Below are 56,763 nucleotides of genomic sequence, written 5' to 3' on the forward strand. Positions count from 1 at the left end.
ATGACAAAAGACGATTGGGGCAGTGTCAAAAAGCGGTTGCTCAAGACCGTGGGGCAGAACAACTACACAACGTGGATCGACCCGTTGATGTTGAAAAGTGCGGACGACGGCATTGCGACGCTGAATGTGCCCACCACGTTTTTTGGCAACTATGTGAGCCAGAATTTCGCCGACCTTATCCTGCACGAAATGAAAGCGTTCGATCAGACGTTGTCGCGTCTGAATTTCGCCGTTGCCAACAAGCCTGCCCCCGTCAGTGCACCGGCCACCCGCAAGACAGATGCGATCACGCCCGCGCATCCGGAGGTCAAACCGGCCAAGCGCAATCCCGTCTCGAGCCCATTCGAGGAACGGTTCAAATTCGACACCTTTGTTGTGGGCAAGCCCAACGAGCTGGCCCATGCCGCCGCGCGCCGTGTTGCCGAGGGTGGCCCCGTCACGTTCAACCCGTTGTTTTTGTACGGTGGCGTCGGTCTGGGTAAGACGCACCTGATGCACGCCATCGGTCAGGAGCTGACCCGCCGCAAGCCGGAAATGAATGTGCTCTATCTGTCGGCCGAGCAGTTCATGTACCGCTTTGTCCAGGCGCTGCGCGACCGCAAGATGATGGATTTCAAACAGATGTTCCGGTCGGTCGATGTCTTGATGGTTGATGACGTCCAGTTCATCGCCGGCAAGGACAGCACGCAGGAAGAATTCTTTCACACGTTCAACGCGCTGGTGGACCAGAACAAGCAGATCATCATCTCCGCCGACCGCGCCCCGTCCGAGATCAAGGATCTGGAGGACCGCGTCAAATCGCGTCTGCAATGTGGTCTGGTGGTCGATCTGCACCCGACCGATTACGAATTGCGGCTGGGTATTTTGCAAAACAAGGTCGAGAACCACCGCGAAAGCTATCCCGGTCTGGAGATGGACGACGGCGTGCTGGAGTTTCTGGCCCACCGGATTTCGACCAACGTGCGTGTGCTCGAGGGGGCGTTGACGCGTCTGTTTGCCTTTGCATCGCTGGTTGGCCGCAAGATCGATATGGAGTTGACGCAGGATTGTCTGGCCGATGTGCTGCGCGCGTCCGAACGCAAGATCACGGTCGAGGAAATCCAGCGCAAGGTGTCGGACCATTACAACATCCGCCTGAGCGACATGATCGGCCCCAAGCGGCTGCGCAATTTTGCCCGGCCCCGCCAAGTGGCGATGTATCTGTGCAAACACCTGACCAGCCGGTCGCTGCCCGAGATCGGGCGCCGCTTTGGCGGACGGGACCACACCACGGTCATGCACGGGGTCAAGCGGATCGAGGAATTGAAGGTTTCCGACGGCCAGATTGCCGAAGATCTGGAGCTGCTGCGCCGCGCGCTCGAAGGTTGATCCGGCTGCCCGATGCAAGGGTGCCACAACACGCGGTCCTTGCGGGCCGCGTTTTGCGTTTGGCCGCCTTTATGGCTTGTGATTGCGCCAATTCAGGGTAACTTGCCGTTCCCGGACTGTTCCAGTGGAGTTGGCTCATGAAATTCAGCATCGAACGCGCCGCCTTGCTCAAGGCGGTATCGCAGGCACAGTCCGTCGTCGAACGGCGCAATACCATACCGATCCTGGCGAATGTTTTGATCGAGGCCGAGGGCAGCGATGTATCGTTCCGCGCCACCGATCTGGACATCGAAGTGGTCGACAAGGCCCCCGCGCAGGTCGAACGCGCAGGCGCAACGACAGTCGCGGCGACGACCCTGCACGAGATCGTGCGCAAGTTGCCCGACGGGGCGCTTGTATCGCTGACGGCTGACACGGCGGCGGGCCGGTTGACGGTCGAGGCGGGCCGGTCGAATTTCTCGCTTGCCACGCTGCCGAAAGAAGATTTCCCGGTGATGGCGTCGTCGGAATACGCGTCCAACTTTTCGGCGGCGGCCCCCGCGCTGCGCCGTCTGTTCGACAAGTCGAAGTTTGCCATATCTACCGAAGAAACAAGGTATTACCTGAACGGCGTCTATATGCACATTTCGGACAGCGAGGACGGTAAGATGCTGCGCTGTGTGGCGACCGATGGCCACCGTTTGGCCCGCATCGACAGCGAAATGCCCGACGGTGCCACCGACATGCCGGGCGTGATTGTCCCGCGCAAGACGGTGGGCGAGTTGCGCAAGCTGCTGGACGACGACGAGATGAAGATCGCGGTGTCGGTATCGGAGACGAAGATCCGCTTTGCCACGCCCCAGATCACGCTGACGTCCAAGGTGATCGACGGGACGTTCCCCGATTACACCCGCGTCATTCCGCAGGGCAACACCCGTAAGCTGGAAGTGGACGCCGCCGATTTCGCGAAAGCGGTCGACCGTGTGGCGACGGTTTCGTCGGAGCGGTCGCGTGCGGTGAAACTGCAGCTGGACGAGGATCGGCTGGTGCTGTCGGTCAATGCGCCCGACAGCGGGGCCGCGGAAGAAGAGCTGGCGGTGGCCTACGGTGACGAACGGCTGGAAATCGGGTTCAACGCCAAATACCTTCTGGAAATCGCGAGCCAGGTGGACCGCGAGAATGCAGTGTTCCTGTTCAACTCGTCCGGCGATCCGACCCTGATGCGGGAAGGCAGTGACACGTCGGCGGTGTATGTCGTCATGCCGATGCGTGTTTGAGCACGACCGCACCCGATTTGCCCATGACCGCCGGCATCTGACATGAGCGGTTTGCATCTGACACAACTGACGCTCAGCCACTTTCGGTCGCACAAACGCGCCGTGATGGAGCTGGATCCGCGGCCTGTGGCGATCCATGGCGACAACGGGGCGGGCAAGACCAATATCCTGGAGGCGGTTTCGCTATTGTCGCCGGGGCGGGGGTTGCGCCGCGCGAGTGCGCAGGACATGACCCGCCGGCCAGAGGCGCTGGGCTGGAAGCTTTCGGCGGTGGTGCAGTCGCAGGGGCGGTTTTCGGAGATCGACATAGTATCGGAGGCCGGTGCCGCGCGGCAGGTGCGCATTGACGGCAAACAGGCCGCGCAGACCCATCTGGCCCGGCTGACGCGTGTTCTGTGGCTGATCCCGTCGATGGACCGGCTGTGGATCGAGGGGGCCGAAGGGCGGCGGCGCTTTTTGGACCGGATGACGCTGAGTTTCCTGCCCGATCATGCGGAGCTTTCACTGACCTACGAAAAGGCGATGCGCGAGCGCAACCGGTTGCTCAAGGATATGGTGCGCGAGCCGTCGTGGTATCTCGCGCTGGAGGCGCAACTGGCGGAGGCGGGCGTGGCGATCCACCACAACCGGCAGCATGCGCTGACTCTGCTGCGCGATGCACAGGCGGCTGCCGATACGGCCTTTCCGACCGCGACGCTGGCGCTTTTGTGTGACATGCCGGAAACGGCGGAGGAGATGCGCGCGGCGCTGGCGGATAACCGCATGCGCGATTTGCAGGCAGGTCGCACGTTGATCGGGCCGCACCGTGCCGATTTGTACGGAACCTATGCGGCCAAGGATGTGCCGGCGCGCGATTGCAGCACCGGCGAGCAGAAAGCGCTGCTGGTGTCGTTGATCCTTGCCAATGCGCGGGCGCTGGCCGCGGATTTCGGGGCGCCACCGCTTTTGCTGCTGGACGAGGTCGCGGCGCATCTGGATGCGGGCCGCCGCGCGGCGCTTTACGACGAAATTGTCGGGCTGGGGGCGCAGGCGTGGATGACCGCGACGGAAGACAATCTGTTCGAGGCACTGGGCGATCGGGCGCAGTATCTGACGGTGCGCGAAGAGGGCGGCGTATCGCAGGTTTTGCAGGACTGAGCGGCCTTGGCCATGGCCCAAAATCTTGTGGTCGGGCCGTGACATTCCCACAAGAAAATCGTATATTCCGGGGATAAGAATACAGGAAAACCCGAATGTCCGATCAAGAGCAGATACCCGAAGAATACGGTGCCAATTCCATTAAGGTTCTCAAGGGCTTGGAGGCGGTTCGCAAGCGTCCCGGCATGTATATCGGGGACACGGATGACGGCTCTGGCTTGCATCATATGGTGTACGAAGTTGTCGACAACGGCATCGACGAGGCGCTGGCCGGTCACGCGGACCGTGTGACCGTCACGATCCACGAGGACAGTTCGGTTTCCGTGGGCGATAACGGGCGCGGTATTCCCGTCGGTATCCACGAGGAAGAGGGCGTTTCGGCGGCCGAGGTCATCATGACCCAACTGCACGCGGGCGGTAAATTCGACAGCAATTCCTACAAGGTGTCGGGTGGTCTGCACGGGGTGGGTGTTTCGGTTGTGAACGCCCTGTCCGACTGGTTGGAGCTGCGCATCTGGCGCGAGGGCAAGGAACACGTGGCCCGGTTTGAAGGCGGGTTCACGGCCAAGCATCTAGAAGTGGTCGGCCCCACCGAACGCACCGGCACGCAGGTGCGGTTCCTGGCATCGACCGAGACGTTTTCCAATCTGGAGTATTCCTTCGAGACGCTGGAAAAGCGGCTGCGCGAACTGGCATTCCTGAATTCCGGTGTGCGGATCGTGCTGCGCGACGAGCGCCCTGTGGAGCCGCTGGAGACGGAGCTTTACTACGAGGGGGGCGTCAAGGAGTTCGTCAAATATCTGGATCGCAACAAGTCGTCCGTCATGCCGGAGCCGATTTTTGTGACCGGCGAAAAGGATGACATCGGCGTCGAGGTCGCGATGTGGTGGAACGACAGCTACCACGAAAATGTGCTGCCGTTCACAAACAACATCCCGCAGCGCGACGGCGGCACGCATATGGCGGGCTTTCGCGGGGCGCTGACGCGGACCATCAACAACTATGCCCAGTCCAGCGGGATCGCGAAGAAGGAAAAGGTTTCCTTTACCGGTGATGACGCGCGCGAGGGGCTGACCTGTGTGCTGTCGGTCAAAGTGCCCGATCCGAAGTTTTCGAGCCAGACCAAGGACAAGCTGGTGTCCTCAGAGGTGCGTCCGGCGGTTGAAGGGTTGATGAACGAAAAGCTGGCCGAGTGGTTCGAGGAGAACCCCAACGAGGCCCGCATCGTCGTCAGCAAGATCATCGAGGCCGCCCACGCCCGTGAGGCCGCCCGCAAGGCCCGTGACCTGACGCGGCGCAAGACGGCGATGGATGTGAATTTCCTCGCCGGAAAGCTGAAGGATTGTTCCGAAAAAGACCCCAGCAAGACCGAAGTGTTCCTCGTGGAGGGGGACTCTGCGGGAGGGTCTGCGCAGACGGGTCGTGACCGCCAGACGCAGGCGATCTTGCCGCTGAAGGGGAAGATCCTGAACGTGGAGCGCGCCCGCTTTGACCGGATGTTGAGTTCGCAGGAAATCGGCAATCTGGTCATGGCGCTTGGCACCGGGATTGGCCGTGATGAATTCAACCTAGACAAGCTGCGCTATCATAAGATCGTCATCATGACGGATGCGGACGTGGACGGGGCGCACATCCGGACGCTGCTGTTGACGTTCTTCTACCGCCAGATGCCCGAGCTGATCGAGAACGGGCATCTCTATATTGCGCAGCCGCCGCTGTACAAAGTGTCGCGCGGCAAGTCCGAGGTGTATCTGAAAGATCAGGCGGCGATGGACGATTACCTGATCCAGCAGGGTGTCGACGGTGCGATGCTGCGGCAGGGCAACGGCGAGGAGATCACCGGTCAGGATCTGGCGCGGGTTGTCGATATGGCCCGCCAGTTGCGCCGCGTTCTGGAGGCCTTCCCGACCCATTATCCGCGAAACATTCTGGAGCAGGCGGCGATTGCCGGTGCCTTTGTTCCCGGTGCCGTGGACCGCGATCTGCAAGGGGTGGCGAACAAGGTTGCCGCCCGTCTGAACCTGATCGCGATGGAGTACGAGCAGGGCTGGCAGGGTCGCATCACGCAGGATCACGGCATCCGGTTGGCCCGCATCCTGCGCGGTGTCGAGGAGGTGCGCACGCTGGATGGCAAGATCCTGCGCGGTGGTGAGGCCCGCAAATCGGGCAGCTTTACCGAGCATCTGCAGGACGTCTATGACCTGCCCGCCGCTTTGGTCCGCAAGGATCGCACGCAGTTGATCAATGGTCCGATGGACCTGCTGGACGCGATTTTGGCGGAGGGCGAAAAAGGTCTGTCGCTGCAGCGCTACAAGGGATTGGGTGAAATGAACCCAGACCAGCTGTGGGAAACGACGCTGGACCCGGATGCGCGGACGTTGCTGCAGGTGAAGGTCGAGGACATGGCCGAGGCTGACGACCTGTTCACCAAGCTGATGGGGGATGTGGTGGAACCGCGACGCGAGTTCATTCAGCAGAACGCGCTGAACGTCGAGAACCTCGACTTCTGAAGCGATATTTTACGGAAGTAGAAAGGGCGGTCTTTGGGCCGCCTTTTTCGTCGGGTACAACAGGTTACCTATTACATACGCTCCCGTATGGTTACGCTTTACCCAGCGCACCGAGGATCGGACAGTCCGGGCGATCGTCGCCCGCGCAGGCGACCACTAGACGCGCCAGCGTGTTCCGCATGTCCTGCAGTTCCGCGATCTTGCGATCGATGTCTGACAGATGCGCTTGCGCCAGCGCCTTGACGTCGGCGCTGGCCCTGTCGCGGTCGTTGTATAGGGCGAGCAGGCTGCGGCATTCCTCGACCGAGAACCCGAGCGAACGGGCGCGGGCGATGAAGGTCAGCTGATGCACGTCCGACGGGCTAAAGGCGCGGTATCCGTTGCTTTGCCTGTGTGGCGTGACAAGTTCGATGTCTTCGTAATAGCGGATGGTTTTGGCGGGCAGGCCCGTTTGCTGTTCGACTTCGGAGATGTTCATGCTGTCCCTCCCAACCGGCGCAGTCGGAGCGCGTTGGTCACCACGAGAACCGACGACAGCGCCATTGCGCCCGCGGCCAGAGCGGGCGAGAGCAGCATCCCGAAAGCAGGGTAAAGCACGCCAGCGGCGACCGGAACGAGCGCGACGTTATAGCCAAAGGCCCAGCCGAGGTTCTGCCGGATGTTGCGCAGCGTGGCGCCGGACACGATTATCGCCTGCGCGACAAGGGCGGGGTCGCCGCTGACCAGGACCACATCTGCGGCGTCTTTGGCCACGTCGGTGCCCGTGCCAATGGCGATGCCAACGTCAGCCGCCGCAAGCACCGGCGCGTCGTTGATCCCGTCGCCCACAAAGGCCGTTTTGCCATGCGTGGCGCGCAGGGTTGCGAGCGCGGTTTGCTTGTCTTCGGGGGTGGCGCTGCCGAACACCTCGGTGATGCCGAGCGCGGCGCTGACCTGATCTGCCGCGGCAACGCTGTCACCGGTGATGAGCGCAACGGCAATGCCACGGTCATGCAGATCGCGGACGGCCCGCACGGCGGTTGGCTTGAGACTGTCGGAAATGGTCATTCCGGCCAGCGCCTGCCCGTCTTGGGCGGCGTAGAAGTTGCAGGTGTCCGGCAGAGCGGAGAGATCGACGCCTTCGCGGCGCAACCAATCGGCTTTGCCGACGCGTATGGTGTGCCCGTCAACGCGCCCCTCTATGCCGCGGCCGGGCAGTGCGCGGGTGTCGGTGGCGCTGCGTTCGGGTGTGCCCTCGGCTGCGGCGAGAAGGGCGGTGGCGATGGGGTGTTCGGAGTGCCTTTCCACAGCGGCGATCAGGGACAGGGCGGTGTCGCGTTCGACGCCATCGGGCAGGTGCAGATCGGCGAGCACCGGTTTGCCCTGTGTCAGCGTGCCGGTTTTATCAAAGGCCACGACGCGCACATCCTGCAGCGTCTGCAATGCGGTGGCACCGCGGAACAGAATGCCCATTTCGGCCGCGCGCCCCGTGCCGACCATGATCGACATCGGCGTGGCGAGCCCCATGGCGCACGGACAGGCAATGATCAGCACCGAGACCCCCGCGACCAGCATATACGACAGGCGCGGATCGGGTCCGAAGATGGCCCAGACCAGTACCGTGAGCGCGCCGAGCGCGAGTATCACCGGCACGAAAAGCAGCGTGATCCGGTCCACGAGCGACTGGATCGGCAGCCGCGTGCCCTGTGCTGTTTCGACCAGCCGGATGATCTGCGCCAACTGGCTGTCGTCACCGACGCGGGTGACATCGCACATCAAGACGCCCGTGCCGTTGACCGTCCCGCCGACGATCGTGTCCCCCGGTGCGACGGCGACCGGCAGCGGCTCTCCGGTCATCATGGCAGCGTCGATTTCGCTTTGACCTTCGGCGACGGTGGCATCGGCGGGCACCCGGGCGCCGGGGCGCAGCATGATGCGGTCACCGATGGTCAGATCGCTGGCCGCGATGTCGTGCCAGCCCCCGTCACGGTACACATGGGCCCGGTCGGGTTGCAGGCGCATCAAGCGCCGGATCGCATCGCCCGTGCGCGATTTGGCGCGGTGTTCGAGCAGGTTGCCCAGCAGGATAAAGACAACGATCACGCAGGCGGATTCGAAATAGACAGCCCGCGCCGCAGGGGGCAGCGCACCGGGCCAGACAAGCACCAGCATCGAATAGGCAAAGGCCGCCCCCGTACCGATGGCCACGAGCGTGTTCATATCGGGCTGTCGCCGCAACAACGCCGGAATGCCGCGTTCGAAAAACACCCGGCCCGGCCCCGAAAGCACCAGCGCCGTGAGGATGGCCTGAAGGGTCCAGCTGCCGGTCTGGCCCAGAGATGCCTGAACGCTGTGGTGAAAGGCGGGGATCAGGTGACCGCCCATTTCGATGACGATCACGGGCAGCGCCAGCACCAGGGCGAGGATAAAGCGGCGCAGATGCGTGTCGCGGTCCGTGGCGGCGGTGTCATCGGCGGGCCGGGTCGTGGCCGGGTAGCCCGCCTTTGCGAGGGCGGCGAGGGCTGCGGCCAGCGCATCGGAGGACCGCGCGCGCAAGGTGGCGCTGTGGGTGGCGAAGTTCACGGCGGGGTCGTCGATGCCCTCGGCTGCATCAAGCGTGCGCTGGACCCGTGCAGCACAGCCGCCGCAGGTCATATTGCTGATGGAGATCTGCTGGGTCGCGGCCATGGGGCTATCCGTCTGTGGGTTTTGATGCCTTGCAGATAAGGGTTCCAGCAACTGGAAGGTCAAGGGGGGACCGAAAAAAGGCGGCCCCGTCTGGCCGCCCTTTGGTGTCTTGTCCGTGCCGCGCGGGCGTCACGTCTGTTTGACGGTATCCTTGTCGGCGTCTGTATCCGTCTGCGGCGTATCATCCTCGATGATGTCGGCATCTTCGATCGTGACATCGGTATCGACGGGCGCGATGGCGTTGGCGCCGGACGCATCATCGTGGCCGCCCACGATCAATGGCAGCATCTGCGCACCGGCGGGCATGGCCATTTCCGATTCTGGCGGTGCCTTCCATTCGAGCGTGTCGAAGCTGGCGCAGTTTTCACAGACCGGTTTCCAGTCGGCGTGGATGTGTTGGCAATTGTTGCAGATCCACTGCGGCCCGCGCGATGCGGTCACCGCCCGCGCCAGCCAGCCCTTGACGATCGTGTCGGAGGCGCCTTCGCCGCGTTCGATCGCCGCCATCAGTGTGACAGAGCGGGTTGTCGGATCGGTTTCCACGAGATTTCCCAGCGCGCGGCGTGCTTCGGGGAAATCTTCGTTCGCGATGTGCAGTTCGGCCAGCAGCATCTTGGTTTCGGGGTGGTCCGATTTGATGCGCGTCAGGGTGGCGAAGCGTTTGACGCGTGCCTTGGCCGTTTCGTTGGGTTCGATTTCAGCAAAGGCCGCGGCGAGATCGGGGTGGGGCTGGGCCTCCCACGCCTTTTTCAGCACGCGGGTTGCGTAGCGCGGTTTGCCCTGTTCGATATAGCCGCGTGCCGCCATGGCAGCCGCCGGGATCAGGTCGGGCGACAGACGGTTCGCCTCGATCGCGGTTTCGCGGGCTTCGATGCTGTTGCCTTCGGCGACGATGTCGCGGGCCTCGGAGAGGGCGAGCACCGCATCGCGGCGCTTGTGCACGTCGCGGGGCAGCTGGCCGTTGCCCAGTTTGGCCGACAGCGTCTTGCGCGCGCCGACCCAATCGTGTTTCTGGGCCTGAAGTTGCAGCAGCGTATTGCCGGTTTCATCGTGCTTGGGCTTGAGCGCGAACGCCTTTTTCGCCAGTTCCAGCGCGGTGTCGGTGTCACCGTCGGCGAGCTTCTGTTTCATGATGCCACGCACCCCGACAAAGCGGGTCTGTTCATTCTCGACCAGCTTGCGGTAGGTTTCCTCGGCCTTGCGCCGGTCCCCTGCCAGTTCGGCCGCCTGTGCCGTCAGAAGGTTCGTGAGCGCGGGTTTGTTGAGGTATTTGTCGGCTTTGGCCGCCTTGGCCATCGCGACGCGGCCTTCGCCGCTTGCCAGAGCCATTAGCCCTTCGGACAGCGCCTCGAAGCCCTTGCGCTCGCGGTTTCTGTCGAAATAGCGCGACAGGGCGGTTTCATCGCCGTTGAGGAATTTCAAGGTGGCCACCAAAAGCGACAGCACCTTGAGCAGCAGCCACACGGCGATCAGAAGGACGATCACCAGCAGCACAACTTCGAGCGGGCCGAAGTTGTATTCCTGACCCATCACGTCGAGCCGCATGCCCCCTTGGGTTTCAAGCAACGCGCCCGCACCCCATGCCAACGCCATGATGGCACCGATGAACACAATGATTTTAATGAGTGACCACAACATGTTGAGAGTTCCTTAGTCGGCCGTCAGGCGTTGGGACAGATCGGCGGCGGCGGAGCGCGCCGCAAGCCGGGCGTCTGCCGCGGCGCGCCATTCGGCGATGGTATCTTGGGCTGGGGCGGGCAGTGTTTCGAGCTCTGCCAGTGCCTCGTCCAGATCGCCCGAGCGTACGGCCGCTTCGGCGCGAGACAATACGGCGTCTGGATCGGTCCCCTCACGCGGGCGGGTCGAACGCACGCCGAGCTGACGCTTGAAAAAACCGCTGAAGCCCTGTGCGTCTTCGTCGGTGGGCACGGAACGGGCAGCAGCCAGCGCACCGCGGGCTTCGTCTGGGAACTCCGCTTGCAACGCCGCGAGCGTGCGCACCCCGTCGGGGGCCGCGGCATCGAGAGCGTCCGGCACTTCGCCGATGTCAAATGTCTTGAGCGCCTCAAGCTCGGTGGCAAAGGGCTGGCCTGCGTCAATGGCGGAAATGATCTTGGCGAGGCTGGCCTGTGCGTTGGCGACCTTGGCCGCCTCGGCGGTTGCTTCCTCGACACTGCGGGCGTTGTTCAGCAGATCGGCGATTTCGGCGCGCTGTTCCTCGACGGAGGATTTCAGCGCCGACAGCTCCTCTGCATAGGCGGCGGCGGCATCCGCATCGACACCTTCGGGCACGGTGACGATGGGCCGCTCTTCGAGGGTTACGATCCGGGCGTCGAGCGCGGCAAGCTGCTCTTCGAGCCCCGACAGATCAACCGGTTCGATGACGGGAGGCTCTGCTTCTTCCAGCGCGGTCAGGCGGTCCTGCTGGGCCGCAAGATCGCTGCGCAGTTGATTGGTGATGTCCGCACCCGCAGTGTTGCGGTTCAGCAGATCAAGTTCCGACACGGCAAAACCGATGATGCCCGCGACCAGCCCGCCAAGCACGAGCGGCCAGAACACGCTGCGCCGTTTTTCGGTCAGCGCGGGTACGGGTGCCGCCGGGGTGGTATTCTGGTCGTATGTTTGTGCGCTGTCACCGCTCGTGGTGTCGGCGGACACGGTATCGTCGAAAGCGGCAACGGTATCTTCTGTTACGGTCCCTTCGATGATGGTGTCGGGATCGGCGGTGTCGTCAATTACCGTATCTTCGGGGCCAATGCCCATGACCGTATCGTCAGGATCGGACGACTCCGCGCCAAGGGTATCCGCGGCATCGTCGGATTCTGCGACAACCGTGGGTTCGTCGGACGCCGGTGTGAGGCTGTTTTCGGCGTCTTCCGGGACAATCACATCGGATTCGACGGGATCGGCGGGCACGTTCGGCTTGACCTCTTCGTCATTCGATTTGTCCTTGGACGCTGATTTCGCCTTGGACGCATTGGATTTTTTCGATGACGCCACCGTAAACACCTTCTTCGATTCTGGTCCTCAACCCCGGACCACCCCGAGACCTTAGCCGCCTCGGCGGACCCTCTCAAGGCAACGTGATGCGAAGACACAGCTTTTCAACCGCTTTACGCATCATATCGGCGTCCGGCGTGGCCAAAATGTGCAGGGAATTGACCGAATGGCCTGCCAGAGCCTCTGCCACCGCGGCGCTGAGGGCGACGACATGGGACCGGGCAAGGGTCGGGGCCTCGGCGCCGAGCTGCCGCGCGGTCCGTGGCGAAAAGAGCGGCACGATGTTGGGCGCATCCAGTGCCGCGCGCGCCGCAGCCGTCAGCGGCAACAGATGCTGGTCGTAAAGTGTATGTTCGCGTGTCGCGATGCCCGCGTGCGTGAGCCTTTGCGCGAGGTTGCCCCGTGTGTGGCGGCCAGCGAGATGCACGAGCGGTCCGGGAACCTGTGCCGCGACCAGCGCGTCCAACAGATGCGCCGCATCCGTGGCGTGGTGCCGGACATCCCAGCCCTGCACCGTGGCGGCATCTGTGGTAGTCCGCCCCACGCAATAGGCGGTGCGGCCCGCCCCCTGCGGCGCGAAACGCACCCCGTTGGCAGAGGTAAAGATGACACCCGCTTGACCGGCGAGATCGGGTTGGGTGCCTGTCGGGGCGATGCGGATCAGCGGTGCGTGGACGAGCCGCACCCGCGCCTGCGCATCCCCCGAAAGACGCGCGACAAAGCGGTCTGCGCTGGCCTTCGGCCGTGTCATCAGGAGGGCGGGACGGTCCAAGGTGCGTACGCTCGTCATTGTTCGGAACTCTATTGAGTGTTACCTGCCCCCTGACCCGCACGCAACGACCCCAAAGGCCGCGCCCCATGTCCGACATCACCATCCTAGGCATCGAAAGCAGTTGTGACGATACCGCCGCCGCCGTGCTGCACGCGCAGGCGGGTGCGGCGCGGGTGCTGTCGTCGGTGGTGCAGGGGCAGACCGATCTGCACGCGGATTTCGGCGGCGTTGTGCCCGAAATCGCGGCGCGTGCGCATGCCGAAAAGCTGGATCTGGCGATTGTGCAGGCCCTGGCGGAGGCTGAAACCACGCTCGATGCCATTGACGCGGTGGCGGTGACGGCGGGGCCGGGGTTGATCGGGGGGGTCGTGTCGGGCGTGATGCATGCCAAGGGTATCGCGATGGCGCGCGGTATCGATATGTACGGGGTCAACCATCTGGCCGGTCACGCGCTGACCCCGCGCCTGACCGATGGCGTGCCGTTTCCCTATTTGATGCTGCTGGTGTCGGGCGGCCATTGCCAGTTCCTGATCGTGAAGGGGCCCGATGCCTTCGAGCGTTTGGGTGGCACGATTGACGATGCCCCCGGTGAAGCGTTCGACAAGGTGGCGCGTCTGCTGGCCCTGTCCCAACCCGGTGGCCCCGCCATCGAGGCGCGCAGCCATGCGGGCGATGCCGGACGTTTTCGGCTGCCCCGCCCGTTGCTGGACCGCGCCGGGTGCGACATGTCCTTTTCGGGATTGAAGACGGCCGTGTTGCGCCAGCGCGATGCGCTGATGGATACCGGCACCCTGACAGCTGCGGATCAGGCCGATCTGGCGGCGGGGTTTCAGGCGGCGGTCGTGGATGTGCTGGCCGAAAAGACGCGCCGCGCGCTGGCGGTATATTTGGCGCTTGCGCCCGATGACCCCTGTCTGTGTGTGGCGGGCGGCGTGGCTGCCAACATGGCGATCCGCACCGCGCTGACCGAGGTTGCTGCCGGCGCGGGCGCCCGTTTCGTCGCCCCCCCCTTGGCCCTGTGTACCGACAATGCCGCGATGATCGCATATGCGGGACTGGAGCAGATGGCAACGCGCGGGCCCGATGATCTGGGATTGTCCGCGCGGCCCCGCTGGCCACTGGACGGCCGCGCCCCTGCCATGCTGGGCAGCGGCAAAAAGGGCGCCAAGGCATGAGCGTCGCGGTGATGGGGGCTGGCGCCTTCGGGACGGCGCTGGCGATCGCACTGGGGCAGAAGATGCCGGTGACCCTGTGGGCCCGTGACGTGGGCGATATGGCGCGGCTGCGCGAAAACCGCAAACGCCTGCCGGGTTGCGCATTTTCCCAAGGTGTGTCGGTCACCGATGACCGTGCCAAAGCCTGGGCCGCCGATGTGATCCTGCTGGCCGTTCCGATGCAGCAGTTGCGCGGGTTCTTGCAGGCCAGCGCACCGGCGTTCAAGAACAAGAAGCTGGTGGCCTGTTGCAAGGGGATCGAGATCGCCAGCGGCGTTGGCCCCGTGGGAGTCATCACGCAGGAAGCCCCGGATGCGACCGCCGCGATCCTGACCGGGCCGAGCTTTGCCGCCGACATCGCGCGTGGGTTGCCCACGGCCCTGACGTTTGCCTGTACCCGGACAGAGGCCGCGAAACCGCTGCAGCATTTGCTGACGACGCCGACGCTGCGACTGTACCGGACCCATGATACGCTGGGGGCGGAGCTGGGTGGCGCGCTCAAGAACGTGATCGCCATTGCCTGCGGGGCCGCGATGGGTGCGGGGCTGGGCGAAAGCGCACGGGCGGCGCTGATGACGCGCGGATATGCCGAAATGCAGCGGCTGGCGGCCCATTTGGGGGCGGAGCCTGACACATTGTCGGGGTTGTCGGGGTTCGGGGATCTGGCGCTGACCTGTACGTCGACGGGATCGCGCAACTACCGACTGGGCGCCGCGCTGGGCGCGGGAGAGACGTTTGACCAGAACACCACAGTTGAGGGCGCCGCGACTGCACGGGCGGTTCACGCGCTGGCGGTTGACGCGGCGCTGGATCTGCCGATCACCGCAGCGGTTGCGGCGGTCGTCGAGGGGCGCTTAGATGTGGCAACCGCGATGCGGCAGCTTTTGGATCGCCCCTTGAAGGAGGAATAGAGATGCTTGTTTGCCTGATGGCCCATGACAAGGACGGAGGATTGCCGGTGCGGATGGAAAACCGCCCCGCCCATGTCGATTACCTCAAGAGCACGGATCACGTGCATATGGCGGGCCCGTTGATCGGGCCGGATGGCGAGATGAGCGGTTCAATGATCGTGCTGGATGTGCCCGATATGTCCGCCGCGCAGCAGTGGGCCGACAATGACCCTTACGCCAGGGCGGGACTGTTCAAATCCGTGACCCTGACCGAATGGAAAAAGGTGATCGGCTGATGGCGTATTGGCTGTTCAAATCCGAACCTTCGGTCTGGGGGTGGGACGATCAGGTCGCCAAGGGGGATGCGGGCGAAGAATGGGACGGCGTGCGCAATTACCAGGCCCGCAATTTCATGCGCGACATGAAGCTGGGGGATCTGGGGTTCTTCTATCATTCGCAAAAGGAAAAGGCGGTGGTGGGCATCGTGGAGGTCTGCGCCGAGGCGCACCCCGACAGCACCACCGACGACGACAGGTGGGAATGCGTGGACATCAAGGCCGTACGCCCCTTCGAGGCACCCGTCACGCTGGACATGATCAAAGCCGATCCACGCCTCGAAGAGATGGTGCTGGTGCGCAATTCGCGTCTGTCGGTACAACCGGTGACAGAGGCCGAATGGCGGGCCGTTTGCGCGCTGGGGCAAACCCGCCCTTAGACAGACAGGACGATTTTCGGCTAGGATTGTCTCCTATCGAGGGAAAAGGGGGGATCTGCCATGCCGTTCGTATCAATCATTGTGGCCGCGATTGCGGGATTTGCGGTGGGCGCTGTGTGGTACATGAGCCTCGCCAATGCGTGGATGGACGCGGCCAACATAGCCCGCGGGCCGGATGGCAAACCCGAAAACGATGGGCCGCTGCCCTATGTCATGGCCTTTGTCGCGATGTTGCTGGTGGCGGGGATGATGCGGCACAGCTTTGCCTTGTCCGGCATTGATACGGCGGGGGCCGGTCTGGTGTCGGGTGTGGGGATCGGGCTGTTTTTCATCAGCCCGTGGATCATGATCAACAATGCCTACGCGGGGCGGCCTTTCCGGCTGACGGTGATCGACGGCGGATATGCGGTGTTGGGCTGCGCCGCGATCGGCTTGGTGCTGACCCTGTTCTGACGCGGGTGCGGAGCGCAAAAAAGGGGTTCCGACAACGATGCCGGAACCCCTCTCACCCCATGTGCGCCACTCGGCCCCACACGTATTCCCCGGCCCGATGGGCCTGTGTAACACCAAGCAATGTAATCGAATTTCGAAAATTATCAATAAAACAATGGGGTCAGTTTGCCTAAAACTGAAAACGCCCGCTGATTCACAACGGGCGCAAAGCAGTGAATGTCGTGCAGCCCATCAGCCGTAGACGGATTCCTTGCCGAAATGCTTGGTCAGCATGTAGTAGATCACGGCGCGGTATTTGTTGCGCTCGGACCGGCCATAGGTTTCGATGGCCTTTTGAATGCCGCCCATCAGGTGTTCATCGTCAGGCAGGCCCAACTTCTTGATAAGGAAGTTGTTTTTGACGGTGTTCAGCTCTTCGGTGTCGGAGCCCGCAACGGTCTGTGCGTCCGCGTTGTAAATCGACGGGCCGCAACCGATCGTCACCTTTGTCAGCAGATCCATATCCGGCTCCATGCCGCATTTGTTGCGCAGATCTTCCGCGTATTTCTGAATCCATTCGTCACGCTTGCCCATAGAAATTCCTCCTGATTGGGTCGTATTGACCAGCTTTTCCTGATCTTGAGCCGAAGCCTAAAGGCAATGGGGGCACCTCGAAAGGAAAAAATGCGCCGGCGATTCCCCGCGGGACATAAGGCCGGTCACATGGCGTCAGCTGCACCGGCCCCAGCCGCGGTTTTGCAGGTGGAAATGATCGGCGTGCAGGCGGTTGTAGTCGGGGCCCAGAACCGTGCCGAACCACGTGCAGGCAGTGTCGCGGATCGCGCGCAGAAATGCGCCCCTGGCGGGGTCGTTCCAGTCTGCGCGCAGGTCGATCCGCCGCCCGTCCGACAGGGTGACGCCGGAAATATCGATGGCATCGGCCGTGGCGTGCGTGCTCATCCGGCCGCCGCTGCCGGAGGTGGTGCGGATTTCACGGCAGCTGTAGCTCGAAAAGTGGTGGATGCGGGCGATATCGCTGCCCAGCAGGTCGCGGGCGGCAGGCGCGATCCCGTGCCGCGACCACATCGCCAGACGCAGCGCCGTCTGGCAGCGCGTGTTCAGCGGCGCGACATCCACGCCATCGACACCGCGCAGCGCCACGTTTGGCGAAATGCCACACCGCGGATTGTCGGCCACCAGATCGGCAACCGGCTGTGCTGTGGCTCCGGTCGACAGGGCCGCGAGGCATGTCTCGGGACTGGCGACCGCGCGGGCCAGTTTCCAGTCGGTCAAAGCTGTCACCGGGTCTGTCACGACAAGCGGTTTGGTGGGGTTCCACGCGTCGGGCACGGGCGTTTGGGGATGCACCAGCAACTGCCAGCCGGCAAAAGCGAACCCCCCGAATATAAAAGACAAAAGCACCACCCAATGCAAGAAAGGGCGGTGCTTGTAAGGAGTTTCGTCGCTCATGACGATAAGGTGGGGCGGTGCCCCGCCTGCGTCAATAGCGGTAGTGTTCGGGCTTGAACGGGCCCTCTGGTGTCACGCCGATATAGGCGGCCTGCTCAGGATCCAGTTTCGACAGTTTCACGCCGATCCGGTCGAGGTGCAGACGGGCGACTTTCTCGTCCAGATGCTTGGGCAGGATGTAGACTTCGTTCTTGTATTCGTCGCCGCGTGTCCACAGTTCGATTTGCGCCAGCACCTGATTGGTGAAGGACGCCGACATGACGAACGAAGGGTGGCCGGTGGCGTTACCGAGGTTCAGCAGACGGCCTTCGGACAGCAGGATGATCCGGTTGCCCGAGGGCATTTCGATCATGTCCACCTGTTCCTTGATGTTGGTCCATTTGTGGTTTTTCAGGCTGGCCACCTGAATTTCGTTGTCGAAGTGGCCGATGTTGCCGACGATGGCCATGTCCTTCATCTCGCGCATGTGCTCGATGCGGATCACGTCCTTGTTGCCGGTGGTGGTGATGAAGATGTCGGAACTGGCGACCACGTCTTCGAGCAGCACCACTTCGAAGCCGTCCATCGCGGCCTGCAGCGCGCAGATCGGGTCGACTTCGGTAACTTTGACACGTGCACCGGCGCCGCGCAGGGAGGCGGCAGACCCTTTGCCCACGTCACCGTAACCCATGACAACGGCCACTTTGCCCGCCATCATCGTGTCGGTGGCGCGGCGGATGCCGTCAACGAGCGATTCCTTACAGCCGTATTTGTTGTCGAATTTCGACTTGGTCACGCTGTCGTTCACGTTGATCGCGGGGAAGGGCAGCTGGCCCTGTTTGAACAGATCGTAGAGGCGGTGAACGCCTGTGGTGGTTTCCTCGGAGACACCGACGATCTGGTCGCGCATTTTGGCGAACCAACCGGGGGTTTCGCCGATGCGTTTCTGGATCTGCTTTTTGATGACTTCCTCTTCCTCGGAGGTCGGTACGGCGAGCACGTCTTCGCCCGCTTCCATGCGCGCACCCAAAAGGATGTAGAGGGTGGCATCGCCCCCGTCGTCGAGGATCAGGTTGGGGCCGTCGGGGAACTGGAAAGATTTATCGAGGTAGTCCCAATGCTCTTCCAGCGACTGGCCCTTGATCGCGAACACGGGCGTGCCACCGGCGGCGATCGCTGCGGCGGCATGGTCTTGCGTGGAGAAGATATTGCACGAAGCCCAGCGCACGTCCGCGCCCAGCGCGGTCAGCGTTTCAATCAGAACGGCAGTCTGGATGGTCATGTGCAGCGAGCCGACGATCCGCGCGCCGGACAGCGGTTTGCTTTCGCCATACTCGTCGCGCAGGGCCATCAGGCCGGGCATTTCGGTTTCGGCGATGTCGAGTTCCTTGCGGCCGTAATCCGCAAGGTTGATGTCTTTCACGATGTAGTCGTCGGCCATGGTGGGCTCTCCTTCAATCGAATTTGAAGGGCGCTTACCACCCGGCGCGGTCATGCGCAATCGGACCGCGTGTCTCAGCCTTCGATGCGGGCCTGAATCGTCGCGACCTTTTCGGTTGCGTCCATACCGGCGACCCAATCCATGCCGGTGCCCACCACGCAGGCGTTACCGTCCGACAGCGTCCGCACCAGCGTCCAAGATCCGTTGGCATCCGATACCCACAGGCGGGTGTTGTCGTTCGACGGGCCCTGCGTCGGGCGTTCGCCGTACCAATCGATCAACGATGACTGCATTTCGGCTGCCGTCATGCAGACCTGCTGCGCCGCTGCTGCGGTTGTCAGTGCAAGGGTCGCGCCAAGGGCAAAAACTACGGTCTTCATTGTGTGTCTCCTTTGGTGTGATAACGGTAGACAGGCAGGGTTGTTCCAATTTTTATTTATGGAACAAAATGATGTGATCGGCGTTTGGGGCGACTATGGCGAAACAACCAAGAGCGTGGCAGCGCATGTTATCGGGCCGGCGGCTGGACCTTCTGGACCCGACGCCCGTAGACATCGAGATTGAAGATATTGCCCACGGTCTGGCGTTTGTCGCGCGATGGAACGGGCAGACGCAGGGTGATTTTGCCTATTCCGTCGCCGAACATTCGCTGCTGGTCGAATTGATCTTTGGCCGCATCGCCCCCAAGGCCCCGGTAAAATGGCATATGGCGGCGCTGCTGCACGACGCGCCGGAGTACGTCATCGGCGATATGATTTCGCCGGTGAAGGCGGCGGTGGGTCCGGGCTATGGCGCATTGGACGAACGGCTGGAGGCGGCGATCCACATCCGGTTCGGACTGCCCGCAAAGGTGCCCGCCAGCATCAAGCGCCAGATCAAGAAAGCCGACCGCGTAAGCGCCTGGATGGAAGCCACGCAGATCGCGGGCTTTGCCGCGGCGGAGGCTGACAAGTTCTTCGGCAAGCCTGACCCGGCGTTGATGGAGGGGCTGTCGATTGCCCTGCGCCCCCCGCGCGAGGTCCGTACCGATTTCACCCGCCGCCACGCGGCCTTGCTGGAGCAGATGGCATGATAAACGTACGCCGCGCGATGACGCTGGACACGGGATCAATGGCGAAGCTGTTGAACGAGATTATCGAACGGGGCGGCACCACGGCGCTGGTGCGAAAGGTGACCGCCACCGACCTGCAGGAATGGATCGCGGAGGGCGGCGCGCGGGCGGCGTGGCACGTGGCATTGGACGATACGGAAACGGTCGTCGGGTTCCAGTGGATTGCACCGCACCCGAAATTACCGCAGGACGCCTGCGACATCGCCACTTTCGTACAGGTCGGCCGCACCGGGCTTGGCATCGGATCGGCGCTTTTCTCGGCGAACGCGCAGGCCGCCAAAGCGCTCGGATACCGCTGGATCAATGCCACGATCCGCGCCGACAACGAAGGCGGGCTGACGTATTATCAAAGCCGCGGGTTCCGCGATTGGGCCTTTGACGAGGGCGTCAAGCTCGACACCGGTCAGGTCGTCGACAAGATCAGCAAGCGTTACGACGTCTAGCGCGGACTGCGTTTCGCGAGAATCCGTTGCAGGGTCCGGCGGTGCATGTTCAGCCGGCGCGCCGTTTCGGACACGTTGCGGTCACACAGTTCGTACACCCGCTGGATGTGTTCCCACCGCACGCGGTCCGCGCTCATCGGGTTTTCGGGTGGCGGGGGCAGATCATCGCCCTTGGCCAGCAGCGCATTGGTGATGTCGGTGGCGTCGGCGGGTTTCGACAGATAGTCGGTCGCGCCGATCTTGACCGCGGCAACCGCCGTGGCAATCGCGCCGTAGCCCGTGAGCACGACAACGCGCGCATCGGGGCGTTTTTCGCGCAGCACTTCGACCACGTCGAGCCCGTTGCCATCCTCGAGCCGCAGGTCACAGACGGCATAGGCGGGGGGACGGGCCGTGGCGATGGCGCTGCCTGCCGCAACCGACCCTGCTGTTTCCACTTCGAAGCCGCGTTTTTCCATGGCCTTGGCCAGACGGCGCAGAAACGGTTCATCGTCATCCAGCAACAAGAGGCTCTTGTCGGGGCCGATTTCGTTCAATTCCAGAGTTTGCATCTTCGGGTGCCTTTGATTTCGGTCTCTTTCGAGGTTACTCCGAATATGGTGCGGCAGCCCCGCCGGTCAAATGCGCTCGACGTAGCAACCGATCTTGTCCGCCAGTTCTTCGGGGCCCAGTTCACGGCGGAAAAAGTCCAGAAAGCCGTGCTCGGGCGTGACGAGATAGCTGAAGGTCGAATGGTCCACGAGATATTCGCCGTCCACGGGCGGATGCGCCTTGTAGTAGGTTTTGTAGGCTTTGCTGGCCGCGCTGACCTGCGCGTCGGATCCGGTGAGCCCGATCATGCGCGGATGCATCGCGTCTGCAAAATCGCGCACCACTTCGGGCGTGTCGCGGGCGGGATCGACGGTGATGAACACCGGTGTGACAGATTGACCGCGTTCTTCGAGAATCTCAACAGCAGCGGCATTGCGGTCCACGTCGAGCGGGCAGACATCGGGGCAGAAGGTATAGCCGAAATAGATCAGCGTGGGTTCGGTGATGATCTGCTGCGATGTGACCGTGTCGCCCGCGCCGTTGACCAGTTCGAACGCCCCGCCGAGATCACCGCCCGCAATCTGGCTGCCGCGGCATTGGGCGAACTGGTCGGCGTCTGCGGTGTCCCGCTGGCTCAGCACTGTCATGGAGATCAGGGCGGCCCCTGCGACAAAGACGGCGACGATGGCGGCGATACGGATCATCTGCGGCTCCTTTGCGGTGCGGTCAATCGCACCCTTGCTGGTTGTTTTGCACAGACCTACGCTAGCTAGACAAAGACGCAAGACACAAATTCGACAGGGCGCCCAGATGACGCAGGCCACAATCAGACCGATGGGCGAACGCAAGCGGGCCAACTGGATCAGGCTGCGCACCATGATCCTGTTGCGGTGGGTCGCGATCACCGGCCAGTTCATTGCCGTCACGTTGACGCCCTTTGTGTTCGGGCTGCAGCTGGAGCTGGGGTGGTGTTATTTCGCCATTGGCGTGTCGGTGATTTTCAACCTCGTCTCGGGCGTGATCTTTCCCGAAAACAAACGCCTGTCGGAGCGTGAAAACCTGTCGATGGTGTTGTTTGACCTGCTGCAGCTGAGCTTCTTGCTGTTCCTGACGGGCGGGCTGAACAATCCTTTTGTGCTGCTGATGCTGGGGCCGGTGACGATTTCGGCGACCGCGTTCAGCCTGCGGGCGACATTGCAACTGTGCGCGGTGGCCATTGTGAGCGTGTCGATCCTCGCCTTGTATTACGTGCCTTTGCGCACCGGATCGGGCGATGTTCTGATGATCCCGCAGTTGTTCATCTTCGGCCACTGGATCGCGTTGATCATCGCGGTGGTATTTACCTCGGCCTATTCGCGGCGGGTCACGTCGGAAATTCATTCCATGTCGGACGCGCTGGCGGCGACGCAGATGGCGCTGGCCCGCGAACAGAAGCTGACCGATCTGGGGGGTGTGGTCGCTGCGGCGGCGCATGAGCTGGGCACACCGCTCGCGACGATCAAGCTGGCCAGTGCTGAGCTGGTGGAAGAGTTGAACGACTATCCCGAATTGCGCGAGGATGCGGCCCTGATCCGGGACCAGAGTGACCGGTGCCGTGACATCCTGCGCGATATGGGCCGGGCCGGCAAAGACGATCTGCACATGCGGCAGGCCCCGTTGATGACCGTGGTGGAAAGCGCCGCAGAGCCGCATATGGACCGCGGCAAGCAGGTGTTTCTCAACCTCGACACGCGCGGCGCAGCGGAGGCCAGCCAGCCCGCGATCCTGCGGATGCCCGAGATCATCCACGGATTACGCAACCTTGTTCAGAACGCCGTCGATTTCGCCAAAACCGCCGTGTGGATCGAGGCGCGGTGGGACGCGGAGACGATAACGGTGCGTATTCTGGACGATGGCGACGGGTTTCCGCCGCAAATACTCGGGCGTATCGGCGATCCCTTCATGGGCAAGCGCCGCCGTCGCAGGGCCAGTGTACGGCGCCCGGGATACGAGGGCATGGGATTGGGCCTGTTTATCGCGAAAACCCTGCTGGAGCGGTCGGGCGCCACGCTGCGGTTTGCCAATGGCGGGGATGAGGCAGGATACCACAGCAGACAGGTGGGCGCGGTCGTCGTTGTCAGCTGGCCCCGCGCCAAGATCGACGCGCTTGAGGGCGAAAATGCCGTACAGGTCGGACAGAACCAGCGCATCGAGGCATGATGCGCCGTTGCACCGGTCGGCGGCGGCGATCCGCCGATTAACGCTTCATTAACCTCTTAAGTTCAAAGGTAAATCAAAACTTAACCCTTTGCGGGAGGTATGGCGTTGTTGGAGATTGCCGTAACTGTCCTTTGCGTTGTGCTGAGCGTTGCGCTGGCCGTGTGGTGGGTTACCCGCCCGGTCGAGGTGACCGAAACGGTCGACCCGGAAGACCCGACGGTCTTGCTGTTTCGCGGTGGTGTTCTGCATCATGCGTCTGCTGCTGCGTTGTCAAAGCTACCCTTGGCCATCGGCACCCATGACTGGGAAGACCTGCGCGATCTGCTGCTGCCCCGCTTTCCGAGCTTTCCGGCCCTGCCCGACGTCGACAGTACCGGCGACATGCGTCTGTCGTCGCTGGGCGGTGGCCCCGACAACCAGATCACGCTGGAATGGTCCGACGGTCACATCCGCGCGCATTTTGGCGAGGGTTTCAGCCTGCACCCCAGCGAAAACACGGCCGATACCGACGAGCTGAACACCCTGCGCCAGATCAACGCGCAGTCGCGCGATCCGGCGTGCAAAACGGACATGGCGGGCAACGTCGTGTGGCGCAATACCGCCTTTGACCAGCTGATCAAGAACCTTGGCTATCCCGCCCAGCAGGCCCGTACGAACCCGTTTGTCACGGCCAAGGAAGTTACAGCTGCGAACGGGTCAAAGCGCGTGTCGCTGAAGCTGCCGGGGCGATCCGATCCGATCTTTTTCGATCTGACGGTGCGCAATACCACGGACGGGATGCTGTATTATGCGACCTGTCTGGAGGAAGTGGTAAAGGCCGAGCGCGCGCAGCAGAACTTTGTGCAGTCGCTGGCCAAGACCTTTGTGCATCTGTCCATCGGTTTGGCGGTGTTTGACCGCAAGGGGCAGTTGGTGGTGTTCAATCCCGCGATGGTCGATCTGACGGGATTGTCGGCGGAGTTTCTGGTCACGCGGCCCACGCTGATGTCGTTCTTTGACACGCTGCGCGAAAACCGCCGGATGCCGGAGCCGAAGAATTATACCGCGTGGCGCAGCGATATCACCGCCCTGATCGGCGCGCCGGATCATGCGCATTATCAAGATACCTGGACGCTGGAAAACGGGCAGACGTACCGCGTGATCGGGCGGCCCCATGCGGACGGGACGACCGCGTTTCTGATCGAGGATATCAGTGCGGAGATCGCGTTGACGCGGACGTACCGCGCAGAATTGGAAATCGGGCAGAGTTTGCTGGATTCGTTCGAGGACGGGCTGGTCGTCTTTTCACAGTCAGGCATGATGACGTTTTCGAATGCGGCCTACGAAAGCCTCTGGCAGCACAATCACGACACCAGTTTTGCAGATGTGTCGATCGCCGATGCGATCGGTATATGGAAGCGCGGATCGGCGCCCAACCCGCTGTGGCACGATATCGAGGACACGGTGCTGTCCTTCGGGGAGCGGACCGCATGGGACATGCCGGTGCAGCTGTCGGACGGTCGGGCATTGGCGTGCCGGGTCGTGCCGATTGCATCCGGTGCCACGATGGTGCGCTTTGCCCCCGCCGCCGAACAGGCCGAACCGCATAAAATCGCGGGGCTCGCGTCCAAAAGCTGACGGCGCACCCTTGCGGCCCGCCCTGCGCAAGGTAGGGTGCGGCCATGCCCGATATGTCCCTCTCACTCACGCTGGATGGCCCGGATGCCACGGCCCGCTGTGCCGCATGGCTGGGCGCGCGCCTGTCGGCAGGGGATACCGTTTTGCTGACCGGAGACGTGGGGGCGGGAAAGACCCACTTCGCCCGCGCCTTGATCCAGTCTCTGCTCGTCCACCACGAAGACGTGCCATCGCCCACTTTCACGTTGGTCCAGACCTATGACACACTCCGCGGCGAAATCTGGCACAGCGATCTGTACCGGCTGTCCGATCCCACCGAGATCGAGGAGTTGGGTCTGGTGGATGCGTTTGACGACGCGATCTGTCTGGTCGAATGGCCCGACCGTCTGGCTGGTCTGTGGCCGCGGCAGGCGCTTGAGCTGACACTTGCGGGCGCGGGCACGCCGGAGGGCCGACATTTGCAGGCGCGGTGGCAGGATCCGAAATGGCAAAAGATACTGGAAGGATGGAGCGCATGACCAACCGGGCGACTTTGCAGGACAGGTTTGTCGCGGCATCGGGGTGGGCGGATGCCCGGCGCACCACGGTAGCGGGCGATGCGTCCAACCGCCGGTACGACAGGCTGACCCACGCGGACGGGACCAGCGTGATATTGATGGACGCGCCGCCCGACAAGGGTGAGGACGTGCGCCCGTTCATCCGCATCGCAGAGCATTTGAGCGCCTGTGGCCTGAGCGCGCCGGGCATCATCGCACGAGACACAGCGCAGGGGTTTTTGCTGATCGAGGATCTGGGCGATGATCTTTACAAGACCGTTATTGCCCGCGATCCGGCGATGGAGCGGTCCCTGTACGAAGCAGCGGTTGATGTCCTGACCCATTTGCACGCGGTTCCGGCACCGTCCTTGCCGACCTATGACAGCGCGGTGATGACCGATCTCGCGGCACTGACCTATGCGTGGTACGTGCCCGGCGCTGGCGCGGGTGATCCGCATGCGGCGGAAGAATTCAGATCGCTTTTCTCGCGGGCGATGGCGGTGTGTGATGCCGAGCCCGCCGTTCTGGTGCAGCGCGACTATCATGCGGAAAACCTGCTGTGGCTGCCGGAACGGGACGGCCCCGCGCGGGTGGGCTTGCTGGATTTTCAGGACGCGATGGCCGGGCATCCGGCCTATGATCTGGTGTCGATCCTGCAGGACGCCCGGCGCGATGTTCTGGCAGAGATCGAGGCCGCGATGATCGACCGCTTTGTCGCGCAATCGGGGGCTGACCGCGATACGTTCAACGCGGCCTATGCCCTGCTCGGAGCCCAGCGCAATCTGCGGATACTGGGGGTGTTTGCCCGCCTGTGCATCAGGGACGGCAAGGCGCATTACGTTGATCTGATCCCGCGGGTGTGGGGCCATGTGCAGACCAATCTTGCCCACCCTGCCCTGCACGAGGTGGCGCAGCTTGTGACCCGAACGGTGCCTGCTCCCACTCCCGAAATTCTGGAAAGGCTGAAGTCGAAATGCGCCACTGCCCCTTCCCCGTCTTGATGTTTGCCGCCGGTTTCGGCACCCGGATGGGGACACTGACTGCCGACCGGCCAAAGCCGCTGATCGAGGTGGCGGGCCGTGCGTTGATCGATCACACGCTGGAGCTGGTGACGCAGGTAAAACCGCCGCGCATTGCTGCCAATTTGCATTACCGTGCGCCGCAACTGGCGGCCCATCTCGCCCCCCGCGGGGTGACGCCGGTTGTGGAGGATCCCGATATCCTCGAGACGGGTGGCGGATTGCGTAATGCGTTGCCGGTGCTGGGCGATGGTCCGGTGATCACGACCAATACCGATGCGATATGGACGGGACCGAACCCGCTGGCCGCGCTGCTGGAGGCGTGGCGGCCCGATGTGATGGACGCGCTGCTGATGTGCGTTCCGGTGGCGCAGGCGCAAGAGCACAGCGGCGACGGCGATTTCACATTGGCCGCTGATGGCCGCCTGCGCCGGGGGCCGGGTGTCGTCTATGGCGGGATACAGATCATGAAGACGGACCGGTTGCAGGCAGTTGCGGCGCGGGCGTTTTCGCTGAACGTGGTGTGGGACGAAATGCTGGCCGATGGTCGGCTGTACGGGGTCGCGCACGATGGCAAATGGTGTGATGTGGGCCATCCCGGCGGAATCGGGACGGCCGAAAGGATGATTGCCGATGTTTGACCCGAGCGAGACGCCACGTGTGTACGGGTTGGCCCCCGGTGTCGATTTCCCCAAGGCCCTGATGGACGGTCTGATCGCGCGGACTGCGGGCCAACCGCCCGAGGCGTTGGCGCGGGTCGAGTTGATTGTGAACACGCAGCGGATGCGGCGGCGGTTGCGACACCTTTTCGAAGCCGGACCCGCGCGGTTGCTGCCGCGTATCCGCCTGATCACCGATCTCGAGACGCTGGTGCCCGGCATCGGGACCCCACCGGGCGCCCCTGCCCTGCGGCGGCGGCTGGAATTGATCGGTCTGATCAGCGCGCTGTTGCGCGAAACGCCGACGCTGGCATCCCGCGCGTCTCTTTACGATCTGGCAGACAGCCTTGCCGGTCTGATTGACGAAATGCAGGGCGAAGGCGTAGCGCCGGACGCCATTGCCGATCTGGATGTGACCGACCAATCCGGCCATTGGGACCGCGCAAAGCAGTTTCTGGCTATCGTGCAAACCTATCTGGATCACACTGCCAGCGCGCCGGACGCAGAAGCCCGCCGCCGCGCACATGTGACCGCGATTGCCGCGCATTGGGCGGAACATCCGCCAACCCATCCGGTCATCCTTGCCGGATCAACGGGATCACGCGGGACAACGATGCTGCTGATGCAGGCGGTTGCGGCATTGCCGCAGGGTGCGTTGGTGCTGCCGGGGTTTGATGATGCGCTGCCCAGCGCGGTTTGGGCGGCGCTGGACGATCCGATGATGTCGGAGGATCATCCGCAATACCGGTTCTACCACCTGATGCGGCTTTTGGGTCAATCGCCCAACGCGGTACGCCCGTGGCACGCCACACCGCCGCCGTCGCCCGCGCGCAATGCGTTGGTGTCCCTGTCGTTGCGCCCCGCACCCGTCACGGACGCTTGGCGCGTCGAGGGGCGCGAGCTGAGCCAACTGGATGCGGCGACGCGGGATTTGACGCTGGTGCTGGCCGACACGCAGCGGGCCGAGGCGTTGGCGATTGCGCTGCGGTTGCGCAAGGCCGCGGAAGAGGGGCAGACAGCGGCGCTGATTACGCCGGACCGGATGCTGACACGGCGTGTCACCTCGGCGCTCAGCCGGTGGGATATCGTTCCCGACGACAGCGCGGGCCTGCCTTTGCACCTGGCCCCACCGGGGCGGTTTTTGCGCCATGTCGCGGACCTGCTGCGCCGCAAACTCGACGCGGGGGCGCTGCTGACGCTGCTGAAACATCCGCTGAGCCATAGTGTGGAAGGGCGTAACCTGCACCAGCTTTACACGCAGCGGATCGAGCTTCAGATCCGGCGCGACGGCCTGCCCTATCCCGATGAAGACGGCTTTGTCGCGCTCTGCGCCAAAGCGGCGGGGCGCGCGGACGATCCCGCGATGATGCGCTGGGCGGAGTGGGTCGCCACGACGGTGACGGGCCACTATGCCACCGCGGAACGGCCACTGGCACAGTGGGTCGAGACGCATCTGCGCATTGCCGAAACGCTCGCCGCCGGGCCGGAGGGTTGCGACAGCCACGAGCTGTGGCGCCAGAACGCAGGCCAGAAGGCCCGCGCGGTGATGGAGGAATTGCGCAGCGAGGCCGGAGCGGGCACCGATCTGAGCGCGTCGGACTACGCCGATCTGGTCGGTGCGCTGTTGTCGAACGGTGAAGTACGCGACCGCGACGCGCCACACCCCGACATCATGATCTGGGGTACTCTGGAGGCCCGTGTGCAGGGCGCGGATCTGGTGATACTCGGCGGATTGAACGACGGCACATGGCCCGAAGCGCCGCCGCCCGATCCGTGGCTGAACCGCAAGATGCGCAATGACGCCGGTCTGTTGCTGCCCGAACGCCGGGTTGGGCTGTCGGCGCACGACTACCAGCAGGCGGTCTGCGCGCCCGAGGTCTGGATCACGCGGGCGATCCGGTCGGACGATGCGGAGACGGTGCCGTCGCGCTGGGTCAACCGGCTGGAAAACCTGATGAATGGTCTGCCCCGCGCCGATGGCCCTGCGGCGTGGGATGCGATGAAGCAGCGCGGCGCGCTGTGGCTGGATCAGGCCCGCGCGTTGGAGGCCGTACAATCCGTGGCCCCTGCGCCGCGACCCTCGCCGCGCCCACCGGTCGCCGCACGGCCCCGCAGATTGTCGGTGACCGAGATCAAGACACTGATCCGCGATCCTTACGCGATCTATGCCAAACATACGCTTGGCTTGCGGTCCCTGCGTCCGCTTGTGCAATCGCCCGATGCGCCGCTGCGGGGGGTGGTTGTCCACGAAGTGATGGAGCGGTTCGTCAAAGAGGTCTGCCACGATCCCGCGCTTTTGAACCGGGACCATCTGCTGCGTACGGCGCAGGCGGTGCTGGACGAAGTTGCCCCCTGGCCCGCCGCGCGCAGCATGTGGTTGGCCCGGATCGACCGGATTGCTGATTGGTTCATCGACGCCGAAGCGCTCCGACAGGCAAACGCGCAGCCTATCGCGTTCGAGGATGACGCACGCGGCACGTTGCAGCTGCCCGATATCGGGTTCACGCTGACGTGCGTGGCGGACCGCATTGATCGCGATCAGGCCGGAGACATACAGCTTTACGACTACAAGACCGGAACACCCCCGACGGCCAAGCAGCAGGCGCAGTTCGACAAGCAGCTGTTGATCGAGGCCGCGATGGTCGAGGAAGGCGCCTTTGCCGCCGTGGGTGCCGCGCCCGTGTCGCAGGCCGCGTTTATCGGGCTGGGCACCAACCCCAAGGAAGAGCTGGCCCCGCTGGAGGATGAACCGCCCAGCGCCGTGCTGGAAAACCTGCGCGATCTGCTGCGGACCTATCTGTCTGCAACGCAGGGGTTCACCGCCCGCCGCATGGTCGAGCGGACAAGCTTTGCCGGAGACTATGATCATCTGGCGCGGTTCGGGGAATGGGACGGGTCAGACCCTGCCCAGGCGGAGGATATCGCATGAAGGCGCCCGACTGGAACGACGCCACGCGCGCACAGGTCACGGCGGCAAGCCCGGACACATCGACATGGTTGTCGGCCAACGCGGGGTCGGGCAAGACCCGTGTCCTGACCGACCGGGTGGCGCGGTTGCTGCTGAACCGGGTCGAGCCGCAGCATATCCTGTGCCTGACCTATACCAAGGCCGCCGCCTCGGAGATGCAGAACCGCCTGTTCCGCCGCTTGGGCGACTGGGCCATGATGGACGATGACGATCTACGGCCCACCCTCCTTGAGATGGGCGTGCTGCAGGATCTGGACGCGGAGGACTTGCGCCGCGCACGCACGCTGTTTGCCCAAGCGATTGAAACGCCCGGCGGGTTGAAGATCCAGACGATCCACTCGTTTTGTGCCGCCTTGCTGCGCCGCTTTCCGCTGGAGGCCGGTGTCAGCCCGCAGTTCAAGGAAATCGAGGACCGTGCCGCCGAATTGCTGCGTGCAGAGATTGTCGACGCGATGGCCGACGGGCCGGATGCGCCGCTGGTGGCGGGTATCGCGAAATTCTATACGGGCGAAAGCTTTGGCAAGTTGACGCAATCCATCGCGTCACAGCGCGAGGCTTTCGACGCCGCCGGTCAGGGCGTTGATCTGAATGCCCTGTTCGATCTGCCACCGCATTTTGACGCCGCCGATCTGCCGGCGTGGGTCATCGACAAATCCGTCGCGTCATGGCTGCCGACTGCGATCGGGGTGCTGCGCGGGCAGTCGGCGACGATGGTCAAACTGGCCGATACGCTCGACACAATCGACGTTCAGGCGCCGGATGCCGATATGCTGCAACTGCTCAAGGAGCTGTTCTTGTACCGCGACAAGAGTGTCCTGAAGCCAGAAGCAAAGACAAAATCCGTGCCGACCAAGAAGGCGCAGGAAGCATTGGGCCCGACGCTTATCGCGTTTCACGACCTGATGGAGCGGACCGCACAGGCGCATGACATGGAACTGCGGGCGCGCAATGTCGCGCGAACCGGTGCGCTGCATGCTTTTGCGCGGTCCTTTATCGACCGCTACGAGGCGAAGAAGGTTGAACGCGGCCTGCTGGATTTTGACGATCTGATCCTGCGGGCGCGGACTTTGCTGACCGATCCGAAGGTCGCCGCGTGGGTGTTGTATCGGATCGATGGCGGGATCGACCATATTCTGGTGGACGAGGCGCAGGACACATCGCCGCGCCAATGGGACGTGATCGAGCGGTTGACCGATGAATTCACCAGCGGCGCGGGCGCACGGGCCAAAGAGGACCGGACGCTTTTCGTTGTCGGTGACAAGAAGCAGTCGATCTATTCCTTTCAGGGTGCCGATCCGCGCGAATTCGATGCCAAGCGCGAGAGTTTCGCAAACCGCTTTGGCGCGGTTGATCTGCCGTTCAGCGCGGAGACCCTGGACTATTCGTTCCGGTCGTCCGATGCCATTCTCACGGCGGTCGACCAGACGTTGAACCCCCGGATCGATGAGCGCATGCACCACCTTGCCTTCAAGGACAGATTGCCGGGACGGGTGGATTTGTGGCCCCTTGTCGAGCCGCAGGGCGATGAGGAGGAGGGCGCGTGGTACGAGCCGCTGGACCGTAAAAGCCCGCAACACCATAGCGTTGTTCTGGGTCAGCAGGTCGCCGACCAGATCAAATATCTTGTGGAGGGGGATCACTATATCCCGGCGGACGGACCGGACAAAACCACCGTGCGCAGACGCATCACGCCCGGCGATTTTCTGATCCTTGTGCAGGGGCGCAGTGATCTTTTTGCCGAGATCATCCGGGCCTGCAAGGCCGCCGATTTGCCGATTGCGGGGGCGGACCGGTTGAAAGTGGCTGCGGAGCTGGCGGTGCGCGATATCGGGGCATTGTTGGCATTTCTGGCCACGCCGGAGGACAGTCTTTCGCTGGCAACCACGCTGCGCTCACCCCTTTTTGGGTGGAGCGAACAGCAGTTGTTCACTCTGGCGCACGGGCGATCGGAAAAACACCTCTGGCAAGCGCTGCGGACGCAGACGGACATACACCCCGAAACAGTCTCTGTTCTGCAGGATTTGCGCGGTCAGATCGATTTCTTGCGGCCCTATGACCTGATCGAACGGCTGTTGACGCGGCACGGCGGGCGGGCGCGGCTGCTGGCCCGTTTGGGAACCGAGGCGGAGGACGGTATTGATGCGCTCTTGGCGCAGGCGCTGGCCTATGAGCAGAGCGACATTCCGAGCCTGACCAGATTTCTGGAGTGGATGGAGACCGACGATTTGGAAATCAAACGCCAGATCGACAGCGCGTCGGACCAGATCCGCGTGATGACGGTACACGGAGCCAAAGGGCTCGAAGCGCCGATCGTGATTTTGCCCGACACAGCCCTGCGCGCGGATACTGTCAAGGACGAGATCATCACGATGGAAGGCGTGCCGATCTGGAAACCCGGCGCGGCCGAAATCACCCAGCGGGTCAGCACGCGGCTCACCGAGATAAAGGAGGCGCAGCGGCAAGAACGCCTGCGGTTGCTGTATGTGGCGATGACGCGTGCGGAAAAATGGCTGATCGTGGCCGCCGCCGGGCGGCTGAACAAGGAGCCGGACAGCTGGTACCAGATGATCGAACAGGCGCTGGGCCACCTGAACGCGGTGCCGTTTTCGGAAGGCCCGTCGCACGGTCTGCGCTATCAAACCCACGACTGGGACGGCCTGCCGGTGAAAGCGGTTCAGCGGCAGACACGGAAAACCCCCGAATTAGACCCGCTTTTCATCCGAAAGATCGGGCAATTGCCGGATCGCCAAGAGACCATCACGCCCTCTTCGTTCGAGGGTGCCAAGGCGCTGGCCGGTGACACCGGTCAGGACGAGGAGGCGGCGAAGGCTTATGGCACATTGGTGCATTTACTGCTGGAGCATCTGGCCCCCCTGCCCGCCGGTGACAGGTACGATGTTGCGGTCCGGTTGACAGCGACTCGCCCCGCCGAGGTTGCATCGCGCGCCATTGCGGAGGCGATGGATGTGCTGGCCGCGCCGGCGTTGGCCCCGATTTTTGCGCCGGATGCGCTCGCGGAAGTCGCGGTTACCGCAGATTTGGGCGGCACGCCGATGTACGGTATCATCGACCGGTTGATCATCGGCGAGCGGGACGTTCTGGCCGTGGATTTCAAGACAAATCGCACGGTTCCCGAGCATGCCGCCGACACGCCAGAGGGGTTGTTGCGCCAGATGGGGGCATACGGCCACGCGCTGCAGCAGGTGTATCCCGATAAAAACATCCGCTGCGCGATCCTGTGGACACAGGCGCAAACGTTGATGGAACTGGGTCCCGACGCGATCAAGGGCGCATTGTTCCGCAGTGGTCATCTTGACGCAGGTCAGCCGCGTTCATAGGTTCCATTCGAACGCGCAATTCCTTTGGAGAGCATTATGGCCACCCTCGCAGTAACAGACGATACCTTCGACGCCGAAGTGAAGAATTCCGACATCCCCGTCGTGGTGGATTTCTGGGCAGAGTGGTGCGGCCCGTGCAAACAGATCGGCCCGTCGCTCGAAGAGCTGTCTTCGGAAATGGACGGTAAGGTGAAGATCGTCAAAGTGAACGTGGACGAGAACCCGAACTCACCCGCACAGATGGGCGTGCGCGGCATCCCTGCCCTGTTCATCTTCAAGGACGGTCAGGTTGTTTCCAACATGGCCGGCGCCCGCCCCAAAGCGGCCCTGCAAAGCTGGATCGAAGAATCCATCTAAATCACAGCGCGCGTCAGCCGAAAGCCTGACGCGCGATTTGTCTGATCCGTTCGTACCGCAACAGTCCGCGCAGGCGTGATTTGTCCTGCATGCGGTTCCAGTCGGTCAGCACCTGCACTTTCAGCAAGAAATGAACCGTTGGATCGTCGGCTTCGACAAAGCTGTAGCCATCGAAAAACGCGGCGAACGCGTCGGGCGGCACAACGTGTCCGCGCGGCAGCGTGTCGATGTCGCCCACCATCTGGACATAGCTGAGCAACAGCCGCGCGATGTCATAGGCAACGGGCGCATTCTGAGGCTCCAGAAAGTCGAGCGCAGCTACGGTGCCATCGCCAATCAGGATGTTGTGGGCGTTCAGGTCACCGTGTTTCGCCGATATCTTTCCCAGATACCCCTCGGCGGGTTTTGCATGATCGACAAGTGTGGCAGCAAGTTTTCGAAAATCGTTCTGCCCCCTGATTTTGCGTTCTCCGCGGGCCATTTGATCGGACAGATGCGCCATGTGGCGCACCATGAATTTGGGCTGGAACGCCCGGGTCTGGGTAAATGTGCCCGCGTGAAAAGCCGCGAGCCACGTACCGGCCGCCCGCAGATGCGCCGTGTGATCGCGCGAGGTGCGGCAAAGGTCGAGCAATGTTTCACCGGGGAAATAGGTCATCAGGCAGGCCTGCGCTGTGCGGTCCTGCGCCAGAATGTGCGGCACGTGGGCCACGGGGCTGTCTGCCACTGCATCATGCGCCTGCTGCGTCGCGTCGAGGATGCGCCCGAAGGCGGCAGGATCAGCGGGGCGCATGGCGTATTTCAACACGACCTTTCGACCGGCGCTGTCGTACCGCCTTACGATATGCAGGCGATTTGTGTCGTCTTTGATCCACTCCGCCCCACATTTAAACGCATCCGGGTCCAGACCGGCGCGGACGGCCAGATTTTCAAAAGCGATTTGCGCGGATTTTCGAAGCAGCTTGAGCTCTCGCATCGGGGCTTTCCGGGTTTTGGCCTTGCGAAAGGCAGCCTGCGTTTTCATATATCATCCTAACCAAGAGGGGGCTACATGACCAAAAACGAATTTCCCGGCTGGCACGGCACGACGATCATCGGCGTACGTAAAGGCGATGAAGTGGTGGTCGCCGGTGATGGACAGGTGAGCCTGGGCCAAACGGTCATCAAGGGAACCGCCCGAAAGGTGCGCCGTCTGTCTCCCGGGGGCTATGATGTGGTTGCGGGCTTTGCCGGATCGACGGCGGACGCCTTTACCCTGTTGGAACGGCTGGAGGCGAAGCTGGAAGCAACACCGGGGCAGTTGGCGCGCGCGAGCGTCGAGTTGGCCAAGGACTGGCGTACGGACAAGTACCTGCAAAAGCTCGAAGCGATGCTGATCGTGACGGACGGGACGGATTTGTTCGTGATTACCGGTGCGGGCGATGTTCTGGAGCCCGAGCACGATATTGCGGCAATCGGATCGGGCGGTAATTTCGCGCTGGCGGCCGCACGGGGGCTTTTTGACAGCGACCGCGATGCCGAAGCAGTGGCCCGTGACGCCATGCAGATTGCGGCGGATATCTGCGTTTATACCAACGGGAACCTGACCGTGGAAAAGATTGGCAAATGAGCGATATGCAGTACACCCGTCTGGGAAATTCCGGCCTGTTGGTGAGCCGGCTGTGCTTTGGCACGATGACATTCAATTCCGGTGCCGAATGGATCCCCGGAGTTGGCAAGGTTGATCAAAAGCCCGCCACGGAAATGGTCAGCGCGGCGCTGGATGCCGGTGTGAATTTCTTCGATACCGCCGACGGATATTCCCACGGTGAGAGCGAAATCATTCTGGGCAAGGCGCTGGGCGAATGCCGCACGGATGCGGTGATTTGTACCAAGCTGGGGTTTCGCCAGTCGGACGGTATTCTGGATGCCGGATTGAACCGGCGGCATGTGCTGCACCAGATTGACGGGTGTCTGGCGCGGTTAGGCACGGATTACATCGATGTACTTGTGCTGCATAAGACCGATTTCGCGACCCCGATGGAAGAAACGCTTGCGGCGCTGCAAACTGCGGTGGAGCACGGCAAGGTGCGGTATATCGGGGTGTCGAACTGGCCCGCTTGGCAGGTTGCCCGCGCCATTCAGTACCAGCGCGACAACCGGATGACGCCGTTCACCTGCGGGCAGTATCTGTATAATGCGGTGGTCCGAGATATCGAATTGGCGGAGTTGCCGATGCTGGATGCGATGGGCGGCAGTCTGATGGCGTGGTCACCGCTTGCGGGTGGGCTGCTGTCGGGCAAATACGATCCAGACGATCTGGGCAAGACAGCGGATGGCCGTCTGGCCGAAGGCGAGTTTCTTGATATTGCGTCGACGCAGGCCAAGGCGATGATCAAAACGCTGCAAGGCATCGCGGAGAGCCGCGGCGTTCATATGGCCTCGGTCGCTTTGGCATGGGTTCTGGCGAAAAACCGGACGCATACCGCGATCTTCGGGGCCTCGAAGATGAGCCATCTGGACGCGGCGCTTGCCGCTGACAGTTTGGCGCTGGAGGATGACGATATTGCCGCGATCGACGCCGTCGCCGCACCGGCAAAACGGTATCCGCAATGGTTTGACACGATGATGACCGACGAACAAACGACAAAGGCGCTTTCATGACTGATCTGACCCCCCGCGAAATCGTGTCCGAGCTGGACAGGTTCATCATCGGCCAGAATGACGCCAAACGTGCCGTCGCCGTCGCCCTGCGCAACCGGTGGCGTCGCAAACAGCTGTCTGATGATCTGCGTGACGAGGTGTATCCGAAGAATATCCTGATGATCGGACCGACCGGCGTTGGCAAAACCGAGATCAGCAGGCGGTTGGCCAAGCTGGCGCGGGCGCCGTTTCTGAAGGTCGAGGCGACCAAGTTTACCGAGGTCGGGTATGTCGGCCGCGATGTGGAGCAGATCATCCGTGATCTGGTAGACAACGCGATCGCCATGACCCGCGACCACATGCGCGAAGATGTCAAAGCCAATGCGCAATCCGCCGCGGAAGAACGTGTCATCGATGCGATTGCCGGACCGGATGCCCGTTCAGGCACCCGCGACATGTTCCGCAAAAAGCTCAAGGACGGGCAGCTGGACGATACGATGATCGAACTGGAGGTGGCGGACACGTCGAACCCATTCTCCGCGATGGAAATCCCCGGCCAGCCCGGTGCGGGCGGTATGGGTATGATGAACATCGGAGACCTGTTCGGCAAAGCCATGGGCGGACGTACCACCAAGAAACGGCTAAGTGTGGCCGAAAGCTACGATGTTCTGATCGGTGAGGAGGCAGACAAGCTGCTGGACGATGAAACGGTGACCCGCAATGCGATCGAAGCGGTCGAGCAGAACGGTATCGTGTTTCTCGACGAGATCGACAAAGTGTGCGCGCGGTCCGATGCACGGGGCGGGGACGTGAGCCGCGAAGGTGTGCAGCGCGACCTGTTGCCGTTGATCGAGGGCACGACCGTCAGCACAAAGCACGGACCGGTCAAGACCGATCATGTGCTGTTCATTGCGTCGGGTGCGTTCCATATCGCCAAGCCGTCCGATCTGCTGCCGGAACTGCAGGGCCGTTTGCCCATTCGGGTGGAACTGCGGGCGCTGACCGAAGAGGATTTTGTCCGCATCCTGACCGAAACAGACAATGCGCTGACCCTGCAATACACGGCCTTGATGGGGACCGAAGATGTCACCGTCAGCTTTACGCCCGAAGGGATTGCCGCGCTGGCCAAGATTGCGGCGGATGTGAACCAGTCGATCGAGAATATCGGAGCGCGGCGGCTTTATACCGTGATGGAACGGGTGTTCGAGGAACTGAGCTTTACCGCGCCGGACCGGTCGGGCGACGAAATCGTCGTGGATCAGGCATTTGTCGACACCAATCTTGGTGCGCTGACCCAATCGACGGACCTGAGCCGCTACGTGCTTTAGGCTGGTAAAAAACCCGTGCGCCTGTAACCAAGGCGCATGGGGTATTTGCGTTTTCTCATCGACAACCGCCTGTTTCTGCTGGCCGGATTCCTGCTGACGTTCACGTCGTCTTTCGGCCAGACGTATTTCATCTCGCTTTTTGCCGGTGACATCAAAGCGGCGTTTGCCCTGAGTGACGGGGCGTGGGGCGGCATCTATTCGCTGGGCACGACCCTGTCGGCGATCACGATGGTCTGGGCGGGCGTGCTGACGGACCGGTTTCGCATCAGGCAATTGTCACTTTGGGTGATGGTTCTGCTGGCTGCGGCCTGTCTGTCGATGGCTGTGGTGCCGAACGCGATTTTTTTGGTGCTTGTGATCTATGCGCTGCGGCTGACCGGACAGGGCATGATGTCACAACTGGGGGCCGTGGCCATGTCACGGTGGTTTGTTGCGGCGCGCGGGCGGGCGATTTCGCTGGCGTCCATGGGGTTCGCGGCGGGGCAGGCGTTGCTGCCCGTGATTTTCGTGGCACTTTTCGCGGTGCTGAACTGGCGCGCCCTGTGGGTGGTCGCCGCGGTGTGCACGCTGGTGCTGATCCCCGTCATGCAGATTTTGCTGCGCCGCGAACGCACGCCGCAATCCATGGCCGAGGATGTTCAGACATTCGGGATGCAGGGCCGCCACTGGACCCGCCGCGATTTGCTGCGCCATCCGCTGTTTTATTTGATGATACCGCTGATCCTCGGACCGGGAGCATGGGGGACGGCGCTGTTTTTCCAGCAGGTGCATCTGACGGAAGTGAAGGGATGGAGCCTCGTTTCGTTTGTCGCGCTGATGCCGCTTTATACGGTGGCGTCGATCGCCACGACGTTTCTATCGGGCTGGGCGGTGGACCGGTTCGGGGTGAGCCGCGTGTTGCCGCTGCAGCTTTTGCCTTTCGGGGTGTCGTTCGTGGTGCTCGCCTATGCCGATACGATTTTCATGGCCGGTGTGGGGATGGTCATTTTCGGCATTGGCCAAGGGTTGCACGGGACAGGGGCGACGGCGTTCTGGGCCGTTTATTACGGGACGCGGCATCTGGGCGCGATCAAGGCGGTGGCCGCAGCGTTAATGGTATTCGGATCGGCGATCGGACCCGGAATTACCGGCGTTCTCATCGACTTCGGTGTGGATTTCCCACAGCAGATGCTGCCGATCGCCCTGTTCTATTTTGGCGGGGCGATGCTCGCGCTGGTCGGCGTGCGCCGGTACGGTCGGCACCTGCCTAGCGATGGCGCCTGAGATAGACGTAGTAGGCGCCTCCACCACCGTGGCTGATGTGAGCCTGCGCAACCTGCAGAACCACTGACGACATCGGCTGCATCTTGAGCCACTGGGGAACCTGATGGCGCAGCACGCCCATACGTGTGGGGATCGGGCCGCCCTCGTCGCGGTGTTTGCCCTTGCCGGTGATGACGAGGACCAGCCGTTTGCCCTGAGCATGGGCGTTCATGACAAAACTGGTCAACGCGGGGTGCGCGCGATCCAGTGTCATACCGTGCAGATCGATCCGGCCCTCGGGGCGTAATTTGCCGCGCTTCATCTTGCCAAAAGACTTGTTATCCATTTGGACGGGGGTGCGGGCAATTTGTTCGTCTATCGCGGGGGCGAGACTGTGCGGGCGGGCGGGCGACTTGCCTTTCGGCTTGCCAAGGATCGTCGCCTGCGCCTTGCGCACCGTTGCGGGCGTGGTTTCGGGCTGCGGCATATCCACCACAAACCGTGCTTTGGCGAGGCTGGTTTTGGTCAGCCTGTCGGTACGCGCGGCGACCTGATTCCACAGATCAAGCTCATCCTGACGCAGTTTGCGCCGGGTCATATCGCACTTTCCGGCAGCAGGGCATAAGCACGCTGGATCGGCATCAAGACCAACAGCCGACCGGGATCGCGCAGGCGGCCGGCAGCACGGCCCGCGTCATCGCCGGTGCCAAAGAACACGTCGGCGCGTTGTGCCCCCTTGATGGCGGAGCCGGTATCCTGGGCGACCATGAGGCGGCGCAGGGGGTCGGCCCCGTCTTTCTCGATCCAGACGGGTGCTCCCAGCGGGACAAAGGCAGGGTCAACGGCCACGGTGCGCATCGTGGTGATTGACCGGTTCATCGCGCCCAGCGGTCCTTTGTCAGCGGGGACTTTGCTGACCTCGCGGAAAAAGACGTAGGACGGATTGTGGTAGAGCAATTCCTGACCGTCGACGGGGTTACGACGCACCCAGTTCTTGATCACCTGTGCGCTGACCTGATGGGCCTCGTAAATGCCGCGGCGGACCAGTTCTTTACCGATGGAGCGGTAATCATGGCCGTTCGATCCGCGGTAGCCAACACGGATGGACCGCCCGTCGGGCAAACGAATACGGCCAGAGCCCTGAATCTGCAGAAAGAAAAGCTCAACCGGATCGTCGACATAGGCGATGGTCAGCCCACGGCCATCCATGATGCCGCTTTCGAGAATGGCACGGCGGGTCAACCACGGGCGCTTTTCGCGCGCTTCGGGAGGCATCTTGTAAACGGGGTAGCGGTAGCGGGCGGAGCGGTAGAGCGATCCTGTCAGCTCCGGTTCGAAATAGCCGGTGAAAAGCGCATCATTGCCGTCCTCCATCAACACAGGCCGGAACAGCAGTTCGAAAAATTCGCGTGGATCGGGGCCGGTGCGGGCGTAGGCACACAGCGTTTGCCAATCGGGTTCTTTCAGATCCTGACAGGTGTTGAGGAAAGTCTGGAACGCGTCGGCGTGGTTGTCGCTTTCCCAGCCATCCAATTGATCGAAGGACAGCACGTCATAGCGTATTTCAGCCGTGACCGGCCCCGCGAGAAGCAGGGCCAGCACAACGGCAAAGCTGCGCAGCGCGCAGTTTACCCATCTGTGGAAACGAGGAACCAATTTGGATCTTCCGAACCCATGTTGCGGGCAAATACCCACGTGTCTTTTTGCTTTTTAGCCTCGGTCAGGCTGCCCTCGACAATCTGGCCCTCGCGGTCGCGGACGGCCTGCGTCAGTTCGGCCACGAAGCGGATGGTCATTTCGGCCTCGTTGGTATCGGGATCAAGCGTGACGTTCTCAAGCTCGACTTCGCGCACACCGATGAAATCCGCCTCGATGGTGAGGCCCTGATCTTCGCGGGCCGCCACACCGTCGACAAAGCTTTCGTAGATGTCTTCGGACAGGAACGGCTTGATATCATCCAGATTGCCCCGCTCGTAGCCCATCACGATCATCTCGTAGGCGCCACGTGCGCCGCCGAGGAAATCCGCAACATTGAAGGACGGCTCAATGCGTTTCATCTGCGCCAGCGCTTTCGCCTGCGGTGTGCCTTCGTCGAAGTGATCGGTGATGTCGAGATCGGGACCGCCTTCGATGACCTCGAATGCCGGACCGGACCGTTCGGCCGTCTTTTGCTGAGGCAGTGGCGGCTTTTCAAAACCCTCGCGTGTTCCCAGCACGTTGCGTAGGCGCAGGATCAGGAAAACGGCGATACCGGCCAGCACCAGAATCTGGATAAGCTGCGAATTCATAGTGACCTCATTCGGGGTAGACGTGGAAACAATATGTCAGGGACCTTATGTAGGGGCAGTAGGGGTCCGAGTCCACTGTCGGGCCCGAGGAAAGGATTGTTCTGCATGTGGCTTTTAATCGCATTCATCGCGGTACCGCTGATTGAAATCGCCCTGTTCATTCAGGTTGGCGGCCTTATCGGGCTTTGGCCGACGCTGTTGATCGTTCTGATCACGGCTGTTCTGGGCACATATCTGGTGCGCAGTCAGGGCAAAATGGCGTTGGGGCAGGTCCAGTCGTCGTTCAACGAGTTGCGCGATCCGACCGAGCCGCTGGTGCATGGCGCGATGATCCTTTTTTCCGGCGCATTGTTGCTGACCCCCGGTTTTTTCACAGATGCGCTGGGGTTCGCGCTTCTGGTGCCCGCATTCCGGCATGCCGCGTATAAATACATCCGCGCCCGCGTGACGGTACAGGGCTTCGGCACACCGGGTCAGGGTGCCGACCCCCGCAGGCAGCCCCCGAGACGAGACGGCAGAGATGACGTGATCGACGGTGAATTTGTCGAATTGTCCGAAACCGACGACACAACGCCGCGCGGAAATTCGGGGTGGACCAAACACTAGTTGAGGGCCGTAGGGGGGTCTGATAAGCCTCCTTCGATGAAATCAGACTCCAAAGGGAGAACCGACATGGCAGAAGAAGAAGCAAAACCGGCAGAAAAGCCAAAATCACCGGATATGCGTGTTTTGGGGCAGTTCATTCGTGACATGTCCTTCGAGAACATCATGGCCCAGAAAGGCGCGCCATCCGATGTGCAGCCCGACGTGCAGGTGCAGGTCAATCTGGATGCCAAGAAGCGCAGCACCGAAAACCAGTACGAGGTTTCGATCAAGCTGAACGTGACATCCAAGGCCAAGACGGGCGACTCGACGCTTTTCGTTCTGGAACTGGATTATGTCGGCATCTTCCACATCGAGAATGTGCCCGATGACCAGATGCACCCGTTCTTGTTGATCGAATGCCCGCGCATGATCTTCCCGTTCCTGCGCCGCATCGTGTCGGACGTAACGCGCGACGGTGGCTTCCCGCCGCTGAACCTCGAGAACATCGATTTCGTATCGCTTTACCGCAACGAGATCGCGCGTCGTCAGGCGGAAAGCAAGAAAACCGCCGACGCCTGATGCGTCAGGCCTTGAGCCAAAGAGCATCGCCGCCCATTTTGCCGACAAATTCGGCATGGGCGGCTTTTTCTTTGTCCGATATCCGCGCAGGCAGCGGCATTGGCCGTGGGCGTGGTGTCCATTCGGATGTGGGTTCGCCTGATTTGCGTTCCGGCTGTGCGGACAGGGCGAAATCGGGCTGCTTGCCGCCAATCAGCTCCAAATAGACCTCTGCAAGGATTTCGCTGTCGAGCAAGGCGCCGTGCAGGGTACGCGACGAGTTATCGATACCGAACCGGCGGCACAACGCATCCAGCGACGAAGGCGAACCGGGGAATTTCTTGCGGGCGATGGCGAGCGTGTCGATGGCCTGTTCCCACGGGATTTGCGGCAACCCCATCCAGCCCAGTTCGGCATTGAGAAATTTGATGTCGAACGCCGCGTTGTGGATGACCAGCTTGCTGTCTTTGATAAAGTCGAGGAAAGCCTGACCGACGGCGGCGAATTTTGGTTTATCGCGCAGGAATTCATCACCGAGACCGTGCACTTCGAACGCTTCTTGCGGCATGCCGCGCTCGGGATTGATGTACTGGTGATAGGTCCGGCCCGTCGGCATGTGCCCCATCAGTTCGACAGCGCCGATTTCAACAATCCGGTCGCCGGTTTGCGGGTCAAAACCGGTGGTTTCAGTGTCTAGAACGATCTCACGCATTGGGCAGTCTGCTCCTGATATCGGCCAGCATATTTTGCACCTGCTGGCGCGCGTGTTCAAGCGTATCCGTCTCGATCACATAGTCGGAGCGCGCGCATTTCTCTTGCGCAGGCATCTGCTTGGCGCGGATCGTTTCAAACTGTTCTTTGGTCATGGTGCCCCGCGCCATCACGCGGCGTTCCTGTTCGGCATCTGATATGAATACGCAGGCAATTGCGTCGACGCGGGTTTCGCCGCCGGTTTCAAACAGCAATGGTATATCGAGCACAACAATATCGGCCTGTGCCTGCGCGATAAAGGTCTGGCGGTCTGCGGCGACCAGTGGGTGCACGATGCGTTCGATACGAGAAAGAGCGCCGGCATCGGACGCGATGATCTGTTTGAGACGCGCGCGCGAAACTCCGTCCGCATCAACGGCTTCGGGAAAGGCCTGCGCCAAGGGCGCGACCGCCGCCCCGTTGGGCCCATAGAGGCGGTGAACGGCAGCATCGGCATCCCAAAGCGCACACCCCTCATCGACGAGCATTTGAGCCGTCGTCGATTTACCCATTCCGATCGATCCGGTGAGACCCAGCAGGAACATCAGCGCAAAGCCGCGGCCCGGGTCGCGCTGTCGACCGTCGGCCGCTTGCCGAACCACCGCTCGAACGCGGGCACGGCCTGATGGAGCAACATCCCGAGCCCGTCGACCGTCACGCAGCCGACCTGTTCTGCGGTGGCCAGAAGGTTCGTTTTAAGCGGTGCGTACACCAGATCAGTGACTGTCATGCCCTTGCGCAGCCCGTCTAGCGGTACGCGCAATTCGCCTTTTCCCACCATACCGAGCGACGTGGTGTTCACCACAAGTGCGGCGTCGTCGATCATGTTGCCCGCCTGAACCCAGTCATAAACGTGCAGTCTTTGGCCGAAATCGGACTGCAATTTTTCGGCGCGCACACGGGTACGGTTGGCAATCCGGATTTCGGGCACACCAGCATCCAGCAGCGAGGCAACGACCGCGCGTGCGGCGCCGCCCGCACCCAGAACCGCGGCGGGACCCGAGCGGGGATCCCACATCGGCGCACCGGCCTTCAGGTTTTCCAAGAAACCGTACCCGTCCGTGTTATCGGCGTGAATCATTCCGTCCTTGCGGAAAATCAATGTGTTGGCGGCCCCGATCAGAATGGCCCGGTCGGTGACAAGATCGGCAATTTCCATCACCGCCTCTTTATGTGGAATAGTGACGTTGCACCCCACAAAGCCCATTGCCGGCATGGTACGCAGCACCCGTTCGAGATCATCGCCCGCGATGTCCATCGGGATGTAATGGCCGGAAATGCCGTAGGTTTTCAGCCAATGGCGGTGAAGCTGGGGCGATTTCGAGTGGGCAATGGGTGAACCGATCACCCCGGCGAGGGGTATACGCGCAAGTGTATTGGTCATGTGTCGATGTCTCCGCGCAGGGCAAGATAGCTTAGCATTTCCAGCAGTGGCATACCGAGAACGTGAAAGTAATCCCCCTCGATCCGGGTGAAGAGCCGCACACCTTCCTCCTCGAGCTTATAGCTGCCGACGCTGTGCTGAATGCTGTCCCAGTTGCGATCCACGTAGCCGGAAAGATAGCTGTCGCTTGCATCGCGCATGCGCAGCCTGACCTGCCCGATATGCCGCCACAGGGGTTTGCCGTCCTGGGCGATCACGGCGGCCGACAAAAGGGTGTGGCGATCGCCGTTCAACGCATGCAGTTGGGTCAGCGCGTTTTCGGCGCTGGTCGGTTTGCCGAGCAGTGTTCCGCGATGTTCCAGAACCTGATCGCACCCGATCACGAGCGCGCCGGGATGTTTGTCCGATACCTTCAACGCTTTCAGCTCGGCAAGTTTATCGGCGATGTCACGCGGGGGGGCATCCTCCGCCAAAAGGGACCTCTTAATCGTTTCTTCATCGATGCGGGCCACGATAACCTCATGGGCGACACCCGCCTGACGCAAAAGCTGCGCGCGGATCTGTGACCCGGAAGCAAGAATGATGGGGACACTCATGTGGATAACCCTCTGCGTAACAGCGTGAACGGTGCGGGGGCTTTTGTCGGAAATTTGGGATCACGGCGCAAGGGCACCGTTTTCACGGCATTCCGGGATTCAATGCCAGAGTTTTACGGGGATGGAGAAGGATAAAAGGATGCCTGTGCGTTTCACGTTTCCGCAACCTGTTTCCCCAAGTCTATCCACAGAAAATATGCAAAGTGATAATTTATAAAGCACTGAAAATATTGTGAAAATATTAGAAATCGGTAATTATCCAGACCACTTATCCTGCTGGCGGGGGATGGCGGATAAGGCTGAGGATAAACATTTAATCCACAGAAAATCGCTTCCCTACACAAAACATCAATCTTTCTTTCTTTCTATATTATATTAAGGAAGGCTCAGAACCGGAGAGATACCTTTGACCGATTTTCTGAGCATTGCTTACCCATGGATCAAAGCGGTCCATATCATGGCCGTCATCTCGTGGATGGCCGCGTTGTTCTACTTGCCGCGTTTGATGGTGCACCACACCGAAAAGGTCGGGTTGAGCGGCGAAACGCACGACTTGTTCGCCATGATGGAATACAAGCTTGCCAAGGTGATCATGTCACCAGCGATGATGGCCACATGGGTGTTCGGGCTGTTGTTGGTCCTAACCCCCGGGATTGTCGATTGGGGCGCTGTGTGGCCCTACCTGAAGGGTGCAGGGGTCATCGCTATGACAGTGTTTCATGTGTGGCTGATGCGCCGGATGCGGGGCTTTCAACGTGCAGAGAATACGCTGACAGGGCGGCAGTACCGGTTGATGAACGAAGTGCCCACGGTGCTGATGATCCTGATCGTCGTGTCTGTGTCCGTCAAATTCTGAGGCCGGATTGACAGACGGGCCACAAATGCCTAACTACGCGGGACCGCCCCGTCCTGGGACCGGAGTATTCTGACCTACTGCTGGAACACATCGCGCGCACCCGAGAGGGGCAGGGCGCTAAAGGTATATCGATGACAATTGAAAAACTGAACCTTGCTGATCTCAAGGCGAAATCCCCAAAAAGCCTTCTGGCGATGGCCGAAGAGCTGGAGATCGAGAACGCATCGACGATGCGCAAAGGCGAGATGATGTTCCAAATCTTGCGCGAACGCGCGGATGAAGGTTGGGAAATCTCCGGTGATGGTGTTCTCGAGGTGCTCCAGGACGGTTTCGGCTTCCTGCGCTCGCCCGAGGCGAACTATCTGGCCGGACCTGACGATATCTACGTGTCGCCCGACATGATCCGCCAGTGGTCCCTGCGGACCGGTGACACGATCGAAGGGCATATCAAGGCGCCTGACGACAGCGAGCGTTATTTCGCGCTGACCGAAGTGACCCAGATCAATTTTGAATCGCCCGAGCAGGCGCGACACAAGGTTGCGTTTGAAAACCTCACACCGCTGTATCCGGATGAGCGTTTGCAGATGGAAGTGGACGATCCAACGGTCAAGGATCGTTCGGCGCGGATCATCGATCTGGTGTCGCCAATCGGTAAGGGGCAGCGGTCACTGATCGTGGCGCCGCCGCGGACGGGTAAAACCGTGCTGCTGCAAAACATCGCCAATTCGATCGAGAAGAACCACCCGGAATGCTATCTGATCGTTCTGCTGATTGATGAACGTCCCGAAGAGGTGACGGATATGCAAAGGTCGGTGAAGGGGGAAGTCGTTTCGTCCACCTTTGACGAACCCGCGACGCGGCACGTAGCAGTGTCCGATATGGTGATCGAAAAAGCGAAGCGGCTTGTCGAACATAAGCGCGACGTTGTGATCCTCCTCGATTCCGTGACCCGACTGGGCCGCGCGTTCAACACCGTGGTTCCGTCGTCGGGCAAGGTTCTGACCGGTGGTGTCGACGCGAACGCATTGCAACGTCCCAAGCGTTTCTTCGGTGCGGCGCGGAATATCGAAGAGGGGGGTTCGTTGACGATCATCGCGACCGCCCTGATTGATACGGGCAGCCGGATGGACGAGGTGATCTTTGAGGAATTCAAAGGCACCGGTAACTCTGAAATCGTTCTGGATCGCAAAATTGCCGACAAACGCGTGTTCCCTGCGATCGATATTCTCAAGTCCGGTACCCGGAAAGAAGACCTGCTTGTCGACAAGGTCGATCTGCAGAAGACGTTTGTCCTGCGCCGCATTCTGAATCCTATGGGGACAACAGACGCGATCGAGTTCCTGATTTCGAAATTGAAGCAGACCAAGACCAATTCCGACTTTTTCGACTCGATGAATACGTAAATACGTTTTAATTCAGAGGCTTAGGTCAATGGATACGATTTTTGCCCAAGCGACTGCTGTGGGGCGGGCCGGCGTGTCCGTCGTTCGGATTTCCGGTCCGCATGCCAGGGAAATTTCAGGGCAGATGGTCGGCGGGTTGCCGGAACACCGGCAAACAGCACTACGGATGGTTCGGGGAACTGACGGCGGGTACATCGATCAGGCGCTGGTCATCAGGTTCGATGGCCCCAACAGCTTTACTGGCGAGGATGTCGTTGAGCTTCACTTGCACGGCAGTATCGCAATTCTCAAACGTGTCCTTCTGGAGCTAGGGTCGAAGCCCCACGCCCGTTTGGCCGAACCCGGTGAATTTACACGCCGCGCGCTCGAGAACGGGAGGCTTGATCTTGTCCAGGTCGAAGGCCTTTCGGACCTTATTGAGGCGGAAACTGAAGCGCAGAGGAAACAGGCGCTGAAGGTATTGTCCGGGATGCTTGGCAATAAGGTCGAGAGTTGGCGGGCCGCGTTGATCCGTGCGGCCGCTTTGCTGGAAGCGACAATCGATTTTGCGGATGAAGATGTGCCGGTGGACGTGACTGGTGAAGTGCGTGAGCTGCTGGATGGCGTGCGGGCGGATGTTCAGATTGAAATTGATGGCACAGAGTCGGCCGAGCGCATACGCACCGGATTCGAAGTTGCGATTGTTGGTGCGCCGAATGTCGGAAAATCCACCCTCCTGAACCGCTTGGCAGGTCGTGACGCGGCGATAACATCGGAAATTGCGGGTACGACGCGGGATGTGATTGAAGTACGCATGGATCTTGGCGGTTTGCCTGTTACGCTCCTTGATACGGCCGGAATTCGCGAGAGTGACGACACGATTGAAAATCTTGGCGTGCAGCGCGCGCTGTCACGCGCGTCGGACGCGGATGTCAGGATTTTCCTTTTGGACGGTGATGACCCCAAATTGGATCCACTGGAGTCCGATATCGTCTTGACGGCGAAAGCGGATCGATTAAACGCGGGGTATCCAGCGATTTCCGGACAGACCGGCGCGGGCGTCGAGGAGTTGCTAAACGACCTTCAGGAAAAACTCGGCGTTTTGGCTGCGGATGCTGGACTTGCCACGCACGCGCGGCATGCAGTGGCGATGCAAAGTGGCATTGATGGCATTGATGCTGCGACGAATATCTTGGATCAGGGCCCCGACCTCTATGATCTTGCGGCGGAGGAATTGCGTGTGGCAATTCGCTCATTTGAGGCGTTGGTTGGTCGCATTGACGCAGAGAATCTGTTAGATGAGATATTCGCCAGCTTCTGTCTTGGAAAATGAGGATTGTTTCACGTGAAACATTTTGATGTCGTTGTAATTGGGGGAGGGCATGCCGGGACGGAAGCCGCGCATGCTGCCGCCCGTCTGGGCGCAAACACAGCGCTTGTTACGATGTCTCGGGATACAATTGGTGTCATGTCCTGCAATCCGGCGATCGGTGGGCTAGGCAAAGGGCACCTAGTGCGAGAGATTGACGCCTTCGACGGTGTCATGGGGCGCGTTGCGGATAAAGCCGGCATCCAGTTCCGTCTTCTGAATCGTCGCAAAGGTCCAGCCGTTCAGGGACCGCGTACGCAGGCGGATCGCGAAATCTATCGGTCGGCGATGTCGTCGGAAATGGAATCTCACCCCTGTATTACGATTATTGAGGGAGAGGTCGTTGACCTTTCGATGGAAGGCGGCTCCGTTACCGGTATTGTCTTGGCTGATGGCTCGTCTTTGGAAAGCCAGGCCGTTATTTTGACCACCGGGACATTCCTGCGTGGCGTTATCCATATCGGAGACGAGCAGCATAGTGGTGGGCGAATGGGCGATAAGCCGTCTATCCGCCTCGCTGAACGGATTGATGACTTTGGCGTCGCCTTGGGGCGGTTGAAGACAGGCACACCGCCGCGTCTCGATAACCGGACAATTGATTGGTCAGGCCTCGCGCTGCAAGAGGCGGATGCCGATCCCGCCCTTTTCTCGTTCATGTCAGACAAGGCGCAAGCCCGTCAGATCGCGTGCGGCATCACGCATACTAACGAGAAAACACACGATATTATCCGCGAGAACCTCGAAAGATCAGCGATGTACGGGGGCCATATTGACGGTGTTGGGCCGCGATATTGTCCGTCGATTGAGGATAAGGTCGTAAGGTTCGCCGATAAAACCTCTCATCAGGTCTTTTTGGAGCCCGAAGGTCTTGATGACCCAACGATTTATCCCAACGGTATTTCGACATCCCTTCCGATATCGGTCCAGGAGCAATACGTTCGCTCTATCGACGGTTTGGAAAACGTCCAGATTATGCAGCCCGGGTACGCCATTGAGTACGATTACGTTGATCCTCGCGCTTTGCGTCAAACTCTGGAGCTAAAGGACGTGTGTGGTTTGTACTTGTCGGGTCAGATCAATGGTACAACCGGGTATGAGGAAGCGGCCGCGCAAGGGATGGTCGCCGGGCTGAACGCTGCGCTGGCTGTGCAGAACCGTGATCCGATCCATTTCAGCCGGACCGACAGCTATATTGGTGTGATGATCGATGATCTAACATCGAAAGGCGTAAGTGAGCCTTATCGGATGTTCACGTCTCGCGCCGAATTCCGGCTATCTTTGCGCGCCGATAATGCGGACCAGCGGTTGACGCCGGTAGCGATCGAGTTGGGCTGTGTTTCCGAAACCCGCCAGCGAACGTTCAACGAAAAACGCGACGCGCTAGCGGACGCGCGCAATTTGCTGGAAAACACAAGCTTTACACCCAAAGCAGCGGCTGAAGTCGGCATAAAGATCAATCAGGATGGTCAAAGACGCACCGCTTTTCAGTTGCTCGCATTTCCTGAAGTCGATTTCTCTACAATTAGCAAGCTGTCGGATAAATTCACTTCAATTGCTCCCAAGATCGCGGAGCAGGTGGAGAAGGATGCATTGTACGCGAATTATATTAAGCGGCAGCAGAATGATGTTGCTTTGCTCAAGAAAGACGAGCAGGAGCGGATACCGTCTGACTTCGATTATGTCGCAATCGATGGCTTGTCGAATGAACTGACAGCAAAGCTCAACGCGTCACGCCCGGAAACGCTTGCGCAAGCAGCGAAGGTCGATGGTATGACGCCCGCGGCGCTTACCTTGATCCTTGCTATTCTGAGGAAGCGTGCGAAGAGAAAATCGGCATGAGCGAGAAAAGCGCCGCAAATGTTTCACGTGAAACATTCGACAGATTAAAAGCGTTTGAAGCGCTTGCGGTGAAGTGGACCAAGAAGATCAACTTGGTCTCCTCTAATGACAGTCAGCACATTTGGGACCGGCATATCGTTGATTCACTACAGGTGTACCAACTGGCACCAACCGAAGGCGATTGGCTCGACCTCGGCAGCGGTGGTGGGTTCCCCGGTCTGGTAGCCGCGATATTGGCGAAAGAAGCGCAGCCTGCGCGGCGTTTTACGCTCGTCGACAGTGATCAGCGCAAGTGTACGTTCCTTCGAACGGTAGCGCGGGAGCTGGAATTAAACGTATCAGTACTAAGCGAGCGGATAAACGATGTGCCACCGCAAGATGCGTCAGTCGTCTCCGCGCGTGCTCTTGCAGAATTATCAACGCTTCTCGAATTTGCCGACCGCCATATGCGCGCGGATGGTATCGCTTTATTCTTGAAGGGTGCGCGTTGGCGCGAAGAAAGTGCTGACGCAAAACGCAAATGGCAGTACGTTGAAGAGGCGGTTCAGAGCGAAACCAATCCCGACGCTGTTATTTTGAAGATCAAGGAGCCTGTACGTGTCTGATCTTTCTCGTCCTCAAGGACCGAAAATTGTGGCAGTTGCGAACCAGAAGGGTGGTGTGGGCAAGACCACGACCACAATTAACCTTGCCGCGGCTTTGGCGGAGGAGGGGCTTCAGGTTCTGGTTATCGATCTGGACCCACAGGGCAATGCATCGACAGGGCTGGGCATTGATTTGGATGACCGGGAATTCACGACCTACGAGCTGCTGCTCGAGGACATTGATTTGAAGAATGTGATCCTGCCCACGGAGACCCGTGGACTGTCCATCGTGCCTGCGACTGTAGATCTGAGCTCGGCGGATCTTGAGCTTCTTACCAATGAGAAGCGCAGCTTTCTCCTGCATGATGCCCTGCGGCAAACGCAAATGGATCAATTCGCCTTCGACTATATCCTGATCGACTGCCCCCCGTCGCTTAATCTTCTGACAGTGAACGCAATGATTGCATCCCATTCGGTGCTCGTGCCGCTGCAGAGCGAGTTTTTCGCGCTTGAGGGTTTGTCCCAGCTGATGCTGACGATCCGCGAGGTCCGGCAAGCAGGCAACAAGGATCTGCGTATTGAGGGGGTTGTCCTCACGATGTACGATCGTCGGAATAATCTATCGCAACAGGTTGAGGCAGATGCGCGTCAGAACCTTGGCGACCTGGTCTTTCGGACGATGATCCCGAGAAACGTCAGGGTGAGCGAGGCGCCAAGTTTTGCGATGCCGGTATTGAGCTACGACAGCCAATCGAAGGGCGCAATCGCCTATCGTGAGTTGGCCCGCGAGCTTTTGAAAAATAACAAGATTGAAGCCAAAGAGGTGCAGCATGTCGAATAGTCAGGAGCGAAAGCGGGGCTTGGGCCGGGGGCTTTCCGCGTTGATGGCTGATGTTACTGAAACAGAGACCATCGTTGCAAAGGGTCCTGCCGCTGCAGATCAAATGGTGCCGATCGAGCGGGTTTCGCCGAATCCGGATCAGCCGCGCAAACAGTTTGTTCAGGGCGATCTGGATGATTTGGCGGCGTCGATTAAGGAAAAAGGCGTTCTGCAGCCGTTGATCGTGCGCAAGCGCGCTGATGATACGTTTGAGATTGTAGCGGGAGAGCGGCGGTGGCGGGCGTCGCAGATGGCGCAGCTGCACGAGTTGCCCGTTATCGTGCGGGAATATAGCGACATCGAAGTTCTCGAAGTCGCGATCATCGAAAATATTCAGCGGGCTGATCTGAATGCCGTGGAAGAGGCGGCCGGATACCGCCAGCTGATGGACAAATTCGGTCATACGCAGGAAAAAATGGCCGAAGCACTTGGCAAGAGCCGGAGCCACATCGCGAATTTGCTGCGGCTACTCAATCTGCCGATGCCAGTTCTTGATTTGCTGCGGCAAGGGGATCTGAGCGCGGGTCATGCACGCGCGCTTATCCCAGCGCAAGATCCGATGAAGCTGGCGCAGCAGGTTGTAAAGGGTGGATTGTCCGTCCGTGCGACGGAGGCTTTGGTCAAGAAAGAGCAGTCGGCACAGGATGGAACCAAAGCGCCAAAACGGCCACCGTCGGACGAGAAAGACGCCGATACGCGGGCTTTGGAGGGCGATTTGTCCGCCGGTCTTGGCATGAAAGTTACGCTGAACCATAAGGCCGGCGCGGAGAAGGGCCAGGTAATCGTGCACTACGCTTCAATGGACCAGTTGGATGAGATTTGCCGTATCTTGGGCGGAAATTAAGCGTCAATTAGGTCGGAAATGACAGAGTTTAGGACCCTAAAACCCTGATCTGAAACGATAATTCTCGATTCCGTTTCAGACAGCATCCCGATTTCGTGCAGGTGTGAAAGGGTGTCGATGCTAAGAGGTTTCCCGGCCAGCCTTTCATAGCGCTTTGCGTCGATGCCTTCACGCAGACGAAGGCCCATCAGCAGGAATTCAATGGCTTCATCAGACCGCGTGAGGCGCTCTCTTGGTTTTTCTGCAGAGCCTGTTTCGACAGCTTTGAGCCACATTTGCGGGTTTGAGTGACACAGCGTCGCGTTGCGCCGACCGTTCGATGTAATCCGACCATGCGCGCCCGGGCCGATGCCGATATAATCGCCGTACCGCCAGTAAATCAAATTGTGCCGTGATTGCGCGCCGTCGCGGGCGTGGTTTGATACCTCGTAGGCAGGCATCCCGGCATCCGCGCAAATCTGTTGCGTCATATCGAACATGTCGGCCCCCAGATCGTCAGTTGGTAGGCCGCGCAGCTTGCCGCGGGCGTAACGGTCACCGAAAGCTGTGCCGTCCTCGATTGTGAGCTGGTAGAGCGAAAGGTGGTCTATTGCCATGCTCAGGGCCTGTTTGAGCTCTGTTTCCCAGTCTGCAAGCGATTGATTCTGACGGGCATAGATGAGATCGAAACTGACACGGTCAAATGTTTTGCGGGCAATATCAAAGGCCGCAATGGCTTCTTTTGCACTGTGCAGGCGACCAAGCTGTCTCAGGTCATCGTCGTTCAGCGCCTGAATGCCCATCGAGATACGATTGACGCCGCCGTCTCGATAGGCCGCGAAGCGACCGGCCTCGACCGAGCCGGGGTTCGCCTCGAGTGTGATTTCGGGATCGTTGCTGGTAGGCCAAAGCGTGCGGATTGTTGCAATTATCTCGGCCACGGTGTCCGGTTGCATCAGGCTGGGTGTGCCTCCGCCAAAGAAGACGGACTGCACAATGCGCCCTTGGGTCTCTTCAGCGACCCGTCTGAGTTCGCTGAGGTACGCGGCCTTCCACGCATCCTGATCGATAAAACGCGTGACGTGGCTGTTGAAGTCGCAGTAAGGGCATTTGGCTTCGCAGAACGGCCAATGGATGTATATTCCGAATCCACCGTTGTGCCAGTCGTCAGTCAAAACACTTGGCCAGCAGCTTTTTGAAGGCGTCCGCCCGATGGCTGATCGCGTTCTTTTCGTCATGGGTCATTTCCGCAAACGTGCGGGTTTCGCCGATGGGTTGGAAGATAGGATCATAGCCGTGTCCCGTTTCACCGCGCATCGGCCATTGGAACGTGCCGTCCACGAAGCCCTCGACCACCTCGTCATGTCCATCGGGCCACGCAAGCACGAGCGTTGCGCAGAAGCGGCAGTTCCAAGGCTGTGGCGCGCCGGACTTTTCCAGCAAAGCGTGGGTCTTTTCCATCGCCATGAGAAAATCGCGCCCGTCCGGCGTTTCGGCCCAATCAGCGGTATAGACGCCTGGCGCATTGTCCAATGCAGCCACCTGTATGCCGCTGTCATCGGCGAGCGCGGGAAGACCGGTGGCCCGGGATGCCGCGTGCGCTTTGATCCGGGCGTTGCCGATGAACGTGTCTTCGGTTTCGTCCGGTTCTTCGAGATTCAGTTCCTTGGCGCCGACCACGGCGATGCCCAAGGGGCCGAACAGCTCCTGCATTTCTTCCAGTTTTCCGGCGTTGTGGGTCGCGACAAGAATGCGGTCGCCGTCGAACTTTCGGCTCATGCGCAGGCCGCTTTCTGGATTTGCGCCAGCTCGGCAACGCCTTTCTCGGCAAGATCCAGCAGCTCGTTCATCTGATCACGCGTGTAGGTGGCGCCCTCTGCGCTCATCTGTGTTTCGATCATCTGCCCGCTTTCGGTCATGATGAAATTACCGTCGACGCCCGCCTCGGAATCTTCGGGGTAATCGAGATCAAGCACCGGTTGACCCGCGTAGATGCCGCAGCTGACGGCAGAGACGGGATCCACGAGTGGATCGGTTGTCACGTCACCCGCTTTCATAAGTTTGTTGACCGCCAGCCGCAGTGCGATCCAGCCGCCGGTGATGGAAGCGCACCGGGTCCCGCCATCGGCCTGCAGGACATCGCAATCGACCGTAATCTGCCGTTCGCCCAGCGCTGAGCGATCGACACCTGCCCGCAAGGATCTGCCGATGAGCCGTTGAATTTCGACGGTGCGGCCACCCTGTTTGCCCGCGGAGGCTTCGCGGCGCATTCGCGTATTGGTGGCACGGGGCAGCATGCCGTATTCGGCGGTGACCCAGCCCAGCCCCGATCCCTTGATGAACGGCGGCACGCGGTCCTCGATGGTCGCAGTGCACAGCACGTGCGTATCGCCCACTTTGATCAATGCGGAGCCTTCGGCGTGTTTCGTGAAACCGACCTCGACAGATACGGCGCGCATTTCGTCAAGTTTCCGACCGGATGGACGCATGGTGATGTTCCTTTGTGTGATTTGCCTTCGGGGATAGCCCCCCCTCCCTTGCGGATGCAACCCCTGCGCCCTTAATGTAGTGCGAAGGAAGCCCGCATGACTGATACATCCACTCTATTGCAGGAAATGAACGACCGCTCGCGCGAAGTGTTTCAGCGCGTCGTCGAAGGGTATCTTGCCAATGGCGAGCCGATGGGGTCGCGCACGTTGACGCGTGATTTCAGCGAAAAAGTGAGCGCGGCGACAATCCGCAACGTGATGCAGGATCTGGAGTATCTGGGATTGCTCGACAGCCCGCATGTCAGCGCCGGGCGTATTCCGACGCAACTGGGGCTGCGGATGTTCGTCGACGGGTTGCTGGAAGTCGGCAACCCCGATGATCAGGATCGCGAACGCATCGACGCAACTTTCGGGCGCGATATGGACGACGTTGGCGGTGTGCTTGACCGTGTCGGGTCTGCGTTGTCAGGCGTGACACAGGGTGCATCGCTCGTGCTGGCGCCCAAACACGAAGCGCCGATCCGTCATATCGAGTTTGTGTCCCTTGCTCCCGATCGCGCGTTGGCTGTTCTTGTTTTTTCCGACGGCCATGTGGAGAACCGCCTGTTCAGCCCGTCACCCGGCCAGACGCCAAGCTCGATGCGGGAGGCCGCGAATTTCCTGAACTCTCTTGTCGAGGGCAAAACGCTGTCGGAGCTTCAGGGAACGATCCAAAAGGAGATGGCGACACGGCGTCAGGAAATAGATGCGCTTGCTGCCGAGCTTGTGGAAACCGGAACGGTGATCTGGGATGACAATGGCGACCATCCTGAACGGCTTATCGTGCGGGGGCGGGCGAATCTGCTGAAAAACAGCGGAGAGGCCGAGGACATCGACCGCATTCGGACGCTGTTTGACGACCTTGAACGCAAACGGGACATCGCCGATTTTCTCGAACTCGCCGAAGACGGCGACGGTGTGCGCATTTTTATCGGTTCGGAGAACAAACTTTTCTCACTTTCGGGTTCCTCTTTGGTGGTTTCCCCATATATGAACTCGGACCGTAGGATTATTGGCGCCGTTGGGGTGATTGGTCCGACGCGGCTGAATTACGGACGCATCGTGCCCATCGTGAACTATACGGCACAACTGGTTGGAAAGCTGATTTCCGACCGGAGTTAGAGGTGGAAAATGGCTGACCCGAAACACGAAGATTTTCTTGATGACCCCGAAGCGGCAGAGGCGGAAGCCTATGCCAACGAGATGGAAGAAATCGACGAGGGCGAATTGGCGCTCGAAGAACTGATGGCAGAGCGGGACAAGTACAAGGACCGCTTCATGCGCGCCTTGGCCGACGCAGAGAATGCACGCAAGCGCTCCGAGAAGGACCGTCGTGAAGCCGAGAACTACGGTGGCTCCAAACTTGCCCGCGACATGCTGTCGGTCCATGACAATATGAAACGCGCGCTGGAAGCGGCGACCGAAGAGCAGCGCACCATTTCCGGACCGCTGCTTGAGGGTATCGAACTGACCATGCGCGAATTGCGCAGCGTGTTCAAAAAGCACGGTATCGAAGTGAT

56 protein-coding genes (1 of these 56 only partly in view) are annotated in these 56,763 nt (G+C 61.0%); 34 read left to right on the forward strand and 22 right to left on the reverse strand.

The annotated features are described in order from the left end of the window. The 4 genes from dnaA (at position 1) to gyrB (ending at position 6,271) form a co-directional block, all read left to right on the forward strand. Positions 1-1,368, forward strand: a complete 1,368-nt coding sequence (dnaA, locus tag K3756_RS00005; protein WP_259989666.1) for a chromosomal replication initiator protein DnaA — start codon at positions 1-3, stop codon at positions 1,366-1,368. 137 nt (positions 1,369-1,505) lie between these two features. Further along, positions 1,506-2,624 carry a DNA polymerase III subunit beta gene (gene dnaN / locus K3756_RS00010; protein WP_259989668.1) on the forward strand — a complete coding sequence of 373 codons (1,119 nt, stop codon included), beginning with the start codon at positions 1,506-1,508 and terminating at the stop codon, positions 2,622-2,624. A gap of 42 nt (positions 2,625-2,666) precedes the next feature. Further along, positions 2,667-3,761, forward strand: a complete 1,095-nt coding sequence (gene recF, locus K3756_RS00015) for a DNA replication/repair protein RecF (RefSeq protein ID WP_259989670.1) — start codon at positions 2,667-2,669, stop codon at positions 3,759-3,761. 95 nt (positions 3,762-3,856) lie between these two features. Then, positions 3,857-6,271, forward strand: coding sequence for a DNA topoisomerase (ATP-hydrolyzing) subunit B (gene gyrB / locus K3756_RS00020; RefSeq protein WP_259989672.1), 2,415 nt, complete (start codon positions 3,857-3,859; stop codon positions 6,269-6,271). Between the two features lie 91 nt (positions 6,272-6,362). Here gyrB and cueR read toward each other — a convergent pair whose 3' ends face one another. From cueR to K3756_RS00045, 5 genes are all read right to left on the reverse strand, one after another. Further along, the gene (gene cueR, locus K3756_RS00025) at positions 6,363-6,749 is read right to left on the reverse strand and encodes a Cu(I)-responsive transcriptional regulator (RefSeq protein ID WP_259989674.1); all 387 of its coding nucleotides are present in this window, start codon (positions 6,747-6,749) and stop codon (positions 6,363-6,365) included. Next, positions 6,746-8,938, reverse strand: a complete 2,193-nt coding sequence (locus K3756_RS00030) for a heavy metal translocating P-type ATPase (protein ID WP_259989676.1) — start codon at positions 8,936-8,938, stop codon at positions 6,746-6,748. Before K3756_RS00030 ends, cueR begins: the two co-directional genes overlap by 4 nt. Positions 8,939-9,067: 129 nt before the next feature. Further along, the gene (locus K3756_RS00035; protein WP_259989678.1) at positions 9,068-10,576 is read right to left on the reverse strand and encodes a heme biosynthesis protein HemY; all 1,509 of its coding nucleotides are present in this window, start codon (positions 10,574-10,576) and stop codon (positions 9,068-9,070) included. Between the two features lie 12 nt (positions 10,577-10,588). Beyond that, positions 10,589-11,938, reverse strand: a complete 1,350-nt coding sequence (locus tag K3756_RS00040) for a COG4223 family protein (RefSeq protein WP_259989680.1) — start codon at positions 11,936-11,938, stop codon at positions 10,589-10,591. Positions 11,939-12,011: 73 nt separating this feature from the next. Beyond that, positions 12,012-12,728, reverse strand: a complete 717-nt coding sequence (locus tag K3756_RS00045; RefSeq protein WP_259989683.1) for a uroporphyrinogen-III synthase — start codon at positions 12,726-12,728, stop codon at positions 12,012-12,014. A 68-nt stretch (positions 12,729-12,796) separates the two neighbouring features. Here K3756_RS00045 and tsaD point away from each other — a divergent pair, with 68 nt between their 5' ends. Genes tsaD through K3756_RS00070 form a run of 5 tightly spaced genes read left to right on the forward strand, consistent with a single transcriptional unit; the run spans position 12,797 to position 15,982 of the window. Next, positions 12,797-13,885, forward strand: a complete 1,089-nt coding sequence (gene tsaD, locus K3756_RS00050) for a tRNA (adenosine(37)-N6)-threonylcarbamoyltransferase complex transferase subunit TsaD (protein ID WP_259989685.1) — start codon at positions 12,797-12,799, stop codon at positions 13,883-13,885. Beyond that, positions 13,882-14,835, forward strand: coding sequence for an NAD(P)H-dependent glycerol-3-phosphate dehydrogenase (locus K3756_RS00055; protein ID WP_259989686.1), 954 nt, complete (start codon positions 13,882-13,884; stop codon positions 14,833-14,835). The genes tsaD and K3756_RS00055 overlap by 4 nt, the downstream gene beginning before the upstream one ends. A gap of 2 nt (positions 14,836-14,837) precedes the next feature. Next, complete coding sequence (locus tag K3756_RS00060; RefSeq protein WP_259989688.1) at positions 14,838-15,110, forward strand: YciI family protein; 273 nt, start codon at positions 14,838-14,840, stop codon at positions 15,108-15,110. Further along, positions 15,110-15,529 carry an EVE domain-containing protein gene (locus K3756_RS00065; protein WP_259989690.1) on the forward strand — a complete coding sequence of 140 codons (420 nt, stop codon included), beginning with the start codon at positions 15,110-15,112 and terminating at the stop codon, positions 15,527-15,529. The genes K3756_RS00060 and K3756_RS00065 overlap by 1 nt, the downstream gene beginning before the upstream one ends. A gap of 60 nt (positions 15,530-15,589) precedes the next feature. Further along, the gene (locus tag K3756_RS00070) at positions 15,590-15,982 is read left to right on the forward strand and encodes a DUF1761 domain-containing protein (RefSeq protein WP_259989692.1); all 393 of its coding nucleotides are present in this window, start codon (positions 15,590-15,592) and stop codon (positions 15,980-15,982) included. Positions 15,983-16,213: 231 nt separating this feature from the next. On the opposite strand, the gene K3756_RS00075 is transcribed toward K3756_RS00070, so the two are convergent. The 4 genes from K3756_RS00075 to K3756_RS00090 form a co-directional block, all read right to left on the reverse strand. Then, positions 16,214-16,555: a DUF2853 family protein gene (locus tag K3756_RS00075; protein WP_259989694.1), complete on the reverse strand. Its 342-nt coding sequence runs from the start codon at positions 16,553-16,555 to the stop codon at positions 16,214-16,216. A 135-nt stretch (positions 16,556-16,690) separates the two neighbouring features. Beyond that, positions 16,691-17,383, reverse strand: a complete 693-nt coding sequence (locus tag K3756_RS00080) for an extensin family protein (protein WP_259989696.1) — start codon at positions 17,381-17,383, stop codon at positions 16,691-16,693. Positions 17,384-17,462: 79 nt separating this feature from the next. Then, a complete protein-coding gene (gene ahcY / locus K3756_RS00085) occupies positions 17,463-18,851 on the reverse strand; it encodes an adenosylhomocysteinase (RefSeq protein WP_259989698.1) in 1,389 nt (462 codons plus the stop codon). 74 nt (positions 18,852-18,925) lie between these two features. Next, complete coding sequence (locus K3756_RS00090; protein ID WP_259989701.1) at positions 18,926-19,231, reverse strand: S-adenosyl-L-homocysteine hydrolase; 306 nt, start codon at positions 19,229-19,231, stop codon at positions 18,926-18,928. A gap of 95 nt (positions 19,232-19,326) precedes the next feature. On the opposite strand from K3756_RS00090, the gene K3756_RS00095 reads away from it, so the two are divergent. Then, the gene (locus K3756_RS00095; protein ID WP_259989703.1) at positions 19,327-19,923 is read left to right on the forward strand and encodes an HD family hydrolase; all 597 of its coding nucleotides are present in this window, start codon (positions 19,327-19,329) and stop codon (positions 19,921-19,923) included. After that, positions 19,920-20,405 carry a GNAT family N-acetyltransferase gene (locus K3756_RS00100; RefSeq protein ID WP_259989707.1) on the forward strand — a complete coding sequence of 162 codons (486 nt, stop codon included), beginning with the start codon at positions 19,920-19,922 and terminating at the stop codon, positions 20,403-20,405. The genes K3756_RS00095 and K3756_RS00100 overlap by 4 nt, the downstream gene beginning before the upstream one ends. On the opposite strand, the gene K3756_RS00105 is transcribed toward K3756_RS00100, so the two are convergent. Both K3756_RS00105 and K3756_RS00110 read right to left on the reverse strand, forming a co-directional pair. Continuing rightward, positions 20,402-20,956 (reverse strand): ActR/PrrA/RegA family redox response regulator transcription factor, encoded by a 555-nt coding sequence (locus K3756_RS00105; RefSeq protein ID WP_259989710.1) that lies wholly within the window; start codon positions 20,954-20,956, stop codon positions 20,402-20,404. The two genes, K3756_RS00100 and K3756_RS00105, sit on opposite strands and share 4 nt — an antisense overlap. A 66-nt stretch (positions 20,957-21,022) precedes the next feature. Beyond that, the gene (locus K3756_RS00110; protein WP_259989713.1) at positions 21,023-21,640 is read right to left on the reverse strand and encodes an SCO family protein; all 618 of its coding nucleotides are present in this window, start codon (positions 21,638-21,640) and stop codon (positions 21,023-21,025) included. A 106-nt stretch (positions 21,641-21,746) separates the two neighbouring features. Here K3756_RS00110 and regB point away from each other — a divergent pair, with 106 nt between their 5' ends. The 8 genes from regB (at position 21,747) to trxA (ending at position 33,629) form a co-directional block, all read left to right on the forward strand. After that, positions 21,747-23,135, forward strand: coding sequence for a sensor histidine kinase RegB (regB, locus tag K3756_RS00115; protein ID WP_259989716.1), 1,389 nt, complete (start codon positions 21,747-21,749; stop codon positions 23,133-23,135). Between the two features lie 99 nt (positions 23,136-23,234). Beyond that, positions 23,235-24,752 carry a PAS-domain containing protein gene (locus tag K3756_RS00120; RefSeq protein ID WP_259989720.1) on the forward strand — a complete coding sequence of 506 codons (1,518 nt, stop codon included), beginning with the start codon at positions 23,235-23,237 and terminating at the stop codon, positions 24,750-24,752. A gap of 44 nt (positions 24,753-24,796) precedes the next feature. Further along, positions 24,797-25,270 (forward strand): tRNA (adenosine(37)-N6)-threonylcarbamoyltransferase complex ATPase subunit type 1 TsaE, encoded by a 474-nt coding sequence (tsaE, locus tag K3756_RS00125; RefSeq protein WP_259989722.1) that lies wholly within the window; start codon positions 24,797-24,799, stop codon positions 25,268-25,270. Further along, positions 25,267-26,289, forward strand: a complete 1,023-nt coding sequence (locus tag K3756_RS00130; protein ID WP_259989725.1) for an aminoglycoside phosphotransferase family protein — start codon at positions 25,267-25,269, stop codon at positions 26,287-26,289. The genes tsaE and K3756_RS00130 overlap by 4 nt, the downstream gene beginning before the upstream one ends. Next, entirely contained in the window at positions 26,262-26,948 is a 687-nt protein-coding gene (locus K3756_RS00135) for a nucleotidyltransferase family protein (RefSeq protein WP_259989728.1), read from the forward strand. The genes K3756_RS00130 and K3756_RS00135 overlap by 28 nt, the downstream gene beginning before the upstream one ends. Further along, entirely contained in the window at positions 26,941-29,895 is a 2,955-nt protein-coding gene (addB, locus tag K3756_RS00140) for a double-strand break repair protein AddB (RefSeq protein ID WP_259989730.1), read from the forward strand. The genes K3756_RS00135 and addB overlap by 8 nt, the downstream gene beginning before the upstream one ends. Continuing rightward, positions 29,892-33,272 (forward strand): double-strand break repair helicase AddA, encoded by a 3,381-nt coding sequence (addA, locus tag K3756_RS00145; RefSeq protein WP_259989732.1) that lies wholly within the window; start codon positions 29,892-29,894, stop codon positions 33,270-33,272. Before addB ends, addA begins: the two co-directional genes overlap by 4 nt. 36 nt (positions 33,273-33,308) lie before the next feature. Next, the gene (gene trxA / locus K3756_RS00150; RefSeq protein ID WP_259989734.1) at positions 33,309-33,629 is read left to right on the forward strand and encodes a thioredoxin; all 321 of its coding nucleotides are present in this window, start codon (positions 33,309-33,311) and stop codon (positions 33,627-33,629) included. A gap of 13 nt (positions 33,630-33,642) precedes the next feature. Here the strand turns inward: trxA and K3756_RS00155 are convergent, their stop codons facing one another. After that, a complete protein-coding gene (locus tag K3756_RS00155) occupies positions 33,643-34,653 on the reverse strand; it encodes a phosphotransferase (protein ID WP_259989736.1) in 1,011 nt (336 codons plus the stop codon). Between the two features lie 27 nt (positions 34,654-34,680). Between K3756_RS00155 and hslV the strand changes: the two genes are divergently transcribed. From hslV to K3756_RS00175, 4 genes are read left to right on the forward strand one after another with little or no spacing between them, the layout of a single operon-like run. Further along, the gene (gene hslV / locus K3756_RS00160) at positions 34,681-35,238 is read left to right on the forward strand and encodes an ATP-dependent protease subunit HslV (RefSeq protein ID WP_259989738.1); all 558 of its coding nucleotides are present in this window, start codon (positions 34,681-34,683) and stop codon (positions 35,236-35,238) included. After that, entirely contained in the window at positions 35,235-36,272 is a 1,038-nt protein-coding gene (locus K3756_RS00165) for an aldo/keto reductase (RefSeq protein ID WP_259989740.1), read from the forward strand. The genes hslV and K3756_RS00165 overlap by 4 nt, the downstream gene beginning before the upstream one ends. Beyond that, positions 36,269-37,579 (forward strand): ATP-dependent protease ATPase subunit HslU, encoded by a 1,311-nt coding sequence (gene hslU, locus K3756_RS00170; protein WP_259989742.1) that lies wholly within the window; start codon positions 36,269-36,271, stop codon positions 37,577-37,579. The genes K3756_RS00165 and hslU overlap by 4 nt, the downstream gene beginning before the upstream one ends. Positions 37,580-37,615: 36 nt before the next feature. After that, a complete protein-coding gene (locus K3756_RS00175) occupies positions 37,616-38,842 on the forward strand; it encodes an MFS transporter (protein WP_259989744.1) in 1,227 nt (408 codons plus the stop codon). Here the strand turns inward: K3756_RS00175 and K3756_RS00180 are convergent. The 3 genes from K3756_RS00180 to K3756_RS00190 are packed head-to-tail and all read right to left on the reverse strand — an operon-like array spanning position 38,826 to position 41,109. Continuing rightward, entirely contained in the window at positions 38,826-39,419 is a 594-nt protein-coding gene (locus K3756_RS00180; protein ID WP_259989746.1) for a Smr/MutS family protein, read from the reverse strand. The genes K3756_RS00175 and K3756_RS00180 overlap by 17 nt on opposite strands. After that, complete coding sequence (locus tag K3756_RS00185; protein WP_259993604.1) at positions 39,416-40,423, reverse strand: murein transglycosylase A; 1,008 nt, start codon at positions 40,421-40,423, stop codon at positions 39,416-39,418. The genes K3756_RS00180 and K3756_RS00185 overlap by 4 nt, the downstream gene beginning before the upstream one ends. Positions 40,424-40,449: 26 nt before the next feature. Beyond that, positions 40,450-41,109, reverse strand: coding sequence for a Tim44/TimA family putative adaptor protein (locus K3756_RS00190; RefSeq protein WP_259989748.1), 660 nt, complete (start codon positions 41,107-41,109; stop codon positions 40,450-40,452). A 105-nt stretch (positions 41,110-41,214) separates the two neighbouring features. Here K3756_RS00190 and K3756_RS00195 point away from each other — a divergent pair, with 105 nt between their 5' ends. Together K3756_RS00195 and secB are read left to right on the forward strand one after the other, a co-directional pair. Continuing rightward, entirely contained in the window at positions 41,215-41,715 is a 501-nt protein-coding gene (locus K3756_RS00195; protein ID WP_259989750.1) for an FxsA family protein, read from the forward strand. 66 nt (positions 41,716-41,781) lie between these two features. Next, complete coding sequence (gene secB / locus K3756_RS00200; RefSeq protein ID WP_259989752.1) at positions 41,782-42,273, forward strand: protein-export chaperone SecB; 492 nt, start codon at positions 41,782-41,784, stop codon at positions 42,271-42,273. 4 nt (positions 42,274-42,277) lie between these two features. On the opposite strand, the gene dnaQ is transcribed toward secB, so the two are convergent. The 4 genes from dnaQ to K3756_RS00220 are packed head-to-tail and all read right to left on the reverse strand — an operon-like array spanning position 42,278 to position 44,982. Then, positions 42,278-42,964, reverse strand: coding sequence for a DNA polymerase III subunit epsilon (gene dnaQ, locus K3756_RS00205; RefSeq protein ID WP_259989754.1), 687 nt, complete (start codon positions 42,962-42,964; stop codon positions 42,278-42,280). Next, positions 42,957-43,547 (reverse strand): dephospho-CoA kinase, encoded by a 591-nt coding sequence (gene coaE / locus K3756_RS00210; protein WP_259989756.1) that lies wholly within the window; start codon positions 43,545-43,547, stop codon positions 42,957-42,959. Before coaE ends, dnaQ begins: the two co-directional genes overlap by 8 nt. Continuing rightward, a complete protein-coding gene (locus K3756_RS00215) occupies positions 43,547-44,386 on the reverse strand; it encodes a shikimate dehydrogenase (protein WP_259989758.1) in 840 nt (279 codons plus the stop codon). The genes coaE and K3756_RS00215 overlap by 1 nt, the downstream gene beginning before the upstream one ends. Further along, positions 44,383-44,982 carry a nucleoside triphosphate pyrophosphatase gene (locus K3756_RS00220; RefSeq protein ID WP_259989760.1) on the reverse strand — a complete coding sequence of 200 codons (600 nt, stop codon included), beginning with the start codon at positions 44,980-44,982 and terminating at the stop codon, positions 44,383-44,385. The genes K3756_RS00215 and K3756_RS00220 overlap by 4 nt, the downstream gene beginning before the upstream one ends. Before the next feature lie 406 nt (positions 44,983-45,388). Here K3756_RS00220 and K3756_RS00225 point away from each other — a divergent pair, with 406 nt between their 5' ends. The 7 genes from K3756_RS00225 (at position 45,389) to K3756_RS00255 (ending at position 52,736) form a co-directional block, all read left to right on the forward strand. After that, the gene (locus K3756_RS00225) at positions 45,389-45,838 is read left to right on the forward strand and encodes a CopD family protein (protein WP_259989762.1); all 450 of its coding nucleotides are present in this window, start codon (positions 45,389-45,391) and stop codon (positions 45,836-45,838) included. 131 nt (positions 45,839-45,969) lie between these two features. Beyond that, positions 45,970-47,241: a transcription termination factor Rho gene (gene rho / locus K3756_RS00230; protein ID WP_259989764.1), complete on the forward strand. Its 1,272-nt coding sequence runs from the start codon at positions 45,970-45,972 to the stop codon at positions 47,239-47,241. Between the two features lie 28 nt (positions 47,242-47,269). After that, positions 47,270-48,553, forward strand: a complete 1,284-nt coding sequence (mnmE, locus tag K3756_RS00235; protein ID WP_259989766.1) for a tRNA uridine-5-carboxymethylaminomethyl(34) synthesis GTPase MnmE — start codon at positions 47,270-47,272, stop codon at positions 48,551-48,553. A gap of 12 nt (positions 48,554-48,565) precedes the next feature. Further along, positions 48,566-50,428, forward strand: a complete 1,863-nt coding sequence (gene mnmG / locus K3756_RS00240) for a tRNA uridine-5-carboxymethylaminomethyl(34) synthesis enzyme MnmG (protein WP_259989768.1) — start codon at positions 48,566-48,568, stop codon at positions 50,426-50,428. Continuing rightward, positions 50,425-51,033 (forward strand): 16S rRNA (guanine(527)-N(7))-methyltransferase RsmG, encoded by a 609-nt coding sequence (gene rsmG / locus K3756_RS00245; protein ID WP_259989769.1) that lies wholly within the window; start codon positions 50,425-50,427, stop codon positions 51,031-51,033. Before mnmG ends, rsmG begins: the two co-directional genes overlap by 4 nt. Next, positions 51,026-51,853: a ParA family protein gene (locus tag K3756_RS00250; protein WP_259989770.1), complete on the forward strand. Its 828-nt coding sequence runs from the start codon at positions 51,026-51,028 to the stop codon at positions 51,851-51,853. The genes rsmG and K3756_RS00250 overlap by 8 nt, the downstream gene beginning before the upstream one ends. Continuing rightward, positions 51,843-52,736 carry a ParB/RepB/Spo0J family partition protein gene (locus K3756_RS00255; protein WP_259989772.1) on the forward strand — a complete coding sequence of 298 codons (894 nt, stop codon included), beginning with the start codon at positions 51,843-51,845 and terminating at the stop codon, positions 52,734-52,736. The genes K3756_RS00250 and K3756_RS00255 overlap by 11 nt, the downstream gene beginning before the upstream one ends. On the opposite strand, the gene hemW is transcribed toward K3756_RS00255, so the two are convergent. From hemW to rph, 3 genes are read right to left on the reverse strand one after another with little or no spacing between them, the layout of a single operon-like run. Further along, positions 52,733-53,890, reverse strand: a complete 1,158-nt coding sequence (gene hemW / locus K3756_RS00260) for a radical SAM family heme chaperone HemW (RefSeq protein ID WP_259989774.1) — start codon at positions 53,888-53,890, stop codon at positions 52,733-52,735. The two genes, K3756_RS00255 and hemW, sit on opposite strands and share 4 nt — an antisense overlap. Continuing rightward, positions 53,883-54,494, reverse strand: coding sequence for an RdgB/HAM1 family non-canonical purine NTP pyrophosphatase (gene rdgB, locus K3756_RS00265; RefSeq protein ID WP_259989776.1), 612 nt, complete (start codon positions 54,492-54,494; stop codon positions 53,883-53,885). The genes hemW and rdgB overlap by 8 nt, the downstream gene beginning before the upstream one ends. Then, complete coding sequence (gene rph / locus K3756_RS00270) at positions 54,491-55,204, reverse strand: ribonuclease PH (protein ID WP_259989778.1); 714 nt, start codon at positions 55,202-55,204, stop codon at positions 54,491-54,493. Before rph ends, rdgB begins: the two co-directional genes overlap by 4 nt. Before the next feature lie 96 nt (positions 55,205-55,300). On the opposite strand from rph, the gene hrcA reads away from it, so the two are divergent. Beyond that, positions 55,301-56,365: a heat-inducible transcriptional repressor HrcA gene (hrcA, locus tag K3756_RS00275; protein WP_259989780.1), complete on the forward strand. Its 1,065-nt coding sequence runs from the start codon at positions 55,301-55,303 to the stop codon at positions 56,363-56,365. Positions 56,366-56,374: 9 nt separating this feature from the next. After that, positions 56,375-56,763 carry the 5' portion of a nucleotide exchange factor GrpE gene (locus tag K3756_RS00280; RefSeq protein ID WP_259989782.1) on the forward strand. 172 nt of this gene lie beyond the right edge of the window, so 389 of the gene's 561 nt are visible here — the first part of the coding sequence; it begins with the start codon at positions 56,375-56,377; its stop codon lies beyond the right edge, outside the window.

It is taken from the genome of Sulfitobacter sp. S190, assembly GCF_025141935.1.
In the GTDB taxonomy this organism is placed as follows: domain Bacteria; phylum Pseudomonadota; class Alphaproteobacteria; order Rhodobacterales; family Rhodobacteraceae; genus Sulfitobacter.

Coding starts and splice junctions, on each gene's coding strand:
- dnaA (WP_259989666.1), top strand. CDS start 1: ATGACAAAAGACGATTGGGGCAGTGTCAAAAAGCGGTTGCTCAAGACC.
- dnaN (WP_259989668.1), top strand. CDS start 1,506: ATGAAATTCAGCATCGAACGCGCCGCCTTGCTCAAGGCGGTATCGCAG.
- recF (WP_259989670.1), top strand. CDS start 2,667: ATGAGCGGTTTGCATCTGACACAACTGACGCTCAGCCACTTTCGGTCG.
- gyrB (WP_259989672.1), top strand. CDS start 3,857: ATGTCCGATCAAGAGCAGATACCCGAAGAATACGGTGCCAATTCCATT.
- cueR (WP_259989674.1), bottom strand. CDS start 6,749: ATGAACATCTCCGAAGTCGAACAGCAAACGGGCCTGCCCGCCAAAACC.
- K3756_RS00030 (WP_259989676.1), bottom strand. CDS start 8,938: ATGGCCGCGACCCAGCAGATCTCCATCAGCAATATGACCTGCGGCGGC.
- K3756_RS00035 (WP_259989678.1), bottom strand. CDS start 10,576: ATGTTGTGGTCACTCATTAAAATCATTGTGTTCATCGGTGCCATCATG.
- K3756_RS00045 (WP_259989683.1), bottom strand. CDS start 12,728: ATGACGAGCGTACGCACCTTGGACCGTCCCGCCCTCCTGATGACACGG.
- tsaD (WP_259989685.1), top strand. CDS start 12,797: ATGTCCGACATCACCATCCTAGGCATCGAAAGCAGTTGTGACGATACC.
- K3756_RS00055 (WP_259989686.1), top strand. CDS start 13,882: ATGAGCGTCGCGGTGATGGGGGCTGGCGCCTTCGGGACGGCGCTGGCG.
- K3756_RS00060 (WP_259989688.1), top strand. CDS start 14,838: ATGCTTGTTTGCCTGATGGCCCATGACAAGGACGGAGGATTGCCGGTG.
- K3756_RS00065 (WP_259989690.1), top strand. CDS start 15,110: ATGGCGTATTGGCTGTTCAAATCCGAACCTTCGGTCTGGGGGTGGGAC.
- K3756_RS00070 (WP_259989692.1), top strand. CDS start 15,590: ATGCCGTTCGTATCAATCATTGTGGCCGCGATTGCGGGATTTGCGGTG.
- K3756_RS00075 (WP_259989694.1), bottom strand. CDS start 16,555: ATGGGCAAGCGTGACGAATGGATTCAGAAATACGCGGAAGATCTGCGC.
- ahcY (WP_259989698.1), bottom strand. CDS start 18,851: ATGGCCGACGACTACATCGTGAAAGACATCAACCTTGCGGATTACGGC.
- K3756_RS00090 (WP_259989701.1), bottom strand. CDS start 19,231: ATGAAGACCGTAGTTTTTGCCCTTGGCGCGACCCTTGCACTGACAACC.
- K3756_RS00095 (WP_259989703.1), top strand. CDS start 19,327: ATGGCGAAACAACCAAGAGCGTGGCAGCGCATGTTATCGGGCCGGCGG.
- K3756_RS00100 (WP_259989707.1), top strand. CDS start 19,920: ATGATAAACGTACGCCGCGCGATGACGCTGGACACGGGATCAATGGCG.
- K3756_RS00105 (WP_259989710.1), bottom strand. CDS start 20,956: ATGCAAACTCTGGAATTGAACGAAATCGGCCCCGACAAGAGCCTCTTG.
- K3756_RS00110 (WP_259989713.1), bottom strand. CDS start 21,640: ATGATCCGTATCGCCGCCATCGTCGCCGTCTTTGTCGCAGGGGCCGCC.
- regB (WP_259989716.1), top strand. CDS start 21,747: ATGACGCAGGCCACAATCAGACCGATGGGCGAACGCAAGCGGGCCAAC.
- K3756_RS00120 (WP_259989720.1), top strand. CDS start 23,235: ATGGCGTTGTTGGAGATTGCCGTAACTGTCCTTTGCGTTGTGCTGAGC.
- tsaE (WP_259989722.1), top strand. CDS start 24,797: ATGCCCGATATGTCCCTCTCACTCACGCTGGATGGCCCGGATGCCACG.
- K3756_RS00130 (WP_259989725.1), top strand. CDS start 25,267: ATGACCAACCGGGCGACTTTGCAGGACAGGTTTGTCGCGGCATCGGGG.
- K3756_RS00135 (WP_259989728.1), top strand. CDS start 26,262: ATGCGCCACTGCCCCTTCCCCGTCTTGATGTTTGCCGCCGGTTTCGGC.
- addB (WP_259989730.1), top strand. CDS start 26,941: ATGTTTGACCCGAGCGAGACGCCACGTGTGTACGGGTTGGCCCCCGGT.
- addA (WP_259989732.1), top strand. CDS start 29,892: ATGAAGGCGCCCGACTGGAACGACGCCACGCGCGCACAGGTCACGGCG.
- trxA (WP_259989734.1), top strand. CDS start 33,309: ATGGCCACCCTCGCAGTAACAGACGATACCTTCGACGCCGAAGTGAAG.
- K3756_RS00155 (WP_259989736.1), bottom strand. CDS start 34,653: ATGAAAACGCAGGCTGCCTTTCGCAAGGCCAAAACCCGGAAAGCCCCG.
- hslV (WP_259989738.1), top strand. CDS start 34,681: ATGACCAAAAACGAATTTCCCGGCTGGCACGGCACGACGATCATCGGC.
- K3756_RS00165 (WP_259989740.1), top strand. CDS start 35,235: ATGAGCGATATGCAGTACACCCGTCTGGGAAATTCCGGCCTGTTGGTG.
- hslU (WP_259989742.1), top strand. CDS start 36,269: ATGACTGATCTGACCCCCCGCGAAATCGTGTCCGAGCTGGACAGGTTC.
- K3756_RS00175 (WP_259989744.1), top strand. CDS start 37,616: ATGGGGTATTTGCGTTTTCTCATCGACAACCGCCTGTTTCTGCTGGCC.
- K3756_RS00180 (WP_259989746.1), bottom strand. CDS start 39,419: ATGACCCGGCGCAAACTGCGTCAGGATGAGCTTGATCTGTGGAATCAG.
- K3756_RS00190 (WP_259989748.1), bottom strand. CDS start 41,109: ATGAATTCGCAGCTTATCCAGATTCTGGTGCTGGCCGGTATCGCCGTT.
- K3756_RS00195 (WP_259989750.1), top strand. CDS start 41,215: ATGTGGCTTTTAATCGCATTCATCGCGGTACCGCTGATTGAAATCGCC.
- secB (WP_259989752.1), top strand. CDS start 41,782: ATGGCAGAAGAAGAAGCAAAACCGGCAGAAAAGCCAAAATCACCGGAT.
- dnaQ (WP_259989754.1), bottom strand. CDS start 42,964: ATGCGTGAGATCGTTCTAGACACTGAAACCACCGGTTTTGACCCGCAA.
- coaE (WP_259989756.1), bottom strand. CDS start 43,547: ATGTTCCTGCTGGGTCTCACCGGATCGATCGGAATGGGTAAATCGACG.
- K3756_RS00215 (WP_259989758.1), bottom strand. CDS start 44,386: ATGACCAATACACTTGCGCGTATACCCCTCGCCGGGGTGATCGGTTCA.
- K3756_RS00220 (WP_259989760.1), bottom strand. CDS start 44,982: ATGAGTGTCCCCATCATTCTTGCTTCCGGGTCACAGATCCGCGCGCAG.
- rho (WP_259989764.1), top strand. CDS start 45,970: ATGACAATTGAAAAACTGAACCTTGCTGATCTCAAGGCGAAATCCCCA.
- mnmE (WP_259989766.1), top strand. CDS start 47,270: ATGGATACGATTTTTGCCCAAGCGACTGCTGTGGGGCGGGCCGGCGTG.
- rsmG (WP_259989769.1), top strand. CDS start 50,425: ATGAGCGAGAAAAGCGCCGCAAATGTTTCACGTGAAACATTCGACAGA.
- K3756_RS00255 (WP_259989772.1), top strand. CDS start 51,843: ATGTCGAATAGTCAGGAGCGAAAGCGGGGCTTGGGCCGGGGGCTTTCC.
- rdgB (WP_259989776.1), bottom strand. CDS start 54,494: ATGAGCCGAAAGTTCGACGGCGACCGCATTCTTGTCGCGACCCACAAC.
- rph (WP_259989778.1), bottom strand. CDS start 55,204: ATGCGTCCATCCGGTCGGAAACTTGACGAAATGCGCGCCGTATCTGTC.
- hrcA (WP_259989780.1), top strand. CDS start 55,301: ATGACTGATACATCCACTCTATTGCAGGAAATGAACGACCGCTCGCGC.